39 protein-coding genes, 2 pseudogenes and 1 riboswitch (1 of these 42 running past the window's edge) are annotated in these 49,006 nt (G+C 36.0%); of the genes and pseudogenes, 12 read left to right on the top strand and 29 right to left on the bottom strand.

The features are described from left to right. The 4 genes from NH288_RS01670 to rpsL all read right to left on the bottom strand — a co-directional run. A partial coding sequence (locus NH288_RS01670; protein WP_265212581.1) for a GTP-binding protein occupies nucleotides 1-292 on the bottom strand: 292 nt, incomplete at its 3' end. A gap of 18 nt (nucleotides 293-310) precedes the next feature. Beyond that, entirely contained in the window at nucleotides 311-2,383 is a 2,073-nt protein-coding gene (gene fusA / locus NH288_RS01665; RefSeq protein ID WP_265212580.1) for an elongation factor G, read from the bottom strand. 12 nt (nucleotides 2,384-2,395) lie between these two features. After that, nucleotides 2,396-2,866 (bottom strand): 30S ribosomal protein S7, encoded by a 471-nt coding sequence (gene rpsG / locus NH288_RS01660; protein WP_106459858.1) that lies wholly within the window; start codon nucleotides 2,864-2,866, stop codon nucleotides 2,396-2,398. Between the two features lie 116 nt (nucleotides 2,867-2,982). Next, the gene (gene rpsL, locus NH288_RS01655; protein WP_106459857.1) at nucleotides 2,983-3,390 is read right to left on the bottom strand and encodes a 30S ribosomal protein S12; all 408 of its coding nucleotides are present in this window, start codon (nucleotides 3,388-3,390) and stop codon (nucleotides 2,983-2,985) included. A gap of 328 nt (nucleotides 3,391-3,718) precedes the next feature. On the opposite strand from rpsL, the gene tpx reads away from it, so the two are divergent. Then, complete coding sequence (tpx, locus tag NH288_RS01650; protein ID WP_106459856.1) at nucleotides 3,719-4,219, top strand: thiol peroxidase; 501 nt, start codon at nucleotides 3,719-3,721, stop codon at nucleotides 4,217-4,219. 171 nt (nucleotides 4,220-4,390) lie between these two features. Here tpx and NH288_RS01645 read toward each other — a convergent pair whose 3' ends face one another. From NH288_RS01645 to NH288_RS01620, 6 genes and pseudogenes are all read right to left on the bottom strand, one after another. Then, nucleotides 4,391-6,778 (bottom strand): glycoside hydrolase family 31 protein, encoded by a 2,388-nt coding sequence (locus tag NH288_RS01645; RefSeq protein WP_265212577.1) that lies wholly within the window; start codon nucleotides 6,776-6,778, stop codon nucleotides 4,391-4,393. 170 nt (nucleotides 6,779-6,948) lie between these two features. Continuing rightward, nucleotides 6,949-8,292, bottom strand: coding sequence for an MATE family efflux transporter (locus tag NH288_RS01640; protein ID WP_265212575.1), 1,344 nt, complete (start codon nucleotides 8,290-8,292; stop codon nucleotides 6,949-6,951). A gap of 108 nt (nucleotides 8,293-8,400) precedes the next feature. Beyond that, nucleotides 8,401-8,868 carry a class B sortase gene (locus tag NH288_RS01635; RefSeq protein WP_414731744.1) on the bottom strand — a complete coding sequence of 156 codons (468 nt, stop codon included), beginning with the start codon at nucleotides 8,866-8,868 and terminating at the stop codon, nucleotides 8,401-8,403. Beyond that, a complete protein-coding gene (locus tag NH288_RS01630; RefSeq protein ID WP_265212573.1) occupies nucleotides 8,837-9,295 on the bottom strand; it encodes a hypothetical protein in 459 nt (152 codons plus the stop codon). The genes NH288_RS01635 and NH288_RS01630 overlap by 32 nt, the downstream gene beginning before the upstream one ends. Nucleotides 9,296-9,502: 207 nt before the next feature. Beyond that, a pseudogene (locus tag NH288_RS01625) lies at nucleotides 9,503-9,775 on the bottom strand (solute carrier family 23 protein); the annotation flags it as partial. Nucleotides 9,776-9,808: 33 nt separating this feature from the next. After that, nucleotides 9,809-9,955, bottom strand: coding sequence for a hypothetical protein (locus tag NH288_RS01620; RefSeq protein ID WP_234025811.1), 147 nt, complete (start codon nucleotides 9,953-9,955; stop codon nucleotides 9,809-9,811). Nucleotides 9,956-10,218: 263 nt separating this feature from the next. Here NH288_RS01620 and NH288_RS01615 point away from each other — a divergent pair, with 263 nt between their 5' ends. Next, nucleotides 10,219-10,734: an FprA family A-type flavoprotein gene (locus NH288_RS01615; RefSeq protein WP_265212571.1), complete on the top strand. Its 516-nt coding sequence runs from the start codon at nucleotides 10,219-10,221 to the stop codon at nucleotides 10,732-10,734. 186 nt (nucleotides 10,735-10,920) lie between these two features. Continuing rightward, nucleotides 10,921-11,100, top strand: a complete 180-nt coding sequence (locus tag NH288_RS01610) for a hypothetical protein (RefSeq protein WP_234025809.1) — start codon at nucleotides 10,921-10,923, stop codon at nucleotides 11,098-11,100. Nucleotides 11,101-11,524: 424 nt separating this feature from the next. Here NH288_RS01610 and NH288_RS01605 read toward each other — a convergent pair whose 3' ends face one another. Together NH288_RS01605 and NH288_RS01600 are read right to left on the bottom strand one after the other, a co-directional pair. After that, a complete protein-coding gene (locus NH288_RS01605) occupies nucleotides 11,525-18,199 on the bottom strand; it encodes a S8 family serine peptidase (RefSeq protein ID WP_265212569.1) in 6,675 nt (2,224 codons plus the stop codon). A gap of 227 nt (nucleotides 18,200-18,426) precedes the next feature. Next, nucleotides 18,427-19,704 (bottom strand): chloride channel protein, encoded by a 1,278-nt coding sequence (locus NH288_RS01600; RefSeq protein ID WP_265212567.1) that lies wholly within the window; start codon nucleotides 19,702-19,704, stop codon nucleotides 18,427-18,429. 82 nt (nucleotides 19,705-19,786) lie between these two features. Between NH288_RS01600 and NH288_RS01595 the strand changes: the two genes are divergently transcribed. Further along, a complete protein-coding gene (locus NH288_RS01595) occupies nucleotides 19,787-20,911 on the top strand; it encodes an aldo/keto reductase (protein WP_265212565.1) in 1,125 nt (374 codons plus the stop codon). Between the two features lie 188 nt (nucleotides 20,912-21,099). On the opposite strand, the gene NH288_RS01590 is transcribed toward NH288_RS01595, so the two are convergent. The 4 genes and pseudogenes from NH288_RS01590 to NH288_RS01575 all read right to left on the bottom strand — a co-directional run bounded on the left by NH288_RS01590 (nucleotide 21,100) and on the right by NH288_RS01575 (nucleotide 23,961). Continuing rightward, nucleotides 21,100-21,651 (bottom strand): GNAT family N-acetyltransferase, encoded by a 552-nt coding sequence (locus NH288_RS01590; protein ID WP_265212564.1) that lies wholly within the window; start codon nucleotides 21,649-21,651, stop codon nucleotides 21,100-21,102. Nucleotides 21,652-21,755: 104 nt separating this feature from the next. Continuing rightward, nucleotides 21,756-22,435 (bottom strand): annotated as a pseudogene (locus tag NH288_RS01585) (Type 1 glutamine amidotransferase-like domain-containing protein). A gap of 206 nt (nucleotides 22,436-22,641) precedes the next feature. Beyond that, nucleotides 22,642-22,830 (bottom strand): helix-turn-helix domain-containing protein, encoded by a 189-nt coding sequence (locus tag NH288_RS01580; protein ID WP_265212563.1) that lies wholly within the window; start codon nucleotides 22,828-22,830, stop codon nucleotides 22,642-22,644. A 429-nt stretch (nucleotides 22,831-23,259) separates the two neighbouring features. Beyond that, nucleotides 23,260-23,961 carry a class I SAM-dependent DNA methyltransferase gene (locus tag NH288_RS01575; RefSeq protein WP_265212562.1) on the bottom strand — a complete coding sequence of 234 codons (702 nt, stop codon included), beginning with the start codon at nucleotides 23,959-23,961 and terminating at the stop codon, nucleotides 23,260-23,262. Between the two features lie 66 nt (nucleotides 23,962-24,027). Beyond that, a riboswitch (TPP riboswitch) is annotated at nucleotides 24,028-24,115 on the bottom strand. Between the two features lie 83 nt (nucleotides 24,116-24,198). Between NH288_RS01575 and tenA the strand changes: the two genes are divergently transcribed. Then, on the top strand, nucleotides 24,199-24,867 hold the full coding sequence (tenA, locus tag NH288_RS01570) for a thiaminase II (protein WP_265212560.1): 669 nt from the start codon (nucleotides 24,199-24,201) through the stop codon (nucleotides 24,865-24,867). A 43-nt stretch (nucleotides 24,868-24,910) separates the two neighbouring features. Here tenA and NH288_RS01565 read toward each other — a convergent pair whose 3' ends face one another. The 3 genes from NH288_RS01565 to NH288_RS01555 all read right to left on the bottom strand — a co-directional run bounded on the left by NH288_RS01565 (nucleotide 24,911) and on the right by NH288_RS01555 (nucleotide 32,781). Further along, nucleotides 24,911-25,390 (bottom strand): hypothetical protein, encoded by a 480-nt coding sequence (locus tag NH288_RS01565; RefSeq protein WP_265212558.1) that lies wholly within the window; start codon nucleotides 25,388-25,390, stop codon nucleotides 24,911-24,913. Nucleotides 25,391-25,503: 113 nt separating this feature from the next. Then, nucleotides 25,504-29,070 (bottom strand): DNA-directed RNA polymerase subunit beta', encoded by a 3,567-nt coding sequence (rpoC, locus tag NH288_RS01560; RefSeq protein WP_321161873.1) that lies wholly within the window; start codon nucleotides 29,068-29,070, stop codon nucleotides 25,504-25,506. A gap of 21 nt (nucleotides 29,071-29,091) precedes the next feature. Continuing rightward, nucleotides 29,092-32,781 carry a DNA-directed RNA polymerase subunit beta gene (locus NH288_RS01555; protein ID WP_265212556.1) on the bottom strand — a complete coding sequence of 1,230 codons (3,690 nt, stop codon included), beginning with the start codon at nucleotides 32,779-32,781 and terminating at the stop codon, nucleotides 29,092-29,094. Nucleotides 32,782-33,097: 316 nt separating this feature from the next. Between NH288_RS01555 and NH288_RS01550 the strand changes: the two genes are divergently transcribed. Then, nucleotides 33,098-34,063, top strand: coding sequence for a hypothetical protein (locus NH288_RS01550; RefSeq protein ID WP_265212554.1), 966 nt, complete (start codon nucleotides 33,098-33,100; stop codon nucleotides 34,061-34,063). Between the two features lie 51 nt (nucleotides 34,064-34,114). Then, nucleotides 34,115-36,013, top strand: a complete 1,899-nt coding sequence (locus tag NH288_RS01545) for a fructose-1,6-bisphosphatase (protein WP_265212552.1) — start codon at nucleotides 34,115-34,117, stop codon at nucleotides 36,011-36,013. A gap of 36 nt (nucleotides 36,014-36,049) precedes the next feature. Here the strand turns inward: NH288_RS01545 and NH288_RS01540 are convergent, their stop codons facing one another. Both NH288_RS01540 and NH288_RS01535 read right to left on the bottom strand, forming a co-directional pair. Continuing rightward, nucleotides 36,050-36,751 carry a GntR family transcriptional regulator gene (locus tag NH288_RS01540; protein WP_265212550.1) on the bottom strand — a complete coding sequence of 234 codons (702 nt, stop codon included), beginning with the start codon at nucleotides 36,749-36,751 and terminating at the stop codon, nucleotides 36,050-36,052. Then, on the bottom strand, nucleotides 36,751-37,878 hold the full coding sequence (locus NH288_RS01535; protein WP_265212549.1) for an SIS domain-containing protein: 1,128 nt from the start codon (nucleotides 37,876-37,878) through the stop codon (nucleotides 36,751-36,753). The genes NH288_RS01540 and NH288_RS01535 overlap by 1 nt, the downstream gene beginning before the upstream one ends. 164 nt (nucleotides 37,879-38,042) lie before the next feature. Here NH288_RS01535 and NH288_RS01530 point away from each other — a divergent pair, with 164 nt between their 5' ends. Next, nucleotides 38,043-38,429, top strand: a complete 387-nt coding sequence (locus NH288_RS01530) for a PTS sugar transporter subunit IIA (protein WP_265212547.1) — start codon at nucleotides 38,043-38,045, stop codon at nucleotides 38,427-38,429. 46 nt (nucleotides 38,430-38,475) lie between these two features. On the opposite strand, the gene NH288_RS01525 is transcribed toward NH288_RS01530, so the two are convergent. The 7 genes from NH288_RS01525 to NH288_RS01495 all read right to left on the bottom strand — a co-directional run bounded on the left by NH288_RS01525 (nucleotide 38,476) and on the right by NH288_RS01495 (nucleotide 44,655). Further along, nucleotides 38,476-38,997, bottom strand: coding sequence for a peptidylprolyl isomerase (locus tag NH288_RS01525; RefSeq protein ID WP_265212546.1), 522 nt, complete (start codon nucleotides 38,995-38,997; stop codon nucleotides 38,476-38,478). A 10-nt stretch (nucleotides 38,998-39,007) separates the two neighbouring features. Continuing rightward, nucleotides 39,008-40,357, bottom strand: a complete 1,350-nt coding sequence (locus NH288_RS01520) for a PFL family protein (RefSeq protein ID WP_265212545.1) — start codon at nucleotides 40,355-40,357, stop codon at nucleotides 39,008-39,010. Between the two features lies 1 nt (nucleotide 40,358). After that, nucleotides 40,359-40,628, bottom strand: a complete 270-nt coding sequence (locus NH288_RS01515) for an ACT domain-containing protein (protein ID WP_265212542.1) — start codon at nucleotides 40,626-40,628, stop codon at nucleotides 40,359-40,361. Between the two features lie 76 nt (nucleotides 40,629-40,704). Next, entirely contained in the window at nucleotides 40,705-42,006 is a 1,302-nt protein-coding gene (locus NH288_RS01510; protein ID WP_265212540.1) for a TRAP transporter large permease, read from the bottom strand. Beyond that, nucleotides 42,006-42,560, bottom strand: coding sequence for a TRAP transporter small permease (locus NH288_RS01505; protein WP_265212538.1), 555 nt, complete (start codon nucleotides 42,558-42,560; stop codon nucleotides 42,006-42,008). Before NH288_RS01505 ends, NH288_RS01510 begins: the two co-directional genes overlap by 1 nt. After that, nucleotides 42,557-43,573, bottom strand: coding sequence for a TRAP transporter substrate-binding protein (locus tag NH288_RS01500; protein ID WP_265212536.1), 1,017 nt, complete (start codon nucleotides 43,571-43,573; stop codon nucleotides 42,557-42,559). Before NH288_RS01500 ends, NH288_RS01505 begins: the two co-directional genes overlap by 4 nt. Nucleotides 43,574-43,827: 254 nt before the next feature. Further along, entirely contained in the window at nucleotides 43,828-44,655 is an 828-nt protein-coding gene (locus NH288_RS01495) for an SH3 domain-containing protein (RefSeq protein WP_265212534.1), read from the bottom strand. A 428-nt stretch (nucleotides 44,656-45,083) separates the two neighbouring features. Between NH288_RS01495 and NH288_RS01490 the strand changes: the two genes are divergently transcribed. From NH288_RS01490 to NH288_RS01475, 4 genes are read left to right on the top strand one after another with little or no spacing between them, the layout of a single operon-like run. Further along, nucleotides 45,084-46,121 (top strand): D-alanine--D-alanine ligase family protein, encoded by a 1,038-nt coding sequence (locus NH288_RS01490; RefSeq protein ID WP_265212532.1) that lies wholly within the window; start codon nucleotides 45,084-45,086, stop codon nucleotides 46,119-46,121. Continuing rightward, complete coding sequence (locus NH288_RS01485; RefSeq protein ID WP_265212530.1) at nucleotides 46,118-47,497, top strand: UDP-N-acetylmuramoyl-tripeptide--D-alanyl-D-alanine ligase; 1,380 nt, start codon at nucleotides 46,118-46,120, stop codon at nucleotides 47,495-47,497. The genes NH288_RS01490 and NH288_RS01485 overlap by 4 nt, the downstream gene beginning before the upstream one ends. A gap of 11 nt (nucleotides 47,498-47,508) precedes the next feature. Beyond that, complete coding sequence (locus NH288_RS01480) at nucleotides 47,509-48,441, top strand: 1-phosphofructokinase family hexose kinase (RefSeq protein WP_106461827.1); 933 nt, start codon at nucleotides 47,509-47,511, stop codon at nucleotides 48,439-48,441. Further along, the gene (locus tag NH288_RS01475) at nucleotides 48,442-48,822 is read left to right on the top strand and encodes a hypothetical protein (protein ID WP_265212527.1); all 381 of its coding nucleotides are present in this window, start codon (nucleotides 48,442-48,444) and stop codon (nucleotides 48,820-48,822) included. 28 nt (nucleotides 48,823-48,850) lie between these two features. Here the strand turns inward: NH288_RS01475 and NH288_RS01470 are convergent, their stop codons facing one another. Next, a protein-coding gene (locus NH288_RS01470; RefSeq protein ID WP_265212525.1) for an ABC-2 transporter permease crosses the window boundary here: on the bottom strand, nucleotides 48,851-49,006 show its end. Its footprint extends 495 nt past the window's final position; only the last 156 of its 651 coding nucleotides appear in the window; its start codon lies beyond the right edge, outside the window — the gene reads right to left on this strand; its stop codon occupies nucleotides 48,851-48,853.

Raw genomic sequence — 49,006 nt, 5'->3', positions numbered from 1 at the left:
CTGCACCTGTGATCATGTTTTTAACGTAGTCAGCGTGGCCTGGAGCGTCGATGTGTGCGTAGTGTCTTTTTTCTGTTTCGTATTCTACTACTGATGTGTTGATTGTGATTCCACGTTCTCTTTCTTCTGGAGCTTTATCGATGTGTTCATAATCGATGTATTCACCTGTACCGTATTTTTTGTTTAGGGCTTGAGTGATTGCTGCTGTTGTTGTTGTTTTACCGTGGTCTACGTGGCCGATTGTACCAATATTTATATGTGGTTTGCTTCTTTCAAATGTTTGTTTACTCATTTTTCTCTCCTATATTAATTATTTATTAATTACTTCATCTCTTACTGATGCTGGAACTTCAGCATAGTGGTCAAAGCCCATTGAGTAGGTTGCTCTACCTTGGGTCTTACTTCTAAGGTCTGTAGCATATCCGAACATTTCTGATAGTGGAATGAAAGCATCTAGTACGTGGATTCCGTCTTTTGGATTCATACCGTCTATCTTTCCTCTTCTTGATGATACATCACCCATTACATCTCCAAGATACTCGTCCGGAGTAGTAATTTCAACTTTTTCGATTGGTTCTAGTAGGACTGGGCCTGCTTTTTGTACTGCATTCTTAAATCCGATTGATCCTGCTACGTGGAAGGCTACTTCTGATGAGTCAACTTCGTGGTAAGATCCGTCAAATAGGGTTACATGAACGTCTACCATTGGGTAACCGCCAAGTACACCTGCTGCTGCAGCTTCTCTAACACCTTCTTCAACTGGTCTGATGTATTCTTTTGGAACTGCACCACCAACGATTTTAGATTCGAATGTGATTCCTGATCCTTCTTCACCTGGTTCAACTCTAAGCATAACATCACCGTATTGTCCAGAACCACCTGATTGTCTTACAAACTTACCTTGAGCTTCTGCTTCTTTAGTAATTGATTCTCTGTAAGCTACTTGTGGGTTACCGATGTTTGCTTCTACTTTGAATTCTCTTAGAAGTCTGTCTACGATGATTTCAAGGTGAAGCTCACCCATACCTGAGATGATCGTTTGTCCGGTTTCTTCATCTGATTTTGTTTGGAAGGTTGGATCTTCTTCTGCAAGTTTTTGAAGACCGATGATCATCTTATCTTGAGATGCTCTTGTCTTTGGTTCTATAGCTACTGAGATTACTGGATCTGGGAATTCCATTTGTTCTAGGATAATTTGATTATCTTGGTCACATAGGGAGTCCCCTGTTGTTGTATCTTTTAGACCTAATAGAGCTACGATATCGCCAGCATAACCTTTTTCGATTTCTTCTTGCTTATTAGAGTGCATTTGCATGATACGTCCAACTCTTTCTCTCTTGCCTTTTGTTGCGTTGTAGATATATGAGCCAGATTCTATTGTACCTGAGTAGATTCTAACATAGATTAATTTACCTACGTATGGATCTGTTACTACCTTAAATGCAAGAGCAGCTGTAGGTTCATCATCTCCTGGATGTCTTTCTAGAACTTTTTCTGGATCTTTAGGATCAACACCTTCGATTGATGGAACGTCTACTGGGCTTGGCATGTAGTCTATAATTGCATCTAGTAGTGGTTGTACTCCCTTGTTTTTGTAGGCTGAACCTAGTAGACATGGGAATATTTTTTGTGCTATAGTTGCTTTTCTGATGGCTGATTTGATTTCATCTTCAGTTACTTCTTCACCTTCTAGGTATTTCATCATGATTGTATCATCAACTTCTGATAATTCTTCAAGAAGGTTGTTTCTGTATTCTTCAGCTTGATCTTTTAATTCAGCTGGGATTTCAGAATATTTTGGATGAGCTCCAAGGTCTTCAGATGAATATGTGACTGCTTGCATAGTTACAAGGTCTACAGCACCTTCAAAAGATTGTTCGCTTCCTATAGGAATTTCTAATGGAACTGCATTTGCTTTTAGTTTATCTTTTATTGTATCTACTGCCATGAAGAAGTCTGCACCTGTAGCATCCATTTTGTTAATGAAACAAATTCTTGGGATGTTGTACTTGTCAGCTTGTCTCCATACAGTTTCAGATTGTGGTTCTACACCACTTTTAGCATCGAATAGGGCTACTGCTGAGTCTAGTACTCTTAGTGATCTTTCAACCTCTACAGTAAAGTCAACGTGGCCTGGTGTATCGATAATATTAATTCTATGGTTCTTCCAAAATGCTGTTGTTGCAGCAGATCCTATTGTGATACCACGTTCTTTTTCTTGGTCCATGGAATCCATTACTGCTGTTCCATCGTGGGTATCTCCGATTTTATAAATTTTACCAGTGTAGTATAGGATTCTTTCTGTACAAGTAGTTTTACCTGCATCTATGTGGGCCATAATTCCTATATTTCTGGTATCTTTAAGTGCAACCTGTCTAGGCATCTATCCCCCTAACTAATATCTAAAGTGCGCGAAAGCCTTATTAGCTTCTGCTGCCCTATGCATCTCTTCTTTTCTCTTAACTGCGGCACCCGCATTGTTTGATGCATCGATAATTTCTTTAGAAAGTCTTTCAACCATTGTTCTTTCGCCTCTAGCACGAGAGAAATTTACTAACCATCTTAGGGCTAGTGTTTGTCTTCTTTCTGGTCTAACTTCCATTGGTACTTGGTAGTTTGCACCACCGATTCTTCTTGCCTTAACTTCTAGAGTAGGCATTATATTTTCCATAGCTTGTTGGAACACTTCTAAAGCGTTTGTTCCAGTAGTTTCTTCAACTTTATCAAAAGCTTCATAAACTATTTTTGTAGCAAGGCCTTTTTTACCATCTAGCATAACATTGTTGATAAGTTTTGTTACAACTCTGTCGTTATACTTGGCATCAGGCATTACCTCTCTTTTTGGTATATGTCCTTTTCTTGACACTTTTCTTCCCTCCTTTACCAATTATGTGTAATATCTTGAGTACTCGATCTTAATCGTAAAGTGCGTGACATACCTTTATATTAATAGGCACATTATGCACTTACCTTAACTAATTACTAGCCTCTTTTTGCTCCGTATTTAGATCTACCTTGTTTTCTTCCGTCAACACCTGCTGTATCAAGTGTACCTCTGATGATGTGGTATCTAACACCTGGAAGGTCTTTTACCCTACCACCTCTGATTAGTACAACACTGTGTTCTTGAAGGTTGTGTCCAATTCCTGGAATGTAAGAAAGTACTTCAGCTCCGTTTGTAAGTCTTACTCTGGCAATTTTTCTTAAAGCTGAGTTAGGCTTTTTAGGTGTTACTGTTCTAACTGATGTACAAACCCCACGTTTTTGTGGTGATTGGTTAGGAGTCATTCTACTCTTAAGAGTATTGAAGTTGTAACCTAAAGCTGGAGTATCTGATTTTGATTTCTCGCTCTTTCTACCTTTTCTAACAAGTTGATTAATTGTTGGCATAATGCACCTCCTTTTCTTTTAAAATCTAATAAATTGGCAATTCCTGCCAATCCTTAACTATCTTACACGCTTACTTACTCATTGTCAAGTAATTTGCTTATATCTATATAAATTTTCTATAAAAAAACAAATATGGAAACATTTTTTCCCAATCTTTATTTAGCTCATCTATTTTCTATTAAAATTATCAAAAAATTTTTAATAAATTTATAAAAATAAAAATATTTTGGGTATAATTAGAATGTAAGATATATTATCTGAAACTTGACTTAAGCATTGTTTATACCTTGCTTATAGGTCAATATAAATTATTAGGAGGAAATTAATTATGGATATTACATTTGCAGGAGATAAGGTTACACTTGTTGGAAAAGAAGTAAAAGTTGGCGATGAAGCAGTTAACTTTACAGCTACAAAGGCTGACCTTTCTGATTTTAACCTTGATGAACTAAAGGGAAAGGTAGTTATAATTTCGGCTGCTCCATCACTTGATACTAGCGTTTGTGCCTTCCAAGCTCAAAGATTTAATAAAGAAGCAAGCGATCTTTCTGATGATGTGGCTATAGTAAATATAACAGTAGACCTACCATTTGCTCAAAAAAGATTCTGCGACGCTTATGAAATAGGTAATACAATCACAGTTTCAGACTACAAGAATAGAGAATTTGGTGAAAAATATGGCTTCTTAATCGATGAGCTTAAGCTTCTTACAAGAGGTATCATAATAATCGATAAAGATGGTAAGGTAGCCTATGTAGAATATGTTCCAGAAGTAACTCACGAAGTAAACTTTGATGCTGCTTTAGAAAAAGTTAAAGAATTAATCTAAGTATTTAAATTTTAAGCTTGGGATAGTTTGTTATTTTTACAAGCTTATCTTAACTTTCTCATATGAGATAGTAGTTAACTTAATTACTTTTTAAAACAAATATAAATCTATTATTATAAAAGATATAAAAGGTGATGAATAGAAACTCTTCTAATTCATCACCTTTATTATTTAAAACTCTTCGTTTGCAAAAATTATTTCAAATATAGCTTTTTTGACTTTTTCTTCTATATCAAAGGCCATCAGGGCTGATACAAGATTAGAAATACTTTGTGCATTTTTAACTATATCAAAAATACTCTCCTTCTTTAAAGTTTCAATTCTTGAGCTACTTATTCTTGATAAGATAAGATCAAGCTTATTTGATTTTTGGTCTATTTCTTCATATGATTTAATTAAAATTTCAATATCTTCATTGCTTGGGATTTCTTCAATGATTATTTGGCTTTTATTTTTTTCTTGATTATAAGAAATCTTGCCTTCAAGCCTATTATCTTTATTAGCTACTATTTCAATTTCATTTACTTTCATTCCATAAATTTCAAAAGTCCAATCTCTCTTAGTCGAAATAATATCTATTTTAGTTTTAGATTGATCTAACCTTATAATCCTCTTATCTTCGTAGCAAATCTGAGTTATAGATTTAGCTTCTAAGTTTTCTTCGCTATCTTCAATCAAATTAAATATTCCATCTTTACCAGCGCCTATTAAAACTTTTAAGGCCTTTGGGTTTTCTATAGAGTTTGTGTAATCCCTATCTAGGTCAGCTAATGGAATAATCCCACCTTTTTTTATGAATAAGCCCATTTTGTCAATTGGCCTATAGATTTCAATCATGGTTTGACCAGCGTATAAAAAACCAGTCTGCAAATCATAATAACCATCATCTGGCAAAAAGGCCTTAAATTCAGTCATCTGGAGCCTAGGATCTATTTTTTTAGTCATCGGTGTGACTAAAAGACTCTCACCAAAATAGTATTGGTTTTTGTTCGCATAAGCTCTTTCATCATTTGGATAATAGTAATAGATTGGCCTTATTAAAGGGATATTTTCTTCGTGGGCCCTATAATTCATGGTATGGATATAGGGGATAAGTTTATGGCGGATTTGTAGGTAGTCGACCATAAGCTTTGAATATTTTTCATCAAAAGACCATGGCTCCTTTGATACAAAAGGTGTATTTGAGCTATGAAGCCTATTTATAGGAGAAAAAACCCCAAATTGTAGCCACCTTAGCATAAGCTCTGGGTCAGTTGCCCCTTTCATATGACCACCTATATCATGAGACCACCATCCAAAGCCAATATTTGAAGATGTGGCTGTGAAATATGGTTGAAAATCCAATGTTTCCCAATTTATAGATGTATCACCAGAAAATCCTATAGGATATCTTTGAGACCCAAGACCTGCAAACCTTGAAAAGGTGAGGGCTCTCTTGCCAGATTTTTCCATATCTAAAAATCTAGTACGGTTTATAACCCACAAGGCATCTTTGTTTTCGTCAAGATTTCTTGGGCTTTGTTGCCAATCCATCCACCAGAAATCTACTCCCTTTTCTTCAAAAGGCTTATAAAAATACTTATTCAGGCAATCAGCATAGGCCCTATCTTTATAGGAAAAATCTATAGTCTCTTCATTTTCATAATCATAACCAAGCTCCTTTGCCATATCTTCATAAAAATCTTCGCTTGGTCTAATTCCTGATGATGGATGTAGATTTAAAGTTACCTTGTAATTTTTATCATGAAGTCTTGAAAATAAGTTTCGTGGTTCACCCAAGAGGTCATGATTCCATGTATAACCCGTCCAGTCGCTTCCGTATTTTTCATCAATTCCTGTAGTATGCCAAAGCATGTCTAGTACCATAACAGAAAAAGGTGCCTTAAACTTTTCAAACTTATCTACCAAGTCTAGGTAGTCTTCTTTAGAGTAATTATAAAACCTGGACCACCAATTACCCAGAGCATACCTTGGTAAAAGCGGCTGACTTCCAGAAAGCTTATAAAAATCATCTAGGGCATCTAAATACTTATCTTTGTAAGCAAATACATATAAGTCTTGATTATCATTATTTCTATCATAAGTCCAACCATCATCGCTTATTATCGGTGATGATGAGTCATCTATCACACTTATGCCATATCTAGAAAGGATACCATCTCCTATTTCTACCTTTGATTCTGCAAAATCAAGAGTTCTCGCTGTCCCACCTAGGTTTTCTATCTTGTCTCCATAATGCCAAATGCAATAATATGGATGGTTGACCTTTCCCCTAAGCTCTACGCTTAGACCATAGGTAGAAAATGGTTTTTTATCATATAAAATAGTTACATGATCAGTAACAATCTTTAGCCTATCTTTCCTATCATAAACCTTAAAATTTACAGGAGGAAAATTCCTATTTATAACCCCCTTGGTCATCCTATCTTCAAAAATTCCATCCTCGCTATATTCTAGCCTAATTAGTCTAGAAGTGAGAATTGAAATCCTATACTTATCTCCCTGTATTATAGATTCTTTTTTACTTATTGGATTATAATTTTTCCCATTTTTAATCATAATTATCTCCCCTAATAAAAAGGGGCTTGCAAAATTATAAATATTTCTCCGTTAATTTATTATTCGGAGCAAATTTAAATTTTACAAGTCCCTTAAAATTCATATTAATAACATTTTAAATGATTGATAAATAAAAGTCAAATATTTATGACTATTTAAAATTTTTGTATTCAATAATTTGAATCCAAGCTATAATTCTGCTTCTTTATCTTTAAATAATAACTAGTAGAAATCACAAGATTAGCTAGCCAACCAAGAGGTACTGCATACCAAACCATGGCTATTCCGACTTTATGGGCAAGAGCCATTGATAGGCTAACCCTTATGGTCAGGTTGACTATATTAGCTAGGGTAAAGACCTTCACATCGCCTACTCCCCTAAGGATGCCATCTACGCAGTGTTTAGACCCTACAAGAATAAAGAAATATCCAATAAAGTCCAGGTAGGCCACGCCTGTATCTTTAGCTAAATTTGATGATGATTCGTTCATGAAATAAGCGATTATATTTGCTGAATTAAATTTCAAACATATTAAAATCACGACAGAATAAATCCCAACCATGGCTATGGATGCCCTAAGGCCTTTTTCTAATCTTGCAAGCTTTTTTGCCCCCACATTTTGAGAAGTGTAGGAAGATATGGCATTGCCAAGACTAGTTATCGGTACAATAATGAGGCTTTCTACCCTAATGGCTGCAGAAAATCCTGCCAGCATACCTACCCCAAAGGAATTTACCACAGATTGGACTAAAAGTTGACCAATTGTGATGGTTGATTGCTGGATAATAGATGGGATGGCTAGGTAAGAAATGCGGCCTAGCTCTTTTTTATCAAAAATCTTTGTCTTTTCTGTCTTAATTTTACTAAGCCTTCTTATAAAAACCCCAAAGGATAGGACAGCAGACAAACCCTGGGCAAGGAGAGTTGCGTAGGCTGCTCCAGCCAGTCCAAATCCCAAATCTCTTACAAAATATACATCCAAGCTTACATTCAAAATCGAAGAGAAAATCAAAAAATATAGAGGAATCTTAGATTCTCCCAAAGCCTGATAAAGGGCTGAGATGATATTATACATAAATAAAAATGGCAGACCATAAAAATAAATATTTAAGTACAAAACTGCCATATCAAGAATTTCATCAGGTGTCCTAAGTAAAGCCATGAGGTTTTTTGCAAAAATCAAACCAAAGGCCGAAAGGCCAAGGGCAAGGACTAAAAACCCTATAATCGAAGTGAAAATCGCAGTCTTCATCCTCTTATAATCCTTGGCTCCAAAATATCTAGCTATAAGGACAGATGCCCCAGCACCTCCACCAATTCCTATACATATAAAAATCGTAGTGAGAGCAAAGCTCGCCCCAATTGAAGCAAGCGCGGCCTCACCTACATATTTGCCAACCACAGCCGAATCGACCAAGGTATAAATTTGTTGAAAAAGAGAGCCCACCGCCATTGGCAGGGCAAACTTGCTAATTGCCTTAGATGGCGACTCATTTGTTAAATAATGATCCATAAAATTTCCAATCTTTTTAATTTATACTAATATATGATAAATGGATAAAAAATCAAAGAAAATAGGCACAAAAAATCTTCCCAAATTCAGGAAGATTTTTAACAAGTTTTAATAAATAGAAATATCTTGACTTGGTCTTTTTGCGAGCAAATGGACACCTTGCCAATAATTAAAATTCTTTTTATTCACATAGGCTTCTTTTTTCTCCACAGCCACAATTGCGTACCTATCTTTGATATCTGAACAGGTCGACAAAGTTATTAGCTTATCATCTTTTTTTGGCAGAGGCCTATTTTCAAGGATATTATTTTTTCTAATAAGTTTAAGATAGTCTTCAAACTCATCATCATCGTAATAGTTAAACCTATAATCTGCATCCACATTCACATCCATGGCACAAACCACCTCAAAGGTCCTCCTGGCCACTGGAGTGTCAATTATTATCTCCGAGTGCTTTTTTATAAAATTCTTATCCCTAAACTTATCCAAATCATGGAAAATATAGCCAATCCTTACATTATGACCATAAATTACTGTATTTTGATCAGAAAAATCTCCCTGGTGGACGTGGTCGATAAAAAACTCCCCCGTTTATATAATAAGACCCATCATAATCGTGGTCGAGGTAAAATTCATTATCTTCCCCCTGAACAACAGGGAAATCTATTGAGGTACCATCGACAATAATCCTACCCTTGACTTGGGGATACTTTTTCTGAAGATCCTTTACATGATTGACTCCAGCTGTTGCTTCTGCCGCGGATTCTTCTTTTATTTTATTTTTAAGAAAAGCCAGAAGTCTTCCTTCATCAGCCTTCTTTACAATATTATTTATTTCCTCTTCCCTTGCCATATCGATTCTCTTGCTAGAATAAAATTTTCTCATATTTTCCTCTTGATAATAAGCAATCTTTTCTTGAGTAAGCCTATCATTCTTATAGAGAAAAACAAATAGTAAAATAAAGGCAAGGGCCCATAAAAAATTAGAATAATTCTTCTTCATATAATCTCCTGGCTTATATTCTACACTTTTCATCTGATTTCTCTAGGAAAATGCAAGTTTTTTATAAAATAACAAGTATTATCAAAATAAAAATAAAAAATCTCCCCAATTAAAACAAAATTTGTCATTTATTCTCCTATCCTAGGTTATAAAGGCATATCTAAAGACAAAAGTTAGAGCTATAATTAGGGTTAGTAGTTGTATTTCCTAGCTTTGACCTGTGCATGCTTTTACTATACAGAAAGTTATCAGACCGAGGGCTATACCATTTGCTATGGAATAAGTAAAAGGCATAAAGACGATAGTACAAATAGCTGGAAGGGCATTTGTCAAATCATCAAAGTCTATATCCTTAACACCTGATAACATCAATACGCCAACAAAAATTAGAGCTGGAGCTGTAACTTGGGCTGGAATTATCGCAATTAGTGGAACGAAGATTAAAGAGAACAAAAATAGGGCCGCTGTTGTAAGCGATGTAAGTCCTGTCCTTCAACCCTCTGCTATACCAGCTTATGATTCTACAACTGTTGTTACGGTTGATTTCCCTACCAAGGCACTAGCAGCTGTTGAAATCGCATCACTCATAAGCGTTTGCTTTAAATTAATAACATCCCCATCTTTATCAACTAAACCTGAATGTTTGGCAAGTTTTTGCAATTATTTTTACCTTATTTATGCCAATATAAATTATTTCTACCATAATTTCTTGTCAAAATATATATTTAATTTTTTTAGATTATTACCGATAATAATAATCATTAATATATAATTAAATTTTACTAAATATCTAGTATAGTTAACAATGTAACAAAACAAATAAAAGGAGTTTCAAAGAAGATAAGATACACAATATAGTAGAAATATTAGATAATATCTATTGAGTTGGAGTTAACGACAGAAAGATTGACCGATTCGAAAATATGTTCGAATTGACAAATGGTGTTTCCTACAACTCTTACCTTAATAAAGACGAAAAGAACGTTTTGTGTGATTCAGTAGATGCAGCCTTTACTAGAAGATATATAGAAAATGTTAAGGCAGCTCATAACGGAGAAGACTTAGATTATTTAATTGTTGAGCACATGGAGCCAGGCCACTGTAGAAATATTGATTTTTGTTTAAAAGAATGCCCAAATGCTAAGTTTGTTGGCAATGCCACGACCTTCAAGTTCTATGAACAATTCTACAATGATGAATTAAAGGATAGATATGTGGAAGTAAAAGATGGAGATGAAGTAAATATCGGTAAGAGAAATCTCAAATTTGTTTTCACTCCAATGGTTCACTGGCCAGAAGTTATGATGACTTACGAAACAACTGAAGGTCTTCTCTTCTCAGCAGATGCTTTTGGTGCCTTTAATGTAATTGAAGGTCATGCAGATGCTAAGAATGTTATCCACAAGGTTGATTGGCTATATCAAGCTATAAGATATTAAATCAATATAGTTGGTAAGTTCGGAAAATGGTACAAAATGCCTTCATGAACATCAACGACCTTGCCATTCTTCCTCTCCATGGTCCTGTTTATAAGGACGAACAACCTATCAATTTCATAATTGATAAGTATAACAAGTGGTCAACCTTCACAGCGAAAAAAAGGTGTCGTTATAGTTTACGCATTAATGTATGGAGATACCGAAGAAGTAGCCGACATTCTTGTAACAAAGCTAGCTGAGTTAGGGGTTGAAAATATCAAGATTTATGATCTGGCTGCTTTTTATGTTTCTTATCAAAATAGCCACTGCCACAGATTCTTTCACTCAGTATTTGCACCAATCAACTACAACTCTGGTCTTTACTAAAAGATAGATGCCTTCCTAAGAGAACTTGTTGGAACAGGCTTTAGCAATAAAACTGTTTCTTTCCTAAACAACTGGTCTTGGGGCGGAAGAAGTCTCGAGATTTCAAAGGAAATCCTATCTCAAACTAAGCTTGACTATGTAGGATAAGATGTTAAAATCAATTCTGGTGTGAAGATGGAACAAGTAGAAGAAATTGAAGCCCTTGCTAAGGCCATCAAAGCTGATATGGATAACAAAAAATAGAACTTAAAGTACTCAACTTTATTGAGGGCTTTTAATTTGAAAATCTTTATGCTTGTGATTTTATTAAAATCCTAGAGATGATTTTCCAATCTAAAAATTCTAAGACAAAAAAATACCAGAGCAAGCTTTATGCTAACTCTGGTATCAGATCTAATATTTACTTAGTTTATATTAGGTCTTTTTATTTTCTTTTTTTAGTCTTGAATAAGGCAAGGCTTGCTGCAAATAATCCCATCACTACTGATGATAGGCTCTCTACTCCTGTTTTAACATTTGTGCTTTTTGGAGCTTTCTCATTCTTTTCTTGTGATTTTTCTTCACTTCTTTGGCTCTTATTTTCCTTTGCTTCTTCTTTATCCTTATCTTCCTTAGCATTTTGAACTAAGGTATTGTCTTTTGAAGGATCTCCTTTAAGCTCTTTAGTTTCTAAGCTTGCCTCCACTACTAATCCTTGATTATCTTTTGAATTTTCACTCTTATGAGCTAGATTTATTTCTGGAATTTGTGGATTTTCAGAAGGAATTTCAGAAGGATTATCTGAAGGAATTACAGAATGATCTTCTGAAGGAATTTCAGAAGGATCTTCTGAAGGAATTACAGAAGGGTCTTCTGAAGGATTTTCTGTATCACTTGGGCAAGTTATATTCCAAATCTTTGAATAATCCTCATCTTTTTTCTTTGTTTCATCAAAAGTTTGTTTATTTTCTTCTTTAACTTCTTTAGGAAGATCGTAGAAGTCTGGTTGAACACTTAGATCTGCCATAGCAAATAAGAAGGCACCTTGTGCTTTAATTTCTTCTTTTCCGTCTTTATCTTTGACTTTCCAACCCTTGAAGCCTTTACCTTCTGGAACTTCTCCCTTGTATTCTGGTAATTGGAAATCCTCTCCCTTTACAAGTTCATTTTCCTTATTATCTATTGTAATCTTGACTTTTTCTGGATCTATAGGAGTTAATGTGCCACTTTCTTTGTCAAAGCTAAATTCCTTTACCCTAGTATTGTTTGCAAAGTCTTTTACAACAAACTTGATTGTTAGCGTATTTTCCTTTATATCTTTTATATCATCTAAGGACTCGTATGCTATACCATTTACAAAGATTTGTTTGTCTTGGATTTCTCCAGCTTTATCGCCATCTCTCTTGTCTGTAACATTGAATTTGATAAATTTATCTTTTTCATATTCAATAGCTGTGTTACCATCATCCTTTTGTTCGATTTCAGGTTTTACAGTATCATAGAGGAATTGATAGTGAACTCCAACAGCCTTGGCATTAAGTTTACTATAACCAGTTTGTAGGTATACATTGCCATCCATATCTTTGACCTTGTCTGGGAATCCATTAGCCTTGTAGTCCTTCATTCCCCAGTCCATGATATCCCCATCTTTTACATCAAGCTTAATGTTAAAGTCTCTTGTATTATCTATGTGTAAATCACCGTAAATTAGGTAGTTGTCTACAACTGACTCGTTAACTCTCATTTCCCAGTTGAAACCACCCTTATCTCCTATTTTTCCTCTTAAATAGAATTCTGGTTTTCTTACATAGATTTTATTGTCCTTTGTTGGATTGAAATAGTTTCTATCCATAGTCAAATCTACTGATTTTGCATCTATAAATAGCATTCCTCCATCTTCTTTGATGGCTTCTACGTTGGATTTATCATCTCCAAGGTATTCCTTGCCATCTTTGCCAAGAAGAACTAGTTTAGAAGGATCATCTACAAGATTTCCATCCTTATCTATAGCTTCTCCCTTGTCATTAGTTTTGAATGTAAAGACTTGATATCTAACTATATTAAATCCGTCCAAGGCTGACATGAGAACCGATTGAGTGCTTCTACCATCTTCAACATTTCTACTATCACAGTAGATTGTTTTTTGTGATAAAGCCTTGATGTTAGGGGCAGTCTTTTGGATTTTTTCTATATCTTCCATGCTATAAACTCCATTACCATCAAGCATATCAGTTTTTCCTGGGTTAAATGTCGTAACTCTTAGGGCATATCCCTTTCTTACAATCATTTTATCATTTAATACATATTGACCCTTTTCTTTATCGAAGAACATCTTGTTTGTATCCATCTTGCTTGGATCTTTTGGTTTTTGTTTAGTTAGTTCACCTTCACCTAGTTCGATAATATTTCCATAGCTTGAAGCATATGGTGCAGCTTCCGCGGCTTCATCCTTTTTTTCTGGCATCCTTATTATAGTTTTAGCTTTTGTTTGACCCTTATCTTTTACGATAATATTCATATCTCCAGTAAAGGATAGACCATTGACTACATCATTTGTGTTTGCAAATAAGTCAAATGTTAGAGTTTTTGTTTGTGGGTCGTATTTACTTGCCTTGATTTCTATTATTTTATAGTCATTACCATAGTAGGCCTTAGCATCTTTTGATACATTATTTACTTTTCCAAGAATTTCAAAATGGCCATCCTTTGATGGACTTAACACTCCACCAAGCTTTGATTTAACATCATCAAGTTCCTCAGTTTCATATTCTAGAGCACTTCCATCATCGTAGGCTTTTATATTTCCTTTTTCATCATATTCGTAATCACACTCTACTGTTTTCATTTCACCACTTACAAAGTCATATATTTCCTTATATTTCTTTTTAATTAGTTTCTTTAGGTCTTTATTTTCAAAGTCTCTAATTGTTGAAATATTTTTATTTATTTCAAGGCTAGCTTCTCCCTCAACTGAACTTTCTTCAGCTGGTTTTGAGTCTTCATCCTTAACTTGATTATTATTGGTATTTTCCTCTGAGCTCTTTGCATTTTTGAGTTTTTCTTCAGAAATTTCTCCAAGTTTTTTGTAAGAAGAAGAATCTTGGTCAGGATCTACTAGGTAATAAGAAATCATTCCGTTTGCATCAGCTTGCTTATCAAATTTTATCCTATGGATTTTGGTGAAGTTGCTTGCACCATCTAGGGCGATTACTTCTATGATTTTTCCTCTTAAATCTCCTGCACCGCTAATTTCGTAGATAGTATTTCCTTTATCATCAAGCTTTCTATGTCTACCTTCGCCTTCTCCAGCATATTTTACATTGAGGTTTCTTTCAACATCACCGTATTCGTCAACTATAGCTGCACCTGCATACCATACTTCGTTGGCTACTTCTTCAAATTTCTCTGGATGGTCTTTTTGATCTCTTACAAACAAGGTTTCATTTTTGTACTCATCTTTTGCCTTGTGGTAGGTATCTTTTGCTATTAATTTGATTTTGTCTGGATTAGAGAAATCAACATCGACAATCTTTGGAGCTGTATTGTCAATTTTTACTGGTATATAAGAAACTTGCCATGAATAATCCTTAGTTAATCTATATTTGAACTTGTAGAAGTATTGACCCTCAGCTATCGGTTCAAATTGACCCCTAAGTTTTGTTTCAAAGTCTTGGTTATTATTATCATCATTAGCGCCTTCTTCTCTTCCTCTAGGATTGTAAATAAGGCCATCCCATTTCAAATCTCCCAAAACTTTTAACTTGGATGACTTAATCCCCTTAGCATCGTTTCTCTTTGAGTTTAGGATTCCTCTGATGAAGTGCTCTCTAGATACAACCTTGAGGTCTTTTTGTCCTTCGCCCTCTTTGTCAGTATTTACAATTGAGATTAAGCCTTCTCTTGCACTTCTTAGAACGAGTGGGGAAGGTGTTAGCCCTGTTTCGATTTGAACTTCTTGTGGTTGTCCCTTATTATCAAGTGGATAAATTCTTGCGACTTTTGATTCGCTTTGTGATGGATCATATAATCCGTGGTTGTTATTTAGTGCAAATAAATCAGGATCTTGATCAAGTGATTTTGTATTTCCATCTTTTCTGTTTTGGATAACGGCTGCTGGATTGAATTTATCGATGTCATGTTCTCCACCTATACCCTTGTTCAAGGTTCCAGGTATTTTTGGTTTACCATCATCGTCATAACCTTCCATGGTTTTTGATTTAGAGCCTTCTTCCCAAGCCCACTTGTCAAGGATTGGCTCCTTGTTCCAATTTCCAGCAAAGCCCATAAGTGGCATTGATAGAGATGGTTGGAATACTGTCTTGTTTTCCTTGCCACACATTGCCTCAAGTTCTTCTTTAGATTCAAGTCTAATGAAGGATTCTACAAATTGGTCTTTATCTTTTGCATCTCCTACATTTATTACAGCCTTCAATTCATATGAAGAGTTTGGAGCAATTGTAAATACATCGTGTTCAAAGCTAATATTTGCACCCTTAATACTTGCTGGATGAATTTCTGGAACAATTTGTTTACCATCTGATGATTTCTCATCCTTGTAAGTTTCATCAAGTTTTAGCCTGTCGGTAAGGGAATCTGTGGTTATTGCAGATGATGAAGCCTTAAATGTGAGAGGCCTATCTGATGTATTAATCAACTTGATTGTGAAATATTTCTTTTCTCCCTTAATTTCTCTAAGTGATATAGATCCATATGAGTTTACTAGACCTTCGGAGTCAACATTTTTAAAGCTTGCTATAACATCACTTCTTAGTGCATTAGCAACGTTAATTAGACCTGCACCTTGTTGTCTTGGCGAAGCATAATATAGTGATTTTTCCTTCCAAGATGTTGGATCCATCATAGGTCTTGCTGTGTTTTGTAGGGCAATCTTTGTAAGAGTAGTTAAGTCGATTTTATCCTCACCTTCTAGGTTTTTGAGGACAGGTTTTTCGAGCATCTCTTTTAGTTTTGGTCTAATCAATACTGTTGATGCTGCGACCACTGGTGTTGCCATACTTGTTCCTGACATATAACCATAAGTTGATTTGCCATCAATTACATTTAGAGTTGATTTGATGTTCTTTCCTGGTGCTGATACATCTGGTTTTAGTAGGAGGTCACCCCTTGGACCCCATGATGTAGAGGCTGCTGGCACGATTACTTCTTCTTTATAAAGTTCCTTGTCTGTATCAGGAGCAAAGTTAAAGTCTAGCTCTTTCTCATCACCAAGCTTTGGACGGTTTTTGTTGAAGCTTTCCATATCAATTGGATAGTATTGGTCAAGCTTATCTTTGAAGTCTTCTTTCTTGTTTCTCTTAACCTCAGTTTTATTGGCTGGATCAATCATATTCCAAATTTTAAGTCCATCATCACCAGATACTGAAAATACTTGGCAAGTTGTTCCTTCATCTTCTTCGTAGCCCATGGCTGGAAGCTCTGTCCAGTTATCCCTGTTATAGTAGTTAACAGTGTTTACAACCATGATTGCGCGAGCACCCTTATCGGCAGCTCTTTTGAAGGCATATTTTAAATCCTTTGTATATATTCTATCCATAACAGCAATTTTGCCTTTAAGATTAAGCCCAACTAGATCTTCATCTTGACCCTTGCCTATATAAACGAATTTCATTTTGTCAGATGCTTTGCTTCCATCTTCATTACTAATAATCTTATTTTTATCGAAGAAGGTACCGATATTTCTATACTTGAAGCTTTCGCCACCAATATTTACCTTATCAAACTCTACTATTTGATTTTTAGCTGATGCAACAGCTATGGCATCTTCGTGGGCAGCAGTTCTAGTTACATTTCCTGTATCGGTCATCTTTAGTTGGTTATTAACAGCCAAGTCCCATGATGAGCTTGAAGCAGATGTTGCATAGTTACCAGTAGCAACTACCATAGGAATACCTGCCTTTCTTAAAGCCCTAATTGCTTGCCAATATTTCTCACCAATAAGACCTGTTCCTGTAAATCCAGAAGATACAGATACTACATCAACCTTATGTTTGATTGCATCTTCGATAGCGTGAAACATTGTTTCATCACCAGCAAAGCCATCACCTGAATCTGAGTACATCTTGTAAGAAAAGATTTGAGCATTTGGTGCTATTCCGTCTATACCATTATACTTAGCTATATCCTTATCAGTATCATTACCAGCAAGGATTCCCGCTATATGCATACCATGTGGATCATGATAGTCGGAACCATCGTCATATTTTTCGACAGTGATTTTGCCACCATTATAATAGTTAAAGGCATGAGGAATTTTATCACTCAACCAAAAGTCCTTGTCAGTTCCCTTCATGTCCTCTTTTTTATATTTCATATAAGGCTTAGCTTCATCGTCAATTCTCATAGCCTTGTGCCTATAATCAGTTCCAGTATCGATATTTGCAATTACCATGCCCCTACCGTCAAACTTCATTACCATGTCTTTGTTAATGGCTTTTAGGTAGTCGATAGCTTCATTGACACCGATTTCTTCTCTTGCGTGATTCATCATTGGCTCAACTTTTTGAGCTCTGTCTACAGATGATATTCCTTCGATATGTTTAATCAAATCAAGATTATCTTGTTTTGTTTCAATTGCACAACCATTGAAAATTGTATTATAGGCATACAAAACTTTTGTAGAAGAAAATTTTGATATTTCCTTCATTGCCCTTTCAGCAGCCTCTTTATCTTTAAATTCGGCTATGTAGATGACTCTACCCTTATCTTTATTATCTAAAACTTTATCATCTTTCTTTTCTACAGCCTTATCATCTTTCTTTTCTTCAATAGATGAATCCTTATTAAGGTCAGCTTTATGTGTATCTTCTGTTGATTTACCTTCTTTTTCATCAGACTTATCTTCTTTGAGGGAAGTTTCTAAAGCAGGAGCTTTGTCTTTGTTTTCATCTTCTTTCTTTTGTTCATTTTCTTTATCAAAAGATTCTTCACTCTTTGCTTCTTCTTTTTTTTCTGTAGTTGCTTCATTTTCACTAGCAAGGCTTTGGCTATTTGCCTCTAGCGGTTTTTCTTCTTCGCCACTTGCGAAGGAAGGCTCATTAAATAAGAATGAAATAGATAAGGCAGCAATTAATGTCGCCTTAATAATTTTTTTATTATTCATTTATTCTCCATATCCTCTATTAATTATTTATTTAACATGTTAAATATTAATTCATATTAATGTACAAAATATAAAATTGTGATAATGATTTTCAGTACCACTAATCAATTATAAAACATTTATATCACCTTGTCAATATAATCTTTATATATTTTTAACACTTGTCAAGATTTAGATAGCCGATTAATTAAACATATATAGGCATTTATTTTGTAGTTTGCAAATAATTAATGTTTAAAGTAAGATTTTTCTGTTTTTAGAAGCCTTTCATAGAGGTCTTCGTAGAATGGTTTTGATTTAAATATTTCTGCTACTAGGTAGGCTATAAAGGATACTAGGGCTAGGCCTAGGATGTTTGAGAAGGCTCCGCCTGTCATTTCCACAATTAGGATTATGGCTGCAATTGGAGTTCTTACTATGGCTGAGAAGTGGCCTGCCATGGCTATTAAACTTATGGCAAAGATTCTTTCTGCCGGGATTAGACCCATATCAAAGAGGGCTGTGGCGTAGATATTGCCAAGGATTGCCCCTATTGCTAGGAGTGGAACTAGGGAGCCTCCTGATAGGCCCATGCCAAAGGCAAGGCTTAAGAGGAGAATTTTTGCAAAATACATATATATAAGTGTGGCCAAAGATTCGCCCCCACCTGCTGGTAGGTATATTAATTCTTCTCCTGATCCAAAAAGCCTTGGATCTACTAGTAAGGCTAGGCCTGTTATGACAAATGGGGCCAGGTATTTCACAAGGTCTGGAAGGGGAATTTTTTTGTAAACTGATTTTGCCCCTATTACCAGCTTATTAAATAAGACTCCAGAAAGGCCTGTGACTATGCCTAGGATAAGGATTATCCAAAGCCTTGCCTGGCTTACATTATCAAAAACCGGTATCTCTATTAGGCTTGGGAAGTCTCCAAAAATTAGTCCTGATGTGATTGTCGCTGCTATTGTAGTTGTAGCTGATGTAAGGAAGGTCTTTACATCGTGCTTTCTAAAGACTTCTTCTACCCCAAAGATTATTGCTGCTACGGGAGCATTAAAGGCTACTGCAAAACCTGCTGCTGCCGCAGATCCTATAAAATATTTCCTCTCAAAAGTTTGGTCAAAGCCTGCCACAATATCTCCAGCCAGGCCACCAAGCTGAACTGATGGGCCTTCCCTGCCTACTGTTAGACCTGAACCAATAGTTAGAAAGGATGCTATAAATTTATTAATGATGGTTTTTTTAGAATTAACTTCAAATTCCCCATCCATCATACCCATTATCACTGGTATTCCAGATCCCTTGGTATCTTTATCCTTTTTTAGGATATAAAAAGTAATAATTCCTATAAGAATTAAAAATAAAATAAATAAGAAGGAATTTGTTAAATTGCCAGAAGTCTTGCTTAGGAATTCTTCCATGAAACTTGCAACTAAGCCTATTGCTTTTTTGAAAATCCCAATCAAAAGACCTACAAAAATTCCTAAGATAACAAATAAATATAACTTTTTATATAATTTTTCCATAATTCACCTCGTATTTACTATACAGAAATTTTACTTATTAACAATTTTAAATTTGGGTAGAAATGTAGTTAAGGAGGAATTTATGAAATATTTTGATTATAAGGGAGATAAAGTCTCAAGACTTGGCTTTGGCTGCATGAGATTTAAGACCCTTGATGATGATAATGGTAAGATTGACAAAGAATACTCAAGCGAGATTATAAAAGAGGCTATAGATAAGGGACTTACATACATAGACACAGCCTACCCTTACCACAATCAGATGAGCGAGAAATTTATTGGAGAATTCATAGAAGAAAATGACCTTAGGGATAAGGTCACAATTGCAACTAAGATGCCAGTTTGGCTGGTAAATTCTTATGAAGATTATGAGAAGATTTTTAAGGAACAACTGGCAAACCTTCGCACAGATTATTTTGATTTTTACCTAATCCATTCATTGGATAAGAAGAAATTTGACCAAGCTGTAGAAAATGGACTTTTTGACTTTATAAAAGTTATAAAGGAAAAAGGACTTGTAAAAAACATTGGCTTTTCCTTCCACGATGAATATCCAATTTTTGAAGAAATTATCAAATCCTATCCATGGGATTTCTGCCAAATCCAATTAAATTATCTGGATATCAACCTTCAAGCAGGTATGAAGGGCTATACACTTGCCAAGGAAATGGGCATTCCCCTTGTGATAATGGAGCCTGTAAAGGGCGGAAGACTTGCAAATCCACCTCGTGAAGTAAAAGACCTAATGAAGGGTTCAGACCTTTCACCAGCCCAAATGGCCCTTAAATTTGTCCTAGATTTGGACAATGTCATGACTGTACTTTCTGGTATGAATGACATAAACCAAGTTAGGGAAAATCTTGCCATAGCAAGTCAATTAGAGCCAGGAAGTCTAAGTGATGAGGATAAGGATTTTTACCAAAAGGCAAGATCAATCTATAAGTCAAGGGAGCAAATCGCCTGCACAGCTTGCGAATATTGCTTGCCTTGTACAGTTGATATCAATATACCAAAGGTCTTTGCCCTCTGGAATAACGCCCACCTTTATGATGAAAAAGAAAAATCTCAAAAGGCCTATATAGAATATCTAAAAGATGGAGTAAGCCCTGAAGAGTGCATAGAATGCGGCAAATGCGAGGAAATCTGTCCACAAAGCCTAGAAATAATCGAGGGTTTGAGAAGGGCTGATGAATATTTAAGTAGATAAGTGAATTGTAAGGGTCTGTTACAGAATGAATAAATCATCCCAAATCACTAGAGGAACCTTGTGAAAAAACTCAAACGCCTACAGGCTTTCCTATAGTGATAGGACGATAGTTATTCATAGTTTTACAACAGCCCCTTTTATTTTGTATAATTTTTTAATATCTTGATTTTCAAAATATTTTAAAAGAGCTAACTTTTAATATTTTTAACCATTTTTATACTATCATATGATCTACCATCTTTCAAAATGATGGAATTAGGAGTTTTTCCAGTCTCAATAAATCCAATTTTATCATAAAGGGTCCTGGCTCTTTTATTGCCAGAATAATAATCTAATTCTATCTGTGAAAGATTCAAATCCTTGGCATAGCCTTCAAGACATAGAAGAATATTTTTTCCAATTCCTAAATTCCAAAATTCTTTAAGCACTGCTACTGCTACATTTCCCCTGTGACGCATTTTCTTTTTACTAAGCCTTATAATAGTTCCACTAGCAATAAGCCTTCCATCCATTCCTACAACAAGCATAAGGGTAGAATCAGACTTATTAAAACCTTCTATCGTTTTTTCCTCCTCTTCGGCTGTCATAGTTATTTCATCTGGATAAGAGTTCATAAAATCAGATTCCCCCATAACAATTTTGAGATATTCTACCATATCAACTGCATCATTAACATGGATTTCTCTAATTTCACACATTCTGCCATCTTTAAGTTTAAATTTTTCAGGTTTAAATTTCATAGTTCAACTCCCATCAATTAATTTGTTGTTTTGTATTATATTCTTCCGATCTAAAATCTACAATAGCATACTTTGACAGTAGTGCAGAAGCGGTATATAAAGTCTTATAGAACTTCTTTATTCAAACTTTTATCACTCCAGGAAAGTCTATATGCATTTTTACTATTATTAGATTTAATTACCTTGATTTCATAATTATCCCAAACAACTGCCACTTGATTTTCTATTGCGATTGCATCTGTGACTTGTCCAGTAAAAAACTCATCAAAGCCTACTCTTTCAGGTTCATCATAGTGTGGGCAATGCAAATAAGGAATTATACCTAAACCTTTAACCCATTTATGCTTTGGACTTTCAACATCTTCTATAAACTCACTATCACTATGACCCGCAATAAACCAACATATAGAGCCAGCACTTAAACCAGAGAGTACCTTTCCACTTGTATAAGCTCTTATTAGTGCATTATCAACAGAATATTTTCTCCAAACTTCCATCATGTAAGCAGTATTTCCACCTCCAATGTAAATTATATCTGCTTTTTCAATCTTTCGGTTAACTTCTTTCATATTCACATCTACATTAGATAAATACAAGGTATCAGTTTTGCAACCTAAACTCTCATACAATTCATTAATAGTTTTATATATGGCTCAGCATCATTACTTGCTGTGGGAATAAATAGAAAATTTGGATTTTCTTTTTCTGATGATTCAACAATAAATTTATCTATCTCGTAAGTTTGATTTTGTGATACTTCGCCGCCACCAATTGCTATTATCATTACTCTTCTCCTCTTTTTAAATCATTTCATTAATAGAAGCATTTAACCCTTTGCGTTTACTTAAAGGGTCACCATTATAATTATAATAACACGAGATGCTCTTGATATGTCAATTAAACTATTAAGGTTAAGGAGATTTTAACAAGCAAAATCATACTAGTAATTTCCTAAAATTGGTCTACATATTCTAATTCTAAGTCCTTTATTTATAATTCCACCTTATTTTCCACACCTAATTTCTTGTAAATATTTTCTATGTGATGGTAGAGGGTGCGTTCACTTACGAAAATTTTCTTGAAGATTTGAGTTTGTGTTTTATATGAAATTATTTCTTTTAAGACTTCTTCGTCCCTTTTTATGAATGAGTTTTCATATATTTTTTCATCACTTATCAATCCTCCACCATAAACTTCTTGAAATTTTAAGATGAGTTTTCTAGAATCTACTGATTTTGAAATTTAGACGTCAGATCCTAAATCTATGACTTTACTTATAAATTGGTTTTTATAGTTCTTGGACTATTAGGGTAGAAAAAATGAACATAACCAAAAGTATGTCAAGAAAAGGTAATTGTCTAAATAATTCTCCAATAAACAAGTTATTTAGGATATTGATACAATAAATGTTTTACACAGAAGAGTTTAAAAGTTATGACCACTTGAAAAGTAAGATTTAAAAATATATTAAATGCTAAAACGAAGACAGGATTAAGAAAAAATAAACGGAATGTCCCCTGTCCTGTACAGATTACATTCCGCTTTAAACATTATTAAACCTTTTAGTATTTATGGGTTAAACGATCTCCTCTTTCATCAGCTTTATTTTTATTTTTGACCAACTATAGCTACATAAGAACCCTTGTCATAGCCTTCTTGGGCTTCTTCTACATAATCGTCTGAATATGCAGGATCTGTTGTTAGGGTTTGGTAGAATTTAAAATCTTTAAAACCGACCTTTTCAAGCACATCACGCTTATGAGGCGTTGTGGTCATTACAGTATTTGTCACAAGTTCTATTGGATATGGTGACTTTGGTAGGATTCCCTCAAAATTTGGAAGATCAAAAGTCTTTGCATAGGCAGCAAATTGGTATAAAATTCCAAAAGAGCTCTCTTTAGGCACATCGATTACTACAATGTGGCCACCTGGTTTTAAGGCCTTGTAGACAGTCTTGTAGGCACTTTCCAAATCTTCTATATATGTTGAAGAGCCATTTAGATAGATGCAATCATAATATTCATCTTCTAATTTCGCATCCTCGATGATTCCAATAATTACATTTAAACCTCTTTTTTCTGCAATGGCAGCCATATCTTCTGATGGTTCTAGGCCGTCAGTAATTGTAATTCCCCTATCCTTTAGGGAAACTTCAAACAAACCGCTACCGCATCCTACAGATAGGGACTTTTCTGTATTTACACTCTTAAGAGCCATTTCTACTACATTTAACTCTGTAAGATACATATTTTCATTTTCCATAAACCATTGGTCATATTTATTGGCGTGTCCGTCAAATTTTGCTTTCATTTCTTCTCCTGTATGATTAAATATTCAATTAAAAAACTCCTTTTTCTATATTCGGAAAAAAGAGTTACATTAGCTTTTTTATTTCCCTACGAAACTACTAAGTTTATCAGGTTAGCGGGTATAATCTCAGCACAAGGCACCCCGAATATAAAAGAGATATTCAATTGTTAGTAATATTATAACAGTTTTCCAAGAAAAAATAAAGTGAAATCGGGTATGGTTTTAAGTGGAGGAATTATGAAATTTATTGACTACTTATATGAAGAAACTAAAGACATCTGGCAAGACCTTTATAACCACCCCTTTATAGCAGGCCTTATCAGCGGAGACCTAGAAATTTCTAAATTTAAATATTATCTTGAAGAAGATTACATTTATCTTTGGGACCATGTAAAGATTTTTGCAATTGGTATTACAAAGACAAATAAGAAGGAAATCATCCGAAAATTTTCCTACCTTTTGAATAATTGTATGGAAAATGAAATGGCCATCCACCGTGGGGTCATGAAAGATTTTGGCATAGATGTCGAAAAAATTGAAAAAAGACCTGCAAATCTCACTAATCTTTCCTATTCTAATTACAGGATAGCTCAATCCTTAATTGGCGGCTATGAAGAAATTTTGATGGTCCTTATGGCTTGTGATTTGGGTTATGTAAATATTTTTAGGCACATAGATAGGGTAAATCCTGATGCTAAAAACCACCCAGTCTACGGGAAATTTATTACAGGCTACCTTGATCCAACCTACCTTGCTTATGTAGATGGAACTGTCGATGAGATTAATAAATTAGGAATTGATATGAATGATGAAAGAAGAAAGCACTTGATAGGTATCTTTAAAAATTGCCTAGTCTATGAACTTAAATTTTGGGATATGGTTTATAACGAAGGAGATTTATTTTAAAAAGCTGATGGGAGGATATTTACCTCTTCCATCAGCTTTATTTTTATTCTGGGGCATTGAGTTTGATATTTTCTTCAAAGCCTGATGGGTCTCCATTTTTAGCTTTTTCTAAAATATCATTAAAATATTTTCTTGTTGCATCATCACATTTAGCTTCTGACATATAAGTCATAGTCTTGGCTTTTTCTAACTCATCTAAAGCTTTTTGAGCTCTTGCTGGATCAGTCTTATAAGTATTTAGCCATTCCTTTTCCCAGGCTGCTTCCCAATACATGCTTGCCCTTGTAGAGCCAAATCCTTTTTGATATAGATCATCATCCTTATAGTCAATCTCTTCTGGGATTTCATATCCTTCTGGCCAGTCTAAGTTTTCCTTAGTTTTAGTAAATTCTTCTTGAATTTCTTTCTGGCTAATCATTCCTGTAGAATAATCATCCGCATCTGCCTTTCCACAAGCTGCAAGGCCAAGAGCAAGGCCACCTACTAACAATATTGAAGATAGTTTTTTAATATTTGTTTTCATATTTTTCTCCTTTATTTTTTCTATATTATGATTATAGCAAAAATAAAAAATATGAGAATTACAATCTTTGTAAGGAAAAAGAGCGCTAGCTTTTGGCTAAACGCTCTTATTATTTACACTTCTTCAGTTTCTTCTTCAGCTATTGCTTTTTCTACAGATTCTAAATTTGCTCTTATTTGTTCATCTTCTAGCTCTTTGGTTTCGTAGTCGATTTCTACATCATTGTAGTATTTTAGGCCTGTACCTGCTGGTATTAGCTTACCTATTATGATGTTTTCTTTTAGACCTCTTAGGTCATCTACCTTGCCCTTGATTGATGCATCTGTTAGAACTCTGGTTGTTTCTTGGAAGGATGCTGCTGATAGCCAGCTGTCTGTGGCAAGAGATGCCTTGGTTATACCAAGAAGCTCTTGGTCATAGATTGCTGGTCTTTTGCCTGCTTCTTCCATTTCCTTGTTTACTAGATCTACTTCACGTCTATCTTGCAAGCTTTCTGGCAGGAATTCTGTATCTCCTGAGTCTACGATTTTTACTTTCTTTAGCATCTGACGAGCTATTACTTCGATGTGTCTGTCGTCGATTTCAACACCTTGTTGCCTATATACTTTTTGAACTTCCTTGGTGATGTAATCTTGAACGCCGACCTTGCCTAGTACATCTAGGACATCGTGTGGATCTAGGGAACCTTCTGTTAGTTGGGCTCCTATTTCTACATAATCTCCGTCTCTTACTAGGATTCTTGAACCAAATGGTATCTTATATTCTCTAGCTTGGCCATCTTCGCCTACTATTTCTACGTCAGTTTTCTTTTCGTTTTGTATTAAACGAACCTCACCTGAGTTGGCTGCTATGAAGGCAAGTCCCTTTGGCTTACGAGCTTCAAAAAGCTCCTCAACTCTTGGAAGACCTTGGGTGATTCCAACGCCTGCTATACCACCGGAGTGGAAGGTACGCATGGTTAGCTGGGTACCCGGCTCACCGATTGATTGGGCTGCTATAATTCCTACAGCTTCACCGATGTTTACGTGCTTGCCTGTAGCTAGGTTTCTACCGTAGCATTTAGCACATACACCTTGTTTTGACTTACATTCTAGGACTGAACGAAGTTTTACTTCTTTGATGCCAGCTCCTACGATTTTATCAGCCAAGTCTTCGTCTATTACTTCATCTTTATGAACAATTATCTCGCCTGATTCATCTTTTATATCTTCAAAAGATGTACGACCTACGATTCTTGTTCTTAGATCTTCTATTAATTCGTTGCCATCTTTAAATTCGTGGGCTACTACAAAGCCATCTGAATGGCAGTCATCTTCTGTAACTATGACATCTTGAGATATATCTACCATCCTACGGGTTAGGTAACCTGAGTCGGCTGTTCTTAAGGCTGTATCTGTTAGACCCTTACGAGAACCGTGGGTTGATATAAAGTACTCTTGTACTGATAGACCTTCTCTAAAGTTAGCTTTGATAGGAATTTCGATGATTTTACCATCGGCCTGACTCATAAGTCCACGCATACCGCCTAGCTGTCTGATCTGGTTGGTTGAACCACGGGCACCAGAATCTGCAAAGATTTTGATGTTGTTGTCATCTCTTAGGTCTGAAAGTAGGGCATCTGTAACCTTGTTGGTTGTATCTTGCCATATTTCAATTACCTTTTCATATCTTTCTTGGTCAGTTATAAGACCACGTCTGTAAAGCTTGTCGTACTTATCAACTGCCTTATCAGCCTCATCTATTAGTGGCCATTTTTCAGCTGGGATTTTTACATCGTCCATTGATACTGTTAGGCCTGATAAGGTTGAGTATTTATAGCCTGTGTGCTTGATGTAGTCAAGGACTTCGGCTGTTTTGATGTTGCCATGTTTTCTAAAGCACCTATCGATTATATCTTTTAGGGTTCCAGAATCTGCAACTGTGTCTATTTCTAGTGAATATGGATCTTCTTTTCTATTTACATAGCCTAAATCTTGTGGAATACCTTCGTTGTAGATAAATCTACCTACTGATGAAGTTACAATCTTTCCTGGATCCATTTCATCTTTTTTGATTCTTACGCCAATTTTACTTTGATATTCTACAAGTCCATTTACTAGAGCCTTATACATTTCATTTATAGATTCAAATACCATTCCCTCACCCTTAGCTCCTTCTTTGATGGTTGTTAGGTAATAAGCACCTAATACCATATCCTGAGATGGGGTTGTGATTGGCTTACCATCTTTAAGGCCTAGGATGTTGTTTGTTGACATCATTAGTAGTCTTGCTTCAATTTGGGCTTCGTTTGATAGTGGAAGGTGGATAGCCATCTGGTCACCATCGAAGTCGGCGTTGAAGGCGTTACATGCTAATGGATGAAGCTTGATTGCCTTTCCTTCTACTAGAGTTGGTTCAAAAGCTTGGATACCAAGTCTATGGAGGGTCGGAGCACGGTTTAGAAGTACTGGATGGTCTTTTATAACCTCTTCTAGGACTTCATACACTCTTGGGTCCTTTTTCTCTACCATTTTCTTGGCTGTCTTTAGGTTGTGGGCTAGGTCTTTTTCTACTACCTTGTTCATGATAAATGGTTTGAATAACTCAAGGGCCATCTCTTGTGGCAGACCACATTGGTTGAACTTAAGGTCTGGACCTACTACGATTACTGAACGTCCTGAATAGTCTACCCTCTTACCTAGAAGGTTTTGTCTAAATCTACCAGATTTACCCTTAAGAAGGTCTGATAGGGACTTCATGTTTCTATTTGAGGCTCCTGTTACAGCTCTTCCCCTACGACCGTTATCTATTAGGGCATCGACTGCTTCTTGGAGCATTCTCTTTTCGTTTCTGACGATTATTTCTGGAGCGCCTATATCAAGTAGTCTTTTTAGTCTGTTATTTCTGTTGATTACTCTTCTGTATAGGTCGTTTAAGTCAGATGTTGCAAATCTTCCACCTTCTAGTTGGACCATTGGTCTTAATTCTGGTGGCATTACTGGAAGGACATCTAAGATCATCCATTCTGGTTTGTTGCCACTTGTTAAGAAGGCATCTACTACTTCTAGTCTTCTTGATACTCTTACCTTTTTTTGGTTTGATGATTCATCAAGCTCTTTTAGAAGAAGTTCGTATTCTCTTTCAAGGTCGATGTTTTGAAGTAGTTCTTTTACTGCTTCCGCACCCATTGCTGCCTTAAATTCTGTATCGTCTGGATATTGTTCAAGTACGTCTTGGTATTCTGTTTCTGAGATTTCTTGTTTTTCTGCTAGGTCTGTTGAACCTGGGTTGATTACTACATAGGATGCAAAGTAGAGGATCTTCTCTAATACTCTTGGGCTCATGTCAAGGAGAAGTCCCATTTTAGATGGGATTCCCTTGAAGAACCAAATGTGACTTACTGGAGCTGCTAGCTCTATGTGTCCCATTCTTTCACGTCTTACTTTTGATTTTGTGACTTCTACTCCACATTTTTCGCACACTACGCCCTTATATCTCATGCGTTTGTATTTACCACAAGAACATTCATAGTCCTTGGTTGGTCCAAATATTTTTTCGCAGAAAAGGCCATCTTTTTCAGGCTTTAGGGTCCTATAGTTTATTGTTTCTGGTTTTTTAACTTCACCATGAGACCAACTTCTTATTTTTTCTGGCGATGCGACTTTCATCCTCATGCCGATAAATTCTTTTAATTCGCTCAATTCAAACTTCCTAACTATGACTTAAGCCTCTTCACCCTCTACTTCTGCAGCCTTTACTTCTTCAGCTTTTGCAGAGGCATTGGATAAAAGTTTGCTTTGGTTTCTTATCTTTGATGCATCTATCTTTTCTACTTGAGAAAATCTATCTTGTTCGTCTATGTTTTCCTTAAGTTCTACGACTTCACCCTTATCATCTAAAAGCTCTACGTCTAGGGCAAGTGATTGTAATTCTTTTACAAGTACCTTAAATGATTCTGGTGTGCCTGGTTCTGGGATATTTTCACCCTTTACTATTGATTCGTAGGTCTTAACTCTTCCAGTTACATCGTCTGATTTGACTGTCAAGATTTCTTGGAGGGTATGGCTTGCACCATATGCTTCTAGAGCCCAAACCTCCATCTCTCCAAATCTTTGGCCACCAAATTGTGCCTTACCACCTAGTGGTTGTTGGGTTACTAGGGAGTATGGTCCAATTGATCTGGCGTGGATTTTTTCTTCTACCATGTGGTGGAGTTTAAGCATGTACATGACTCCAACTGTTACAGGGTTTTCAAATTCTAAACCTGTCCTACCATCACGTAGTCTAATCTTACCTGTCTTATTTACATATGGGGCAACTTTCTTTGCTTCTTCTAGGACTTCTTCGATTTCTGTATCCATAGCACCATCAAATACTGGTGTTGCTATCTTCCAACCTAAAGTTCTTGCTGCAAGACCCATGTGCACTTCTAGTACCTGACCAAGGTTCATACGGCTTGGGATACCTAGTGGGTTTAGGCATATTTGAATTGGGGTTCCATCTGGTAAGAATGGCATGTCTTCTCTTGGAAGAATCCTTGAAACGACACCCTTGTTACCGTGGCGACCGCACATCTTATCTCCTACCATGATCTTTCTCTTGGTAGCTACATAGACTCTTATAACTTTATTTACACCTGGAGATAATTCATCTCCGTCTTTTTTGTTGTATTCTTTGACATCAACTACGATTCCCTTTTCACCGTGAGGTACTTTTAGGGATGTATCTCTAACTTCTCTTGCCTTTTCACCAAAGATTGCGCGAAGTAGTCTTTCTTCAGGAGATAGCTCGGTTTCTCCCTTTGGAGATACCTTACCTACAAGGATATCACCACTTGTTACTTCAGCTCCGATTCTTATCACACCATTTTCATCAAGGTCTTTTTTCATATCATCGCCGACATTTGGTATATCTTTTGTAATCTCTTCTGCGCCAAGCTTGGTTTCTCTAGCTTCACATTCGTGTTCTTCGATATGGACTGAGGTTAGGACATCGTTAATTACTAGCTCTTCGTTAAGGAGCATAGCATCCTCGAAGTTGTAACCTTCCCATGTTGTAAAGGCTATAAGGATATTTTTACCTAGGGCTAGCTCTCCTTGTTCTGTTGATGGACCATCTGCGATTACTTGGTCAGCTTTTACTTCTTCGCCAAGCTCTACAATTGGTCTTTGGTTGATAGTAGTTCCTTGGTTGGCTCTTTCAAATTTAAGTAGGTCATAGGTGATTACTTCACCATCTGAGTCTGACTTAATTTTGATCTTATCACCTGATACATAGACAACTTTTCCTGCTTCTTTGGATACTACACATACACCTGAGTCCTTTGCAGCCCTATGCTCAATTCCTGTAGCTACTATTGGAGCTTGAGACTTGATAAGTGGTACTGCCTGACGTTGCATGTTGGCACCCATGAGGGCACGGGTAGAGTCGTCGTTTTCAAGGAATGGTATTAGGGATGCTCCGACTGATACTATCTGTTGAGGTGATACGTCCATGTATTGGATGGCATCTCTTGGATAAATATCATTTTCACCCTTATAACCACGGCCTGATACTCTGTCATTGATAAATACATTGTTTTCATCTAATGGTTCGTTGGCTTGAGCAATGATGAAATTATCTTCTATATCTCCTGTTAGATATACAATATCATCTGTTACATGGCCACCAGCTTCTACCTTTCTATAAGGTGTTTCTATAAAGCCATATTTATTTACTCTAGCATAGGTTGTAAGAGATGTGATTAGACCGATGTTTGGTCCTTCTGGAGTTTCTATCGGACAGATTCTTCCGTAGTGGGAATCGTGAACGTCTCTTACTTCAACTCCTGCCCTATCTCTTGATAGACCGCCTGGTCCTAGGGCTGATAGTCTTCTCTTGTGGGTTAGCTCACTCATTGGGTTGGTTTGATCCATGAACTGTGATAATTGGGATGAACCGAAGAATTCCTTTATAACAGCAGTCACAGGCTTGATATTGATTAAGCCTTGTGGTGTTGCTATATCTGGGTCTTGGGTTGTCATTCTTTCACGGACTACTCTTTCCATACGAGCAAGACCAACTCTAAATTGGTTTTGTAATAATTCTCCAACACCTCTTACACGACGGTTACCAAGATGGTCTATGTCATCTGTTTCGCCGACACCTTCAAAGAGGTTGAATTGGTAGTTTACTATTGCGAGTATATCAGCTTTTGTAATGTTTTTAGGAGAAAGTTCTTTCTTTCTTCTCTGGATGAGTTTTACAAGCTCTTCATCATCACTAGCTTCATCGATTATTTCTCTCATTACTGGATAATAAACTTTTTCGCTTAGTTCATCATAATCAATATCTAGGCCTTCTAGCTCTTCAAATGAGTGAACATCAACAAAGTTATTTCCAACTATTCTTAGGGTCTGTTCCTTGCCATCTGAGTTGATTTTATTTATATCAACTGTAACTATTCCAGAATTTTCGATAGCTAGGGCAGTCTCCCTATCAATTACTTCACCTTCTTTGACAAAGATTTCGCCTGTTTCGCTATTAACTACATCTCTTGCAGCTTTTTCGCCTTCGATTCTGTCAGCTAGGGCAAGTTTTAGGTTGTATTTATATCTACCAACTCTTGCAAGGTCGTATCTTCTATCATCAAAGAGGAGGTTATTAATTAGGGTGGTGGATGATTCTAGGGAAGCAGGATCACCTGGTTTTAGCTTTCTATAGATTTCTATCAAAGCTTCTTCGCTAGTTTCAGAATTTTCCTTCTCTAGGGTATTTCTTAAATGTTTGGTATCACCTAGAGCCTCAATAATTTCCTCATCTGTCTCAAATAAAAGGGCACGAACAAGGGTTGTAGCTGGTAATTTTCTTGTTCTATCTAATCTGACATTTACAGTATGGCTGGCGTCAGTATCAAATTCTATCCATGCACCACGGTTTGGTATAACTGTAGATGAATATTGCTTATCCCCGCTCTTGTCAGTCTCTTCTGCATAATATACACCTGGACTTCTTACAAGCTGGCTTACTATAACTCTTTCAGCACCATTTATAACAAATGTTGCAGAGTCAGTCATCATTGGGAAATCACCCATGAAGACTTCTTGTCTTTTGATTTCACCAGTTTCTTTATTAAATAAGATAGCCATAACCTTTAGGTCTCTGGCATAGGTTAGGTCTTTATACTTAGCTTCTTTTAGGGTATATTTTGGTTCTTTTTCAAACTCATAGCCTGTAAATTCAAGGCTGAGCTTGCCATTATAATCCTCAATTGGTGAGATGTCTTCTAGGATTTCTCCAAGACCTTCTTTAATAAACCAATCATATGAGTCTTTTTGAACTTTTAATAAATTTGGTAAATCTAAGACTTCAGGAAACTTTGAGAAGGACATTCTCTCGGTTTTCCCATATAACTTCTTGTGATATTGGGCCATTGTTACTCCTTACTGTTTGCAAACTTCAAATGACAAATTCTACTTGTCTATAAGATAAAAAAAATCTCCATAAATAGATTTCTAGCAATTGTATATTATACTTCAAAACAATCAACCTTCAAGTCTTTTATTGAGATTTCTCCTTATATTCTATATATTCTCTTGGAACTATTTTATAAAACTATCTAATTATGATATCAGATAATGTATATTTGTCAATTATCTAATAGGATTTTTTTATCTTTCTTCTATTATACATTTATAAAATATATAAACAATCAGAAATTTATGATATAATATAAGTAATGGAGGAGATATGAAAGACTTAATTAAATTTTTTTCAATAATAACAGGCCTTTTTAGGTCTATAATAAGCATCCTGTTGTTTTTTGCTATTGGTTTTATCGTATTTGTCGATAACAACCTCTACTTAGCTGCCTTTGACCTAATAGGGATTACAAATATAGCTAGGTCAATCCTTAAGCCTCTTAGCCTTATTCTTGTGTTAATTGCCTTTATTATAAATACAATTGTCGCAAGAAATATCTTTAAAGCAGGTGAAAATGGAAAAAGCCACCCATCAAATATTTTCTTTGCCCTTATATTTTTGGCAATTGACGGATTTTTGCTTATGAGTTTTAGAGAGAAACTTCTATTTATACTCATAGGCCTAAATGGACTTTTATTATTAAATTCTCTTATCGGATTAATAGGAAAAGTAAAGGGTATTTATCAAGTAGAAGGATCCAAACAAACTAAGACAGAATACATCGAAATAAACCAAAATAATACTGATAATTCTGAAAACTTGTTAAAAGCAGATGATGTAAAACTTCTTAAAAACGAAGAAGTAAAGTTTGATGGCGAGACTAAAATTAAAACCAGTCAGCTTATTGATAAAAACACCGATAGTGAAAGTGAAGATTCCGAGAAAAAAGACGAAAACAAAATCAAACTAGATGATGTAAGCAGCGATACTGACAAGACTTATGAAAATGCATCAGAAGAAAAACCACTTACCCTAGCTGATTTGAAGAAAGAAGAAGCAAGCCCTAATAATCATAAGGAAAGTAAGAATAAATCTGATGATCTTATAATCACAGAGACAAATCTTGATGATCTAAAGAAAAAATCCCATGAAGATTTAAAAACAAACAAAGTCATAGTAAGTGATAATGATGATATAACCTATGACCCAGATTTGGCGGAAGATTTTCAAAAGGCAGAAGATGAAAGAATCTATGACAAATCAACATTTGTAAGAGAGGAAACAAAGGAGTAATAGCCCGATTTTCGGGCCTTTGCTCTTTTAATTTACAAGAAAGGATAAAATATGGATAAGACCTACCACGAACTAATCAAAACCCTCTACCCTAACAAAAGCGCCATCAAAGATGAGCTGATTTTACTAACCAGCCAGCAATACCTACCTAAGGGCACTGAATATTTTTTCTCTGATATACACGGGGAAAGCGATGCCTTTTTGCATTTACTAAGGTCTGCCTCTGGTAACATTAGAGATAAGATTCAAAAGCTCTTCGGTGACACTTTAGAAAAGCACGACCAAGATGACCTGGCCAAGCTTATCTATGACCCAGACCTAGTCCTAAAAGAACTAAGGACTGAAGAAAAAATTACTGCTGACTATCTTACCATAACCATTCACAGGCTAATAAATCTCCTCAAATTTGTATCAACCAAATATCCAAAAGATTATGTAAAGAGCAAGTTTCCTCAAAAATATAATCTAATCTTAGACGAGCTCCTCTACACCAACGACTCCGAGTACAACAAGCGAGCCTATTATGAATCCTTGGTATCAAATATCGTCTCCTACCAAACAGCCTATGACTTTATAAAAGTCCTCTGCGCCCTAATCCAGAGGGTGTCTGTAGATAAGCTCCACATAGTTGGTGATATCTATGACAGGGGTCCATCCCCACATATAATCATGGATGAACTTCTAACCTTCCCAAATGTGGACTTCCAATGGGGCAACCACGACATAGCCTGGATGGGAGCTTGTGCAGGAAATACCGCCCTAATTGCAGCTTGCGTTGCAGATGCCATCAAATATAACAACTTTGATATGCTAGAAGATGGCTATGGAATCAACCTCAGAGTCCTTTTTGAATTTGCAATGGAAACTTATGGCGATGACCCATGCCTATATTTTAAGCCAAGAATCTATGACGATAATATTTATGACAATATCACCCTAGAAGCTGCTGCTAGGATGCACAAGGCAATCTCTATAATTAGGTATAAACTTGACTATGCCCTAATAGAGAGAAATCCTGATATGAATATGGACAATAGAAATTCCCTCAAATTCATCAACTTCGATAATTTTACCTACAAGGGTGCTGCTCTTAAGGATAAAAATTTCCCAACTATTGACCCAAAGAATCCATCCAAATTGACCAAAGAAGAAAAAAATGTAATCCACGTCCTAAAACAAGATTTTATCAAAAATGACAAGCTAAATGCCCACGTCAAATTCCTCTACCAAAATGGTGCCATGTACCAGGTGGAAAATGGATCTTTACTCTTCCACGGCTGCATCCCACTTACAAAAGATGGAAAATTCCAAGAAGTAGAAATAAAAGATGTGACCTACAAGGGCAAAAACCTCATGGATAAATTCGATAGACTTGCCAGAGATGCCTACTTTACCAATGACCTCTTTGCCAAGGATATGATGTGGTATTTAATAAGCGGTAGGTATTCTCCAATTTTTGGCAAGAGCCAATATTCATATTTTGAAAATGTCTTTGTAGATGACAAGGCCCTTAGGAAAGAGCACTACAACCCTTACTACGATTTTTGTGAAAAAGAAGAAATCGTAGATATGATTCTGGATGAATTTGGAGTGGGTGGACCTAGAAGAAGGATAATAAATGGCCACGTTCCAGTAATTACCGAAGCTGGAGAAAGTCCAATCAAGGCAGGCGGTAAACTTTATGTCATAGATGGCGGCATTTCAAAACCTTACCAGGCCAAAACGGGCATAGCTGGCTATACCCTAGTCTTTAACTCCCACCACGTGGCCCTTGCTGAGCATAAGACCTACGAATCAATTACCGACAAGGTTTCATCCTACACTCCTAATATAAAGGAAGTTGAGATCATGAATCCAAGAATGCTCAGAAAAGATACAGATGAAGGCAAGAAAAATGCCGAAAAAATTAAGCTCTTGCAAGAGCTTCTAAAAATTTACGAGAATAAATAAGCACATAAAAATCAGCCCAAATATAAGGGCTGATTTTTAGTTGTGGGTATATGAAGTTTCATAATAGAAGAGGTCCGCCCTTGCGTAAGATAGGGTATATTCTATCAGATCATCTTCTAAATCATAGGACAGCCTTCTTATTTTAAGGCATGGGCTCTTATCTTCTAGATTCATCGTCTTTGCCACTTGACTTGTCATAGACGATACCGAAAATCTTTCCTTTATATTATAAATCTTTGACTTATAATCTTCTTCGAAAATATCATATAGGGGTTTATTTTCTAGTAGATTTTTGTCGATTTCCTTGAACCTCTCATAAGGAATGAGGGTTGTTTCATGCATCATGGCTAGATCATCTGCAAGCCTTAGTCTTGTAAAGGCAATGACCTTAAAGCCTTCCTTTTCTTCAAAGATTTCTCTTTCTTCGGGACTTGCCTGTCTTATTTCAAAGCTTAGGACTAGGGACTTTGGTGTTTTGCCGTTTTTTCTGGTTTGTTCTGTAAAGGAATAGTAGTTTGATAAGTTTTCCTTGTTACTTTCCCTGACGAAGGTTCCCCTGCCTTGGACTTGGTAGAGGATGCCTGAGTTTACTAAATATCCTAAGGCTTTTCTTACAGTTGTCCTTGATACTTTATAATCATAGCATAGCTGTCTTTCTGATGGAAGCTTGGCTCCCTTTTCCATTGTGGATATTTTTTCCATCAAGTCGTCTATGAGATTTGAATATAGACTTGACATTACTTATACTCGTGGATTGTTACGCCTTTTACAACCCTATTTACTGTGTGACTTGCTGATGGATTGTCTGGTGTATTTCCTACTCTTAGGCTTGTTATTAATGATACTAGCTGGGCAAATACTACATAAGCTACTGCTAGGTAGGCATCATTTATCCCTTCTGATTTTAGTACAAATTCATATGGGCGATTTATTTCTTCATTTGTTATGCCTATTATTTTAGGAGCGATTCCATCTGCTTTTATTTCGTCTAGGATGTCTATGTCGTAGGCTTTGGTGTATTCATTTTCTGATAGAAATGATATGACTAGGGTTTTTTCGTTTATGAAGGATTTTGGACCATGTCTAAAGCCCATTGAGCTATCCCAGATTGTTGCTACTTTGCCTGCTGTGAGTTCTAGTATTTTTAGTCTTGCTTCTTTGGTTAGTTTTCCTAGTGGACCTGATCCTAGATAGACTACTCTGTCGAAGTCAAAGTTTACTAGGTCTTCTATTTCTTGACTTCTTTGATAAACTTCTTTGGCTATTGTTGATAGTTTTTCTACTATTTCTGCCTTATTCTGTGTTTTTGTATCAAAGATTAATAGACTTGCTAGGAGCATTGATGAGAAGGAGTTTGTCATAGCAAATCCCTTGTCGTTGGTGTATTCTGGGTTTAAGAATACATATGATTTTGGATCTTCTTTTAGCCCTGCTGCTAGTTTTCCATTTTCTGCACAGGTTATTGGTAGGTTGTAGAAGTCATCTACTAGCTGTCTACCTAGCTTAACTGCTGCTAAGGATTCTGGGGAGTTTCCGCTTCTTGCAAATGATACTAAGAGGGTCTTCCTGCCCTTTTCAAAGTGAAGATAAGGGGCTGATACAAGATCTGTTGTAGCTATTGACTCAAATTCAAAGTCTCCGTGACTTTTTAGGTAGTCTGTTGCGATATTTCCAACATATTCGCTGGTGCCTGCCCCTGTAAAGATTACCTTAGCTCCCTTAAGCTTTGCTAGAAAATTTTCTATGCCAGCCTTTCTTTCTTCATATATTTTATATATTTCTAGCCAAGTATCTGCTTGAGCAAATATTTCTGTATAGGTGTTTTTAAAATCTCTTTCTTCTAACTTTGTTTTATCAAGTAACATCATTAATCTCCTTTGCACCCTAAAATTTTCTGGATATGGTAATTACCATTTTATATTACTGTATATGAAATTGGTATTTATGTCAAGAGCCAATGATGATTGACAAGTAATTTATTTTATCTTACAATTATTATAGTAATTTAAGTAAATACTAAGGAGTTTTTATGACAAATGGAGTCATTGCTGTAAGCCACGCTTCTCTTGCAAGCGGAGTCTATTCAGCTATAAAGATGGTCGCTGGCGAATTTAATAATATTAAAATTGAAGAATTTAAGAAAAATCAATCTTATGAAGATTTTGATCAAAGAATTGAAGCAGCTTACTATAGCCTGGCTGATTCTTGTAAAAATATTATAGTTTTTGCCGATATGGCAGGTGGAACCCCCTTTAATAGGGCAGTTTTGACATTAGGCAAATTTCCTAATGTCAAAGTCCTTGCTGGTCTTAACTTTGCAGGATTATATAAGGCACTTGAACTTGAAACTGAAAATATTGATGATCTTGTAGAAGAAATTATCGAATATTCAAAACAATCTTTAATGGCATTTTAAAAAAATCTAGCCTGTCGGATAAGAATCCTAGGCTAGATTTTTTCTTTTATTCTATTATTTCAGGCTCATCGTAGTCAACTCCAAAGGTATCTACGCTTGCCTTTGCAATTTTCACTTCATCTTTTGGTCTGTCATTTCTGTCAGTTTTTGCTTCTGCTATCTTATCTACAACATCCATTCCTTCGATGACCTTACCAAAGGCTGCATAGGCCCCATCTAGGTGTGGGCTGTCCTTATGCATAATGAAAAATTGGCTACCAGCTGAATTTGGCATAAAGCTTCTTGCCATGGAGATTACTCCCCTATCGTGCTTTAGGTCATTTCTAAAACCATTTTGAGAAAATTCTCCTTTTATAGAATATCCTGGGCCTCCCATGCCTGTTCCTTCAGGATCTCCTCCTTGGATCATGAAATTTTTGATGACCCTGTGAAAGATTAGTCCGTCATAAAAATCGTGATTTATAAGTGAAATAAAGTTTTTAACTGTATTTGGAGCGATTTCTGGGTAAAGCTCTAGCATTATCTCATCTCCGCTTTCCATTTCAAATATTACTATTGGATTTGTCATATTTTTCTCCTTAATTTTTAAATGAGTGGACAGGAGCTGGTATGTGGCCGCCTCTTTTAATCATTATATCTGAATTAGAATCACCTACATCCATTATTGGTGCATAGCCTAAGAGGCCACCAAATTCTACCCTGTCACCTACATCTTTACCCGGAACTGGGATTATTCTAACAGCTGTTGTCTTATTATTTATTACCCCAAGTGCTGCCTCATCGGCAATCATCGCCCCGATGGATGTGGCAGAAGTTTTGCCTGGGATTGCTATCATATCAAGGCCTACAGAGCAGACACAAGTCATGGCTTCAAGCTTATCAAAGGAAATATAACCCTTGCCAGCAGCTTCTATCATTCCCTCATCTTCACTTACAGGTATGAAGGCTCCTGATAGACCACCTACTCTAGAGCTTGCCATGATTCCACCTTTTTTGACTGCATCGTTTAGCATAGCAAGGGCTGCTATTGTTCCATGGCCTCCTACATGATCTATTCCGATTTCTTCAAGGATTCTTCCTACAGAATCCCCAATTGCAGGCGTTGGGGCAAGAGAAAGGTCTACAATTCCAAAGTTCTTGCCTAGTTTTTCACAAACATCCTTACAAATCAATTCTCCCATCCTTGTAATCTTGAAGGCGGTTTTCTTGATAATTTCATAAACTTCATTGATTGGTAAATCTTTTTTATCTTCTATGGCTGCCTTTACTACGCCGGGACCAGAAATTCCAACACTTATAACAGTTTCAGCTTCACCTACTCCATGGAAGGCTCCTGCCATAAAGGGATTATCATCCACTGCATTGGCAAAAACAACTAGTTTTGCGCAGCCGAACGCATCATCAGTATTTGCTGCTAAGTCCTTTATAGTTTGGCCACAAAGTGCCACAGCATCCATATTTATTCCAGCCTTGGTAGAACCAACATTAATTGACCCGCAAACCAAATCTGTTTGGGCTAAGGCCTTTGGAATAGATTTAATTAATATCTCATCAGCTTTTGTCATCCCCTTTTCTACAAGAGCAGAAAATCCACCGATAAAATCAACCCCAATGTCCTTGGCGGCCTTATCCAAAACTTTTGCAAAAGGTGTGTAATCATCAAGATCTGTAGCTGCTCCTATCATAGAAATAGGTGTGACTGATATCCTGTTATTTATAATTGGGACTCCATAGATTTTTGACACTTCCTTTGATATCTTTATAAAGTCCTTGGTCTCTCTAATTAGCTTGTCATAAATCTTGGCACAGGCCTTTTCATAATCTGGATCTATACAGTCAAAAAGACTTACACCCATTGTTAGGGTCCTAATGTCAAGATTTTCCTCATCAAGCATCTTTATGGTTTCTAAAATATTGGTCTTATCCATATCAAACCCTTGTCATAGCTTCAAATAGCTTTTCATTTTGAATTCTTATATCAAGGCCTGTTTCCTCTGATAAGTCCTCAAAGCTCTTTGAAATTTCTTCAAAATCTGCCTTTGCCCCATTCATATCTATATTTAACATAGCTACAAATTTATCTTCCATTATAGTTTGGCTCATATCCAGGATGTTTATATTATATTTGAAGAGAATTTTTGTCACTTCATAAATAATTCCTGGTCTATCCTTACCAATTATTGTCAATATTGCTTTCATACGCTCCTCCATTAGTCTTATTGTACCTATATTTTTGAAAATTAAAAAGCTTTCGAATAAATCGAAAGCTCTTTTTCTATATTAGTCCTGCTAATTGTGGTAAAAACATAGTTACAGCTGGAACATAAGTTACAAGTAATAAACCTAATAAAATTAGTGCATAGTACCTTATCATATATGGCATAACCTTGGCAAGGCTTGTATCCCCAATCTTTATTGCAACAAATAAGGTATTGCCAACTGGTGGAGTAATATTGCCTATACATAGGTTATAAACTATTATAAGTCCAAAGTGAACAGGATGGATACCAAACTCTTGGACAATAGGTAAAAATAAAGGTGTAAAAATTAATATAGCAGGGGTTACATCCATAAAGGTTCCTGATATTAATAAAATCACATTCATTATCAATAAGATAATTATAGGATTATCTGTAATTGATAAGAGGCTTTCACCAATCATTTGTGGGATACCGGTAAAGGCCATTACCCATGATAGGATGTTAGAAACACCTATCAAAAAGACAACTATAGCACTCATCTTAGCTGATTCTACTAGGATATTTATTATCTTTTTAAAGTTAAGATTCTTATAAACTAGGCCAAGTATTAGGGAATAGACTACTGAAATAGCTGAACCTTCTGTAGCTGTAAATACTCCGGCTACTATACCGCCTATTACTACTATAATTAAGCCTAGAGATGGTATGGCTGCTATTGTAGCCCTTCCTAGGTTAGACCAGGAGAATTTTCCTTCAGTGCCCTTATAACCTTTCTTCTTAGCTACAAAGATTGCAATTATTATACAAGCCAAGGTCCATATAAGGCCTGGTATATAGCCTGCCAAAAATAGGGCAGCTACTGATGTACCACCTGATACTAAAGAATAGGTGATTAAGGCATTTGATGGCGGAATCAAAAGTCCTGCTGGTGCACTTGCTCCATTTGAAGCTGCAGATAAGGCCTTATCATAACCTAATTTGTCCTCGCCTTCCTTAACCATTGATCCAACAGCTGCTGCAGCTGCTGATGCAGATCCAGAGATTGCTCCAAAAAGAGCATTGGCCCCTATATTTGTAACAAGAAGGGCACCTGGTAATTTACCAAGGATTGCCATTACAAAATCTACTAATCTCTTGGCTATACCTCCCTCATTCATAAAGTTACCTGCTAGGATAAAAAATGGGATGGCTGTAAGGGTAAATGATCCCATGCCCACAAAGGTCCTTTGGGCTGCTGTTAGTACCGCAACATTTAGCGGAATTGTGGCAAGAATTGTAACGATTGATGCTATACCAATTGAAAAGGCAATTGGCACTCCTAATATAAGTAAAGAGGCTAAAACTATTAATATAACTGCTAAAGCTTGTCCACCCATTACTTACCTCCTTCGCTTTCATATTTGCTAACTTCGCTTGCTTCATTGGCAATTCTTTCAGAAATCTCTGAAGCACTTTCTGCCTTAAAGAATTTAACCTTACCAGATAGGATATCCTTAATATTTAAAATACAAAAGATCATATTTATTAGACCTGCTATTGGAAGAGGTATATAAAACAAACCTATTGGCAAACCTAGTGATGAAGTCATTTGGTTTAGGGCAAGCTTTGTAATCCTGATTCCTCCGTAGCTAAGAACTACTAGGGAAAAAATAAAAATAATTACTTCAGAAAATATAGCTGCATATTTTTGTGTTTTGACCGATTTTGTATCGATTAGAACAGGTATATTCATATGGCCTCTTTCACTTACCACAAGGCCTGCTCCAAAAAGAGTTGACCAGGCAAATAAATATCCTACTAGCTCTTCAGACCATGTTGATGGCTTGCCTAGTATATATCTGGTAAATACTTGCCAAACTACAAATAAAAGCATAGCAAGAAGGGTGCCTGCTGATAAGATTTTCATTAAATTATCTAGTGCTTTTCTCATTTAGCTTCCTCCTTAGCTGGGTATTTCTTGTTATATTCTTGAATTTTTTCATAGAATGGTTTTAATTTTTCATTCCTATTTAGAACCTCTTCTGTAAGTGGCGCAACAGCCTCAACAAATGGCTTTTGGTCTGGATAGATAAAGTTTACTCCAAGCTTCTTGGCTCCTTCTTTTGCATTATCCACAGCACTTACCCATTTTTCTCTTTGGACCTTATTTAAAACTTTAAAGCCCTCGTCAAATACCTTCCTGTCTTCCCCAAGAGACTCTAACCATTCATAATTAGCAAGGACAATATCAGGAATCATTTGGTGCATATCATATGAATAATACTTGCACACCTCGCCGTGGCCATTGTCTGTAAGACTCATTTCATTATTTTCAGCCCCATCAATAATTCCTGATTGAAGAGCTGTGTAAACCTCACCAAAGCCCATAGGAGAAGCAGATCCTCCAAGTAGGTTCATCATCCTAACATTAGTAGGTGATTGTTGAACCCTTATCTTTAGACCCTTAAGGTCATCAGGTTTTTCTATAGGTTTATCTTTGGTATAAAATGACCTTGAACCAGCATCAAGCCAGGTAACGGCCTCAAATCCCCCATCTCTTGTAGAGGTGAAGATTGGATCTGTTATAGACTTATCATCCATAACTGCATGGTAGGCCTCGCTTGAAGCAAACAAATATGGTAGGTTAAATATTTCATAAACATCATCAAAAGTTTCAAGTATTGAGTTACTTGCAACAACCATATTTATAGCTCCAGTCTGAGTAAGCTGGACCATGTCAGTTTGGCTACCTAGTAGTTCTGATGGGAAAACTTGGATATCATACTTATCTCCAAGCTCATTTTCCACATATTTTTCAAAGGCTAAGAGTCCAAGGTGAGTCGGATGGTTTTGCGATTGGTTGTGGCCAATTCTTATTATCTTCTTTTCTGGTTTAGAAGAACAAGCAACCATAGTCACTAGGACTAATAGACAGAGTATAAGATTTTTAAATCTTTTAAACATAATTCCTCCTTATAAAATTTTTCTGAAAGCAAAACATAAATAACTTAACAAAAAATATTAAAACAGCCAACAAGATAGGGCTGTTTCAAATTTTCAAGCTTTTATATTTTAATAAAAATCTGTAATCGATTTCACTTTCACTTAATAAAAGTATATTAAAAATTTTTGTTTTTGTCAACAAATAAAAAATGTAGCAAAGACCTATCCATCGTGGATAAATAATGCTACATTTCATTCTTTACTTAATTTTTAGCTTAATACCAGCCATTTCTTTGCCAGAAAGCTTGGGCATTTTCCCATGAACCATATCTTTGGGCTACATAGTTATCTGCTGCAGCTTCTTGCTCTGCTGGGCTTGCTCCATAACGAACTAGGGATGGGTTTAGTTGGTATCTACCATAGTATCCACCTCTTGGATTGTAAGCTGTGTATGAACCACCTGATTCTCTTTGAGCTATCCATTCCTTAGCCCAGTTTGATGAACCTTGGTAAGATTCGTTTGAGTTTTGAGCTGGTGCTTGAGCTTGAGTATTTTGTGTAGGTGCTTGCTTTGTGCTTGCTTGAGCGTTATTATTAGCATTTGATGCTTGATTTGCGCTTGCATATGCTTGGTACCTATCTCTAAAGCTTTTTAGAAGGTTGTGATAGATATAGCCTTCCTTGCCATCTACCTTTACTTTTACAAAGCCATTTTCAGCTATGTCAATAGATTCAACCTTTGTACCTGCCTGGATAACTTCGATTACTTCAGAATCTAAGCTAGCTTGGCTTCTAAAATTTGTAGCACTTACAACTTCTGTTTCTTCTAGTAGGTGGAAGAGCTCGCTTGATACGAAAGCTTTTTTGCCATCAAATTCAATTTCAAACCAACCATTTTCTTCATTTTTAATTTCATAAACTTTTTGATCATCAATAAGACCGATGATATTATCACCTAGTTTTGCTTCGCTTCTAACATTTACACCATTTGCTGCATTCTTATTAAGTACAGCACTTGCTGCTTCTGCATTTCTTCCTGTTAGTCCAAATACAGACGGTATAACTAGGGCTGCCGCTAGGGCGTATTTAGTAAAAATTTTCATTTTATTCTCCTCTTTAGTCTTTCTATATAAAAGTAAATTATTTTCTTTTTTAACCTTGCTAGCATTTTGTAACAATAGTTACAATTTGATAACAAATCTTTTTTACAAGACCTAGTATAACTTTTAATTGTGTGAAAATTATGTAGATTTGTCTAAATATTACAAAATCATTACAAAAATTTCCCATCTTTGATTTTCCATCGTTTTCCTTTGAATTTGCTGAATTATAAATCATCAATTTCATAAATTACCATTATTTTTTGCCTAAATCCTCCTATATTTTCTACACAATTGCTTAATAATTAGTTTTTATTTTGTAACAATTTATAGGCAAGATTCACTTAGTCATTTACTAATTCCTATTTGATTTGCCCATATTCTTAATAAGAGTAAAATTTACATAGATATATAAATGAAAGAGAGAAAGTATGAAAACTGTCTACATCCTATGCGGCGGCCCTTCTAGTGAGCATGATATTGCCCTTAGAAGCGCTCTTAATATTGCCAAAAATTTAAATAAAGAAAAATACAATATAAATCTTATATATATAGATAAGGAAGGAAAATTCTCACCAACTTTTTTTGATTACGACGAGTCTGATGAATTTTCTTTAGTTAAGACAATTGATAAGTCAAGACAAGAATCTATCGCAGAATTCCTTATAGAAGTAAGCAAAAATGACCTAGCATCTACAATTATCCTTCCTGTAGTCCATGGAACCTATGGCGAAGATGGTACAATCCAAGGATTTTTGGATGCCACTGGTCTAAATTACATCGGTAACGGTCTTTTATCTTCTGCTATTTGCATGGATAAGGTTACAAGCAATGATATATTTGAAAAAAACGGCCTTAAACAAGCCAAATATAAATATGCCTATAAAGAGGATTTCACAGATAAATTTATAGATGAATGTATAGAAGAAATCGGACTTCCTCTAATAGTAAAGCCATCTGCCAATGGTTCTTCTGTTGGAGTTTCTAGAGTAGATAGCAAGGAAGATTTCAAGAAGGCAGGCCTTGAGGCATTAAAATATGACCGCAAGGTCCTTGTTGAAGAATTAATAGTTGGCCAAGAAATTGAATTTGCTGTCCTAGGTGATGGTTCAAAAATTGATGTGTCACTCCCAGCTGCCTACATCACTGACCACGTATTTTTAGACTACGATGCTAAATACTTTTCAAAATCAACCAGAGAAGAACTCCCTTACCAAATGGAAGAAGCTGAATATGACAGAGGTCGTGCCTTTGCCAAGGCCTGCTATAAGGCAGTAGGCTGCGAGGGCTTTGCCAGGGTTGATATCTTCTATACTAAAAATAAGGAATTTTTCATCAACGAAATCAACACCTTCCCAGGCTTCACCCCTTCTTCATTTTTCGGAAGAATGGCTGAAAACCTCTACCAAATATCTTTCAGCGAACTTTTAGATAAGCTTATCGAAGATGGTTTTAGGAGGGCTTTATGATTAAAAGAAGTCTTGGCCACATTGCAAAAATGATTGGTGGCTCTATTTCTGATGAGGATTTTTTAGATATTGAAATCTGTGGAGTTTCAACAGATTCTAGAACCATAGATCCAGGTGAGCTTTACATCCCCCTAGTTGGCGAAGTCTTTGATGGGAGAATCTTCATCAAAGAGTGCGAAGAAAAGGGAGCAGCCGCCTTTATTGTGGATAAGGATTATAAGGTAAATAAAAATGTCACTATCCCTTATATAAGGGTAGAAGATACAAAAAAAGCCCTCCAAGATTTGGCCAAGGCCTACAGGGATGAGCTTAAGTGTAAGGTTGTTGCCATAACAGGCTCAAATGGTAAGACCACAACAAAAGACCTTCTTACAACTATACTTAGCGAGAAATTTAAGACCCAAAAGACCAAGGGCAATCTCAACAACGAAATAGGTGTCCCAAAGACAGTCCTTTCCCTAGATGATGATTGTGAAATCGCTGTGATAGAGCTAGGTACAGATAATTTTGGAGATATTTCTCTAACAAGTACTATAGTAAGACCAGACATTTCAATGATAACAAACATAGGTGATAGCCACCTTCATAACCTAAAGACTAAGTCTGGTATTCTAAAGGCCAAGCTTGAAATTCTCGAGGGAATGAATGATCAAGGGACCTTCATCTATAATATAGATGACCCAACCATGAAAGAAGAAATCCCTACTTATGATATTAAAGAAAAAGTCCTATCCTTTGGAACAGATCCTAAGGCAGATTTTAATATCAAATTTGAAGAGTCACCTTCATCAAAATTAAGATTTTCAAATGGGAAAGACCATTACGAAATCCCGCTTATAGGCAAGCACAATGTCTACAATGCAGCAGCAGTAGTCATGATAGCTCAATTCTTTGGCCTAGATAAGGAAACAATTAATAAGGGCCTAATGAAAGCAAAATCAAGCCAAAATAGGTCTGAACTCTTGGAACTGGATGGATTTGATGTCCTAGATGATTCCTATAAATCAAACCCACAAGCCCTCCTTGCAGGCCTTGAAACTGTATATGAATTATTTGGCTACAAGCAGAAAATTATCTGCCTATCAGATATGCTAGAGCTAGGCGAAGATGAAGCAAAACTCCACTATCAAGTAGGAGAAAAAATTGATCCGAAAAAAATTGACTTTTGCCTATTCTACGGCCCTCTCTCCTACCACATGTATGAGGGTGCCATTCAAAATTTCAAGCCTAATAAATGCTTCTATTTTGAACACAAGGATGGCTTAGTAGAGAAGTTAAAATCCCTAATAAGCCCATGTACTCTTGTTTTTGTAAAGGGCAGCCACGGCATGCACATGGAAGAAGTAATAGACCAGGTAAGAAACTTAAATATATGAAAGAGGAAAAAATGATTTATACAGTAACCCTAAACCCATCTATAGACCTCTATGTAGAGGTAGATAAGCTACACCCAGGCTACAACAACAACATAAAAACAGAAAGAACCCTACCGGGTGGTAAGGCAATAAACGTATCAAGAATCCTATCACAAATTAGAATACCAACCACAGCCACAGGCTTCACTGGCGGCTACCAAGGCCTATTTATCAAAGACTGGCTAAGCAAGGAAGACATCCTAGCAGACTTTGTAGATATAAAAGAAAATAACAGAATCAATATCAAAATTTTTGAAGACTTAGAAGAAACAGTAATAAACTTCCAAGGTCCAACCATCTCATCAGAAGAAGTCGAAGAGCTTCTTTATTACCTATCCAGAGTAAGAGAAGGCGATACCATAATCTTTGGTGGATCAGTTCCACCAATGGAAAATGGCGAAGATAGCGACATCTACGATAGGATGGTAGAAATAGCTAAGGCCAACGGTGCCTACTTTGTAGCAGACGTACCAAGCCAATACCTTCTAAACATGGTAAAAAGGGGACCTCTCCTTGTAAAACCAAACGGAGAAGACATAGAGGCGATCTTTAATGTCAAAATCGAAGATAAGATGGACTACATCCCTTATGGTAAGGAACTAATCAAAATGGGAGCAAAATATGTAATAATCTCATATGGTTCAGAAGGATCAATGTTCTTTACAAACGACGGAGTATACGCAGCAGCACCAGTAGAAGATGATAGCGAAATCATAAACACAGTAGCCTGTAGAGATGCCATGATAGGCGGCTTTATAGGAACCATAGTAAGGGATAATGACCCAATAGAATCCTACATGGTAGCAGTAGCAGCAGCATCTGCTACAGCCAGAGTCCTAGACCTCCCAACAAGAGATCAAATAATAGACATCCTCCCACTAGTGGATATTGAAATAATAGAATAAGTGCTAACAATCGTACTTTGCAATAGTCTAGGCCAAATAAAAAAATCTAAGAGTCTAAAAAATTATGAAATCTTAGTAGAAGAAAAAAATATGCAGGATTTTTTCTACGACTATAAGGACAAATTTTCTTCATTAGATACCTATCGGATTTTAGATCCCTACGAAGATATAGAATTAAAAAGAAAAAACCTAGAGGAGATAGGAATCTTTGCTCAAAGCCTATATGATTTTGCAAAAAACCTAGACCTGAAAGAAGAAAATAAAATCATAGAAAAATATAATCTATCGCAAAGAAAAATAAAAACCTATGGTAAAAAACTTGCCGCTCTTGCAAGGCTTGCTATAGATAAAAATATGACCCTAGTAGGCCTTGGAGATTAGTCCAAGGCTTGCTAGGGTCTTTTGTGATTTAAAAATCTCTTTGCTTGTAAAATTTGATGGAAAGTTTGATCGAAATTGTAAGAAAAAAGACAACTAGGATACAAAGTCCAATTATAAGCATCCTTTGATTTTCTAATACAAAGTTAAGAATTGGACCAAAATCTTTTATAAAATATCCTAGAGC

Source organism: Anaerococcus sp. NML200537, from assembly GCF_026131715.1.
GTDB classification, from domain to species: domain Bacteria; phylum Bacillota; class Clostridia; order Tissierellales; family Peptoniphilaceae; genus Anaerococcus; species Anaerococcus kampingae.
Note: the sequence above shows the minus strand (reverse complement) of the source record. Positions and strands in the feature narration are given on the sequence as shown.

What these genes read in the sequence shown, in the direction of transcription:
- fusA (WP_265212580.1), bottom strand. Translation starts at nt 2,383, where the DNA reads ATGCCTAGACAGGTTGCACTTAAAGATACCAGAAATATAGGAATTATG.
- rpsL (WP_106459857.1), bottom strand. Translation starts at nt 3,390, where the DNA reads ATGCCAACAATTAATCAACTTGTTAGAAAAGGTAGAAAGAGCGAGAAA.
- tpx (WP_106459856.1), top strand. Translation starts at nt 3,719, where the DNA reads ATGGATATTACATTTGCAGGAGATAAGGTTACACTTGTTGGAAAAGAA.
- NH288_RS01645 (WP_265212577.1), bottom strand. Translation starts at nt 6,778, where the DNA reads ATGATTAAAAATGGGAAAAATTATAATCCAATAAGTAAAAAAGAATCT.
- NH288_RS01640 (WP_265212575.1), bottom strand. Translation starts at nt 8,292, where the DNA reads ATGGATCATTATTTAACAAATGAGTCGCCATCTAAGGCAATTAGCAAG.
- NH288_RS01630 (WP_265212573.1), bottom strand. Translation starts at nt 9,295, where the DNA reads ATGAAGAAGAATTATTCTAATTTTTTATGGGCCCTTGCCTTTATTTTA.
- NH288_RS01615 (WP_265212571.1), top strand. Translation starts at nt 10,219, where the DNA reads ATGTTCGAATTGACAAATGGTGTTTCCTACAACTCTTACCTTAATAAA.
- NH288_RS01610 (WP_234025809.1), top strand. Translation starts at nt 10,921, where the DNA reads ATGTATGGAGATACCGAAGAAGTAGCCGACATTCTTGTAACAAAGCTA.
- NH288_RS01605 (WP_265212569.1), bottom strand. Translation starts at nt 18,199, where the DNA reads ATGAATAATAAAAAAATTATTAAGGCGACATTAATTGCTGCCTTATCT.
- NH288_RS01600 (WP_265212567.1), bottom strand. Translation starts at nt 19,704, where the DNA reads ATGGAAAAATTATATAAAAAGTTATATTTATTTGTTATCTTAGGAATT.
- NH288_RS01595 (WP_265212565.1), top strand. Translation starts at nt 19,787, where the DNA reads ATGAAATATTTTGATTATAAGGGAGATAAAGTCTCAAGACTTGGCTTT.
- NH288_RS01590 (WP_265212564.1), bottom strand. Translation starts at nt 21,651, where the DNA reads ATGAAATTTAAACCTGAAAAATTTAAACTTAAAGATGGCAGAATGTGT.
- NH288_RS01575 (WP_265212562.1), bottom strand. Translation starts at nt 23,961, where the DNA reads ATGAAAGCAAAATTTGACGGACACGCCAATAAATATGACCAATGGTTT.
- tenA (WP_265212560.1), top strand. Translation starts at nt 24,199, where the DNA reads ATGAAATTTATTGACTACTTATATGAAGAAACTAAAGACATCTGGCAA.
- NH288_RS01565 (WP_265212558.1), bottom strand. Translation starts at nt 25,390, where the DNA reads ATGAAAACAAATATTAAAAAACTATCTTCAATATTGTTAGTAGGTGGC.
- NH288_RS01555 (WP_265212556.1), bottom strand. Translation starts at nt 32,781, where the DNA reads ATGGCCCAATATCACAAGAAGTTATATGGGAAAACCGAGAGAATGTCC.
- NH288_RS01550 (WP_265212554.1), top strand. Translation starts at nt 33,098, where the DNA reads ATGAAAGACTTAATTAAATTTTTTTCAATAATAACAGGCCTTTTTAGG.
- NH288_RS01545 (WP_265212552.1), top strand. Translation starts at nt 34,115, where the DNA reads ATGGATAAGACCTACCACGAACTAATCAAAACCCTCTACCCTAACAAA.
- NH288_RS01540 (WP_265212550.1), bottom strand. Translation starts at nt 36,751, where the DNA reads ATGTCAAGTCTATATTCAAATCTCATAGACGACTTGATGGAAAAAATA.
- NH288_RS01535 (WP_265212549.1), bottom strand. Translation starts at nt 37,878, where the DNA reads ATGTTACTTGATAAAACAAAGTTAGAAGAAAGAGATTTTAAAAACACC.
- NH288_RS01530 (WP_265212547.1), top strand. Translation starts at nt 38,043, where the DNA reads ATGACAAATGGAGTCATTGCTGTAAGCCACGCTTCTCTTGCAAGCGGA.
- NH288_RS01525 (WP_265212546.1), bottom strand. Translation starts at nt 38,997, where the DNA reads ATGACAAATCCAATAGTAATATTTGAAATGGAAAGCGGAGATGAGATA.
- NH288_RS01520 (WP_265212545.1), bottom strand. Translation starts at nt 40,357, where the DNA reads ATGGATAAGACCAATATTTTAGAAACCATAAAGATGCTTGATGAGGAA.
- NH288_RS01515 (WP_265212542.1), bottom strand. Translation starts at nt 40,628, where the DNA reads ATGAAAGCAATATTGACAATAATTGGTAAGGATAGACCAGGAATTATT.
- NH288_RS01510 (WP_265212540.1), bottom strand. Translation starts at nt 42,006, where the DNA reads ATGGGTGGACAAGCTTTAGCAGTTATATTAATAGTTTTAGCCTCTTTA.
- NH288_RS01505 (WP_265212538.1), bottom strand. Translation starts at nt 42,560, where the DNA reads ATGAGAAAAGCACTAGATAATTTAATGAAAATCTTATCAGCAGGCACC.
- NH288_RS01500 (WP_265212536.1), bottom strand. Translation starts at nt 43,573, where the DNA reads ATGTTTAAAAGATTTAAAAATCTTATACTCTGTCTATTAGTCCTAGTG.
- NH288_RS01495 (WP_265212534.1), bottom strand. Translation starts at nt 44,655, where the DNA reads ATGAAAATTTTTACTAAATACGCCCTAGCGGCAGCCCTAGTTATACCG.
- NH288_RS01490 (WP_265212532.1), top strand. Translation starts at nt 45,084, where the DNA reads ATGAAAACTGTCTACATCCTATGCGGCGGCCCTTCTAGTGAGCATGAT.
- NH288_RS01485 (WP_265212530.1), top strand. Translation starts at nt 46,118, where the DNA reads ATGATTAAAAGAAGTCTTGGCCACATTGCAAAAATGATTGGTGGCTCT.
- NH288_RS01480 (WP_106461827.1), top strand. Translation starts at nt 47,509, where the DNA reads ATGATTTATACAGTAACCCTAAACCCATCTATAGACCTCTATGTAGAG.